The organism is Bacillus sp. LBG-1-113 (assembly GCF_020708615.1).
Taxonomy (GTDB): Bacteria; Bacillota; Bacilli; order Bacillales; family Bacillaceae; genus Bacillus; species Bacillus mojavensis.
Map to the genome: position 1 here is coordinate 57,672 of NZ_JAJFDG010000010.1, position 57,671 is coordinate 115,342.

A 57,671-nucleotide genomic window follows, 5' to 3' on the forward strand; every position below is an offset into this window, starting at 1 on the left:
AGCGGTGTCACAATCGTGACAATCAAATCTTCCAAGTGTTGATCAGTCATTACTTGCCTTGTTTAGCGTTGTGGAATTTTTCCATGATTCCTTGGCTAGAGAACAAGTTGCGAACTGTATCAGATGGTTTCGCTCCAGTTTGAAGCCATTTAAGAGCAAGCTCTTCATCGATTTTTACTTCCGCTGGTTTTGCAACCGGGTTGTAAGTGCCGACTGTTTCGATGAAACGGCCGTCACGCGGTGAACGAGAATCTGCTACAACAATACGATAGAAAGGAGATTTTTTTGCTCCCATACGTTTTAAACGAATTTTTACTGCCATTTTACTAGCACCTCCGAAAATATTTCAACAAGATAGTATATTAACAATGATAAAAGTGTTTGTAAAGTGTTTTTTCTTAACAACGGTTTTATCATGTATAACCGATTACATAAAAGGTAACTTAAATCCTTTTTTCTTTCCTTTTGACATGTTTGTCATTTGCTTCATCATTTTTTTCATTTCGTCAAACTGCTTAAGCAGACGGTTGACTTCCTGTACGGACGTCCCGCTTCCTTTTGCAATCCGCTTGCGCCGGCTGGCATTAATGATATCCGGCTGTTCTTTTTCAAGAACAGTCATCGATTTAATGATCGCTTCCACATGATTCAGCTGCTTTTCATCAACTTGAATATTTTTCAAGCCTTTCATCTTACCTGCACCCGGCATCATTTGCAGAAGCTCATCCAGGGGCCCCATGTTTCTGACCTGCCCGAGCTGCTCGAGAAAATCGTCCAATGTGAAGCTCATTGTTCTCATTTTTTGTTCCAGCTCTTTGGCCTTGTCTTCATCGACGGTTGCCTGAGCTTTTTCAATCAATGTTAACACGTCACCCATGCCGAGAATCCTTGATGCCATGCGTTCAGGATGGAAAGCCTCTAATGCATCAAGCTTTTCGCCTAAACCGGCGAATTTAATCGGCGTGTTTGTCACCGCACGAATGGAAAGTGCGGCACCCCCGCGCGTGTCTCCATCAAGCTTCGTTAACACAACACCGGTTAAACCGAGCTGTTCGTTAAAGCTTTTGGCTACATTCACGGCATCCTGCCCGGTCATTGAATCGACAACCAGAAAGATTTCTTCCGGATTCGCGATTTCTTTCACTTGGGTCAGTTCATCCATAAGCTCATGGTCGATATGCAAACGGCCTGCTGTGTCCAAAATGACATAATCATAGTGTTCTTCCTTGGCTTTTTCAATAGCCTGCTTGGCTATTTCTACAGGGCTGACCTGATCACCAAGGGAAAAAACAGGCATGTCGAGCTGCTTGCCGAGCGTTTCCAGCTGCTTAATTGCAGCAGGACGGTAAATATCGGCAGCAACCAGCATCGGTTTGCGATTGTGCTTTTTGCGCAGCAGATTTGCAAGTTTACCGCTCGTTGTCGTTTTACCGGCACCCTGGAGACCAACCATCATAATAACAGTTGGCGGCCGCTTCGCGACGGCAATTTTGCTTTCTTCGCCGCCCATCAGCTCTGTCAGTTCCTCTTTAACGACTTTAATGACCTGCTGGCCGGGCGTCAGGCTTTTCATGACGTCTTGGCCTACAGCCCGTTCACTTACTTTTTTCACAAAATCCTTTACTACTTTAAAGTTAACGTCAGCCTCAAGCAGCGCAAGACGAACCTCACGCATCATTTCTTTTACATCTTGTTCGCTGACTTTCCCTTTTCCGCGGATTTTAGAAATCGTCTGCTGCAGTCGGTCGGCTAATCCTTCAAATGCCATAGTTTGCCGCCTCCTAATCTAATTTCTCAAGCGCTTCAATCAGAGCTGTAATTTCTTCCTCTTCTTTAGAACCGGAAGCAAGCTCCTTCAGCTTATTAAACATCTCTTTACGCTCCTGAAACTTTTTCAAAAGGAGCAGCTTTTCTTCATATTGTTCAAGCATCGCTTCTGTTCGTTTGATGTTATCATAAACAGCTTGTCTTGAAACCTCATATTCTTCGGCTATTTCGCCAAGGGAGAAATCGTCCAAATAATAAAGAGACATATAGCTCTTCTGTTTAGACGTCAACAACGACTGATAAAAATCAAACAGATAATTCATTCTCGTTGTCTTTTCGAGCGACATATGAGCTCTCCCCTTTGTTAAGTCAAATCCCTTTACGATAACTTAGTTTACATGGTTTTAATGTGAGTGTCAAGTTTTTATCTTGTCAAAGGAATGATAACTTTTTCCAATATTAACTAAACAACATCCAATTTATTCCGATATTTTATATGAACCATATTTAAAAGGAGGATTTCACATGAAAAAAATCGGTTTATTGTTTATGTTATGCTTGGCTGCCGTGTTACCATTTATTTTTCCCGCCCAGCAAGCAGCTGCGGCCGGAGTCCCTTATAAGGCCTCCATCTCAAATATTAGCACGGACGGAGGCGTGTACGGCAAAATCAATTACGGACAAGGTCAATTTTGGCGAGTTAAGTACAATATTACGATAAACGGTACATTGCTCGACGAAAATGGAGTGCCAGTGCCAAACACACCAGTCAGCTTCGAAGCAGATACGAAAGTCGGGAATACAACAAAGACAGCTGCAGGAACAACCGATGAAAACGGAAAGTTTGACGTTCCAATGTATTTAGGACCTGCCGCTGGCTACTACACGTATTACACATCTGTTTCCGTTCATTACTACGACATCATCCCATTCAGGGTTTATTCCGGTGATGCGAGATTGCTATCCACTGATAACAGCCTTTATCATTTCGCCTATCAAGTGAGACGATAACAAAAACAGCCCCCTAGGGTTTTGGGGGCTGTCTGTCTATAATCGGTGAACCCAAAAATATTAATCCTCCGCTTTTTCCACTAAATCTGAAAAGAGGCCGTATACGTAAGATTCAGCGTCAAACTCCTGAAGATCATCAACTTTTTCTCCTAATCCGACTAATTTAACCGGGATATGAAGCTCGTTGCGAATCGCAAGGACAATACCGCCTTTTGCAGTGCCGTCAAGTTTTGTTAAAGCAATTCCTGTTACGTTTGTTGCTTTCGAGAACTCCTTCGCCTGCGCCATTGCGTTTTGGCCAGTCGTGGCATCAAGGGCGAGCAGCACCTCATGAGGCGCTTCCGGCACTTCTCTTTCGATAACACGCTTCACCTTTTCGAGCTCCTTCATCAGGTTTACCTTGTTTTGAAGACGCCCTGCCGTATCACAAATTAACACATCAGCTTCTCTCGCTTTGGCAGCGTGAACAGCATCATAGATGACAGCCGCAGGATCGCTGCCGGCCGCCTGTTTAATGACAGGCACACCAGTACGTTCTCCCCATACTTCAAGCTGTTCAATCGCTCCTGCTCTGAAAGTGTCTCCGGCAGCAAGTACAACAGACTTTCCTTCTTGCTTTAGTTTATGAGCAAGCTTTCCGATCGTTGTCGTTTTGCCGACTCCATTTACGCCGACTAGAAGAATGACATTTAAACGCCCTTCCTGAATGTTCAGCTCAGATATTTGTTCGTCTCCGCTGTTATAAATCTCCACCAGCTTTTCAGAAATAACAGACTGCACTTCCTGCGGATCTTGAATATTTCTGCGCTTCACTTCTTTTTTGAGCTCGTCTATCAGCTCCATAACCGTTGTAAAACCGACATCAGCACTGATCAGAACCTCTTCAAGCTCTTCGAAGAAGTCCTCATCAATTTTACGGTAACGGGACACGAGATCATTCACTTTATTTTGAAAGGAGTTTCTCGTTTTTTCAAGGCCGTCCTTAAATTTTTCAGATACGGAATCTGTCTGCTTTGTGATTTTCTCTTTTAATTTTTTAAAAAAACTCATCTTATAACCTCTTTCCTCGTTACTGAACGAATTCTTTTGTCTCTTCCAGCTTCACTGAGATGACCTTAGAAACACCTGACTCCGGCATTGTCACGCCGTAAAGCACATCGGCTTCCTCCATAGTGCCTTTTCTGTGGGTAATCACAATAAACTGGGTATCGGCGCTGTATTTTTTCAAATACTGCGCAAACCGGAACACATTTGCTTCGTCAAGTGCTGCTTCTACCTCGTCAAGAACACAAAAAGGCACAGGGCGCACCTTTAAAATTGAGAATAAGAGCGCAATAGCAGTAAGCGCACGCTCTCCGCCAGACAAAAGGTTTAAGTTTTGCAGTTTTTTTCCCGGCGGCTGCGCGATAATTTCTACTCCGGAATGCAGCAGATCATTCGGATCGGTAAGCCTTAATTCCGCTCGCCCTCCTCCGAATAAGGAGTGGAAGACTTGATCAAAGTGTGAGCGGATTTGGACGAATGTGTCGTTAAAGCGTTTCGTCATCTCTTCGTCCATTTCCTCAATCACTTGAAACAGGGTATTTTTTGCTTCTGTTAAATCTTCTTTTTGCTCTGACAAGAATTGATAGCGTTCGTTAACCCTCTCAAACTCATCTATGCTTCCGAGGTTTACCGTTCCAAGCTCTTCTATTGCGAGTTTAATCAGCTTCACGCGCTTTCGTGCTTCCTCAGGATCTGTTTCAAGCTGGTATTTCTCTTTGGCTCCCTCAAAGGACAAGCTGTATTCTTCCCGCAAGTATTGCAGCAAATTATCAAGCTCGACTTCCATTCGGCCTAGTTTTACTTCTTCGTCTTTTAAGAGCGTTGTTTTTTGTTTATACAGGCGCTTCATTTCTTTCAGCTCGCGCTCATACGTATCAAGCCCCTGCTGAAGTTTGATCCTCTGGTCGCGCCTTAACGCAATCAATTCAATTGTTTTTGTTTTGTCATTTAATTTATGTTTTGCGGCCTCTTCCAGTTTTTCTTCGCCGCTTGTGCTTGATGACATTTCTGACGTTAAGAAGCTTAGGTCCTCTTTCGCCTCTTTTAAAGCAAGCCCTGTTTCTTGGAGCTCTTTCTTTAATCTAGCGAGGTTGTCCTCTTCGCTCTGACATGCTTGCTCTTTTTTCGCTGCTGCGATCTTCAGCTCAGTCAGCTCATTGGAGAGAGACTCTTTTGTAGAGGACTGTGTCTGTTTTTGTTTTGTCAGTCTTTCAATATCCTCTTCAAGCTGTTTCATTCTTTCAGATACGGAAGAAAGCTTTTCTTCCAGCTCGCGTTTGCGCGCTTTCTTCTCTCGATCGCTATCTGACAGAGCTGATTTTTCTTGATCATAGAGCTCTAAGTGAGTATTGATATTCTTCTCAGCAACTTGAAGCTCATACAGCTGGCCTTTCACATCCTGCTGCTTCACTCTTAAGCCTTCCCCGGCCTCTCTTAAATCAGCCAGTTTTTTCTCCATCTCCTGAATGGATTGCTTAAGGGTTTTGACCTCTTGTTCAAGCTGCGCTGTTTTTTCTTCCATCTCAGCCAGCCGCTGGGTGACATCCTCAAGTTCCCGGCTTCTTCCTAACAGGGAGTTGTTTTTCTTTTTAACGGCGCCCCCCGTCATTGAACCTCCAGGATTCACGACATCGCCCTCGAGAGTTACGATGCGGTACCGGTGCCCAAGCAGCTTCGCAAGCTCGTTTGCGCCTTTTAAATGCTCTGTAATCAAAACGGTGCCGAGCAGGTTTTGAATGATACGGCGATACGCGGGATCAAATGTGACAAGATCACTGGCAACCCCGAGAAATGACGGATGCTGCTTCGCAGTTGCCACGTCCCTGCTTTGAAGCTGACGGTCTTTGATGACAGAAAGCGGCAGAAATGTCGCCCGGCCGAACGAATTCTGTTTCAAATATTGAATTGCTTTACGGGCGGACTGTTCATCATCGGTCACAACATGCTGTGCTGAAGCTCCGAGTGCTATTTCAATAGCCGTTTCATACTTTTGTTCTGTTGACATCAGCTCAAGGACAGCCCCGCGAATTCCGCCAAGCCGCTCTTTCGCTTTCAGCACCTCTTTAACACCCTGATAAAAGCCGGAGAAATCTCCCTGCATTGTCTCAAGCATGTCTTTTTTCGACCTCGCCTGCTGGACGTATTGGTATGCTTGGTAAAGAGCAGATTCATTTTTCTCATACTGACGCTTTTTCTGTTCGTATTTAACCTGCATTTCTCGATACGTGCCGACTTGGCTGTGAATCTCCTGCTCTATGCGGGCAAACTCGGTTTCACATGCAGCTTTTTGGGCGGTAATATCGCGCCGTTCCTGCAGATGCTTTTCATTATTATCAGCCAGCCTCTGTTGGATAACTGCTGATTGGGACATCTGGTCATCGAGCAGCTGGAGCTCATTACGAATCGATGCCTGGCTGTTTAACAGCTCAAAGTAATCGCTTTTCAGCTGCTCAATTTTCTCTTCGACATTTTCATTGTGAAGACTGAGAGCCTGCTGCTTTTCCTTCACCTGTGCTTTTAAATCTTTGACTTCTGTCTGAAGCGCTTCAAAGACAGCTTCCTGCTTCGCAAGATCTTCTTTCAGCACAGCTTCTTTTTGCTGAAACTGTACGATGGCTTCTTCAAGCTGTTCGCGGTTTTGCACAGCGTTTTTTTTGCGTTCTTTCAGTACTTCTTTGCGCCCCTCCAGCTTTTCAAGCTCCTCACTTGTCACAAGCAAGACTTGCTGGAGCTCGTTCACTGATTCATCGAGCGCTTGAATTTTGTCGCGCGCATCTTCGATTTTCGCTTCTTTTGCTGAAATAGCAGACGATTCAGCAAGCTCTTCTTCCTTTGCGGCTTGCACTTTCTCCTGAAGGCTTGACCATTTGGCGTGCAGTTCTTCAATATCATAAGCGGTCAGCGCAATTTCAACGTGCTCAAGCTCTTTCTTTTTCTCCAGGTAGTCTTTCGCGATTGAGGCCTGTATTTTAAGAGGTTCAACCTGACCTTCCAGCTCATGTAAAATATCTTCTACCCGATTTAAATTATCCTGGGTTTCAAACAGCTTGTTTTCTGCTTTTTTCTTTCTCGTTTTGTATTTGAGCACCCCGGCTGCTTCTTCAAAGATACTGCGGCGGTCCTCCGCTTTGCTGCTCAGAATTTCTTCCACTTTCCCTTGGCTGATAATCGAAAATGCTTCTTTTCCAAGTCCTGAGTCCATAAATAAATCAATAATATCTTTTAAGCGGCACGGCTGATTGTTAATTAAGAATTCACTCTCGCCAGATCTGTACACACGCCTTGTGACACTGACCTCGTGGAAGTCAATCGGCAAAAAATGATCGTCATTATCAAGCGTAAGCGTAACTTCGGCAAGATTTAACCGTTTTCTCGAATCACTGCCGGCAAAAATAATATCTTCCATTTTTCCGCCGCGAAGGGAACGTGCTGATTGTTCTCCAAGAACCCAGCGAATAGCGTCTGTGATATTGCTTTTTCCGCTTCCGTTCGGGCCGACAACCGCAGTGACGCCTTTTACAAAATCAACGGAAATCCGTTCTGCAAATGATTTAAATCCTATAACGTCTAAACGTTTGAGGAACATAGCGATCCTCCTTATGTAATAAGTATTTCAATTTTATCATAAACATGGATGAAATAAGACGGCAAACATACTGAAATCCCCCTTATAGCCTAGGGGGATTTTATTGTTTCGTATGGTGTTTTTGCAATTTAGCTAGAGCTTCCTGAGCAGCGTGCTGTTCGGCTTCTTTCTTTGAACGGCCGTTTCCGACTCCGAGTGGTTCACCTTTTAGAGATACGATGGCTTCGAATTCACGGTTATGGGCAGGTCCTTTTTCGTTGGATATTTTATACTCCAGCGAGCCTTTGCCGTCACGCTGCACGTATTCCTGCAGCTGGCTTTTAAAATCCATCACATGAGAAAAAGCACCATCGTTTATTTTAGGGAACACATAGACTTTTAAGAAACTTTCGACCGGCTCTAATCCCTGGTCAAGATACAAGGCTCCGATAAATGCTTCGAAGACATCCGCCAAAAGCGCAGGACGTTTTCTGCCGCCTGTCATTTCCTCGCCTTTCCCCAATAGGACAAGATCGCCGAATGACAGTTCGTGAGCCAATGAAACGAGAGACGGTTCGCATACAATCGCGGCTCTCAATTTCGTCAAATCTCCTTCACTCATAGCCGGATACTTGGCAAATAAGAATCTGGAGATCGTCAGTTCCAAAACAGCGTCACCTAAAAATTCAAGCCTTTCATTATCTTCATACGGCTTTTTCCGATGCTCATTCACATAAGATGAATGTGTAAATGCTTGATACAAAAGCTTTTCATTTTGAAAGTGAACCGAGATCCGTTCTTGAAACTCTTTAAATTGTTCTATTTTTTTATAGAACTTTTTCTTATCTTTGTAATGTGAGTGTTTTGACATAGTAACCTCCATAGGCACATCAGGTTCACCGCGCTTCTCTGACTAAACCGGATACAGCGCGCGTAAAAGCGGCATGCTGTAATAACTGCACGAATAAAGGGCTAAAGCCCCGCGTTTCGGCGGGACTTTTAGCATCAGCTTATTGCTGGTTTTGTATGTAGTTCACAGCGTCGCCGACTGTTGCAATCTTTTCAGCATCTTCGTCAGAAATTTCCATATCAAACTCGTCTTCAAGTTCCATAACAAGCTCAACTACATCTAGGGAATCAGCACCTAAGTCTTCCTTGAAAGAAGCTTCAAGTTTGACGTCTGCTTCATCAACGCCAAGGCGATCTACGATGATTTTCGTTACACGCTCTAATGTATCTGCCATAGCAATTCACCTCCCCTCAAGTATTATAGTGGATTCGTTTTTAAAAAACTAGAGTAACTATGATGAAATTTTCAAGAAAAAAACTTACATGACCATTCCGCCGTCAATATGAAGGGTCTGGCCTGTCATATAACGCGCTCCCTCTGAAGCTAGAAACGTCACGACGCTGCTGACATCGCTGGGATCGCCAAAGCGAGCGAGCGGAATTTGTTTCAGCATTTCATCTTGAACATCTTTTGCAAGCTTATCTGTCATATCAGTTGAGATAAATCCAGGTGCAATCGCATTAACGGTGATATTTCGGCTTGCAAGCTCTTTAGCTGAAGATTTCGTTAAGCCGATCACACCTGCTTTTGCAGCCACGTAGTTGGCTTGTCCAGGATTTCCGCTGACGCCGACAATAGATGATACGTTAATAATCCGGCCTGAACGCTGCTTCATCATTTGTCTTGTGACAGCTTTCGTACAGTTGAAAACACCCTTCAGGTTAATGTTAATGACATCATCCCACTCATCTTCTTTCATTCTCATGATGAGATTGTCTTTTGTGATTCCGGCGTTGTTCACTAGAATGTCGACCGTAGAGAAAACAGAAATCGCTTCTTTTATCATGTTTTGTACATCTTCAGGATTTGATACATCGGCTTTGACAGCAATTGCTTTTCTGCCCATTGATTTGATTTCATCTACAACTTCATTTGCTTTCGCTTCGCTGCCTGAGTAGTTAACGACAACATTTGCACCGTTTTTGGCCAAGTCAAGGGCGATTGAACGGCCGATTCCACGGGATGCGCCAGTGACAACAGCTGTTTTTTCATTAAGCATTCTCATTCTCCTCCTTAAGCGTTTGAATTGCCAGTTCAATCGTTTCCGGGTCTGATACGGCAATGGTTTTTAAGCGTCTGTTTACTTTTTTCACAAGGCCTGAAAGCACTTTGCCGGGACCGATTTCAATAAACGTCGTAACACCCTCTGCAATCAGCTTGTTAACAGTTTCCTCAAAGCGAACCGGGGAGTACAGCTGCTCAATGAGTTTTTCTTTAATCTCTTCCTTATCTGTCATCACATCTGCAGAAACATTTGAGATCACCGGCACATCTGCGTTTTTCAGTTCACAGGAGTCCAAAACTTCTTTCAGCTTTTCAGCGGCAGGCTTCATCAGTTCAGAATGGAACGGACCGCTTACGTCAAGCGGAATCGCTCGTTTAGCGCCGTTCTCTTTAGCCTGTTCAGATGCAAGCTCTACTCCTTTTGCCGTTCCGGAAATAACAATCTGTCCGGGACAGTTGAGGTTGGCAAGCTGCACAAGGTGGCCGTCCTCAGTGACTTTATCGGTTACTTGTTTCAACGCGTCGGCATCCATGCCGAGAATAGCAGCCATCGCTCCTTCTCCGGCCGGCACCGCTTCGTTCATGAACTCACCGCGTTTTCTGACAGTATAAACAGCGTCTTTAAAGCTCATTGCGCCAGCCGCCACCAGTGCAGAATATTCTCCAAGGCTGTGTCCAGCTGTGAAATCAGGTGTAATGCCTGATTCTTTAAATTTCTCAAGCACAGCAATGCTAGTCGTCAGCAAAGCAGGCTGCGCATTGTATGTAAGCGTTAATTCTTTGGCATCACCTTCAAAAATCAATGAGCTGAGCTTTGTTTCCAATGTTTCGTCAGCTTCATCAAACAGACGTTTTGCAGCAGGCACCTGCTCATAAAGCTCTTTTCCCATGCCGATAAATTGTGATCCCTGACCAGGGAATAAAAATGCAATCTTACTCATGATGTTAAAACCTCCAGACTATTCATCTGTTTTTTCTTCTTCTTTTACTTCTTCTTGGATGAGCGCAGCCACATTTTGGCTGACCATCTCTCTGGCTTGGCGGATCGCATGGTAAACCGCACGGGCATCAGACGAGCCGTGTGCCTTGATTACCGGCGCTTTCAAACCGAAAAGGCTTGCTCCACCGTATTCGGAATAATCCATTTTCATTTTCATTTCTTTCATCTTCGGCTTCAGCACAGCTGCCGCAAGCTTAGATGTAAAGTTTGACGTGAGCGCTTCTCTCATCATTTTAAAAATGGACATCGCAGAGCCTTCAAGCGTTTTGAGTGTAACATTCCCGGTAAATCCGTCCGTTACTACGACATCTGCTACATCGTCTAAAAGGTCACGCGCTTCCACGTTTCCGATAAAGTTGATGTTTGCCTTTTTTAATAATTGGAACGCCTGCTTTGTCAGTTCGTTTCCTTTTTTATCTTCTGTTCCGACATTCAAAAGTCCGACTCTCGGTGAAGTTACACCCCGGACTTGCTGGGAATAAACAGAACCCATAATGGCATATTGAACGAGATGCTCAGGTTTGGCATCTACATTGGCGCCGACATCAAGGAGCAGAAATCCGCCGCCTGAAACAGTCGGCAGTGTCGGTGCAAGCGCAGGGCGGTCAATTCCTTTAATTCTTCCCACAATAAACAGGCCGGCTGTCATTAGCGCGCCGGTATTTCCTGCTGAAATGCAGGCGTCAGCTCTGCCTTCCGCAACTTCCTGCGCCATCAGGACCATAGAAGAGTTCTTTTTTCTCCGCACGGCGCGGACCGGTTCGTCCGTAGGCTCAATCACTTCATCTGCGTGCAGCACCGTGATGCGATCTGATGATGTTGTTAAATATGATTCTATTGTAGTTTTGTCACCGACAAGTGTAATATGAAGATCATCAAATGACTCTATCCCCTTCATAACTCCGTCAATAACAGCTTTGGGAGCGTGGTCTCCTCCCATTGCATCTACAGCTATTCTCATGCATGCTCCACCTTTATGAATGTTTTGAACGGTACATGTCAAAATGTCCAGAAAAAACAATTTCCTCTGCAACATAGCTGTTCACTTCGACAACCGTTCTTCCTTTTTCTTTATCAACCGCCGTTACTTTCGCTTTCGCAACGACACGTTCACCCTGCTTTACCTGCCTGGTAAAGCGGATGTCTGCGCTTGCAGTAAGCGCCAATTCGTCATCTATAATGGCAACGGCCAAGGAATTCGCCTGAGCAAATAAATGGTGTCCTCTCGCTATTTGATTCCGGCTAAATACATGCTCCTGCTTTATCTCTAAAATAGAAATCGCCTGATCATCCAGCTCAAGGTCAATAATTTCTCCGATGACTTCGTCTAATGACAGGGACTTCACTTCATCTTCAAGCGTTTTCTCTGCCACGTTCTTAATTCTTTCTCTCAGCTCCGGTATGGAAAGCTCCAAGCGGTCCAAACGAATCGTCTGAATGCTTACTCCGAATTTACCCGCTAATTCTTCATCTGTAATAAATGGGGTTGCTTTGATCGTCTGCTGAAGTAATTCCTGGCGTTCTTTCTTATTTCTTCTCATATCTAAACACCGTCCGGCAATTAAGACTAGGTACTAATAGTAGTATATAATTTCATAGATTGGAATGCAATGATTGTTTCTGGCTGAACACCAAAAACTTCATACCTCAGCTCAATTTTTCCCCGTCCATGACTCCGCTTTTCAGCAAATGCTCTCTTAGCGCCCCATATTCAGGGTCCTTCCAGAACACTTCCGAAGCCACAAGATTTGCAGCGTCCTGCCTTGCCGTTTCAAGCGCTCTGTAATCATGAACCATGTCCGCCACCTTAAACTCAGGCATTCCGCTTTGTTTTTTCCCAAAGAAATCCCCCGGGCCTCTCAGTTCCAAATCCTTTTCAGACAGTTCAAAGCCGTCATTGGTTTCCGACATGATTCTCATACGTTCTTTTCCTGTTTCTGATTTCGGATCAGCCATAAGAATGCAGTAGGATTGATGTTCGCCGCGGCCGACACGGCCGCGCAGCTGGTGAAGCTGGGATAAGCCAAAGCGATCGGCGTCGTAAATGACCATAATCGTTGCATTCGGGACATTCACCCCGACTTCAACAACAGTGGTTGATACGAGAATTTGACACGTATTCGCGCTGAATTCCCTCATCACCTGATCTTTTTCATCGGGATGCAGTTTTCCGTGCATAAGGCCGACGTTCCATGTTCCTCGAAACACCTCAGAGAGCATATTGTATACGTCTATGGCGTTTTGCACATCAAGCTTATCTGATTCTTCGATCAGCGGACAGATAATATACGCCTGTCTGCCCTGCTTTAATTCTTTTTCGACGAATGCCAGAATGCGGTCCAGCATGTCATGCTTCACCCAATAGGTTTCGATTTTTTTGCGCCCCGCCGGCATTTCATCAATGACGGAGACATCCATTTCACCAAAAACAGTGATCGCTAGGGTTCTCGGAATCGGAGTGGCTGTCATAAAGAGCACATCAGGATCCTGCCCTTTGTTCCGAAGCTTCTTCCGCTGTTCAACTCCAAATCGATGCTGCTCATCCGTGATGACAAGACTTAGCGCTTTAAACTCGACCTCATCCTGAATTAAAGCGTGGGTTCCTACAAGGATATCAATCTCTCCCTCAGCAAGCCGCTCAAGCAATTCTCTTCGGCGCTTCCCTTTTACAGAGCTTGTCAGAAGGGCGACATTGATATCCCACTTTTCAAACAGTGAAACAAGCGAATCAGCATGCTGTTCAGCCAGAATTTCTGTCGGAACCATAAGCGCTCCCTGATAGCCGGATAAGATTGCGGCGTAAAGCGCGATGGCAGCGATTGCCGTTTTTCCTGATCCGACGTCCCCTTGAAGAAGGCGGTTCATTCTGTATGGAGAAGACATGTCTGCTGTTATTTCGCGAAGCACCCGGGACTGGGCGTTGGTGAGGGGAAACGGGAGGCTTTTGACAAATTTCATGAGTTCTTCGTTTGAAAAACGCTGCCGTATCCCTTGTGACTGCTCTCTTTCCGCCTTTCGGAACGCTTGCATTTTCAACTGAAATAATAAAAATTCTTCGTAAACGAACCGGCGCCTGGCCAGCTTTAATGCCTCTCTTGTTTCTGGCTGGTGCATCGCTTTTAACGCCTGATGATAGTCCGGCAGCTTATAGCGGATTTTAAGATTTTCTGGAAGAGGATCAGGTATTGAGTCCGCATATTGGGTCAGCCCGTGCTGAATAAAACGTCTCATCATTTTGACGGTGACATTTTCTTTTACGGAATAGACTGGTTCAATGCTCTTATCCTCTTGATGCGGCCCATTTTTCAATTCCTGAACAGAAATGGTCTGACGGTGCTTGTCCCATTTACCGGAAATCGTCACGACAGATCCCAGCGAAATCTTTTTCTTTAAATAAGGACGATTAAAACAAACGGCGGTGATTAAATAATGGCCGACAAGAAGGCGAAATGTCAGCCTGTTTCGTTTTTTTCCGTAATAGGTAAGAGAAGGCTCTGAATGAACCTTCCCTTCAACTGTGACTCTTTCATCATGCTTTACTTCTTCTAAATCCCTCAGCTCGTAGTCATCATAGCGATAAGGGAAATAATTCAGAAGATCAGAAATGTCATAAATACCGAGTTCATTTAATGTTTTTTCTGTTTCCGGCCCAATGCCCTTAATGTTGGCTATACTAGTTTGCTGATGTTGTTTCACTTGAACCCAGCGCTCCTCCGAATATTTTTTTCTCTAATTCTCTTCCCGTCGGGGTTGCCGCTAAACCGCCCTGGCCTGTTTCTCTAAGTGCAGTGGGCATCGTTTGGCCGATTTTATACATTGCATCGATGACCTCGTCACATGGAATTCGGCTTGTAATGCCTGCCAATGCCATATCAGCAGCAATCATCGCGTTGGAAGCGCCCATTGCATTCCGCTTCACACAAGGCACTTCAACAAGACCCGCAACAGGATCGCACACAAGGCCGAGCATATTTTTTAATGTAATAGCCATGGCCTCCGCACTTTGCTCAGGTGTTCCGCCTGCCATTTCAACAATTGCCGCAGCTGCCATGCCCGAGGCAGATCCTACCTCTGCCTGACACCCGCCGGCAGCACCGGAAATACTTGCATTATTTGCTACGACAAATCCGAAAGCTCCGGCCGTAAATAAAAAGCGGATCATTTGTTCTCTAGTCGGGTTCAGCTTCTCTTTCACGGCAAATAACGTACCAGGCACTACACCCGCAGATCCGGCAGTCGGAGTTGCACAGATTGTTCCCATGGCTGCATTTACTTCATTTGTTGCGACAGCTTTCGATACTGCATCTAAAATCAGCGGTCCCGATAAGCTTTTTCCAGATCGAATATAGGCTTGCATTTTAACTGCATCGCCGCCGGTCAGGCCTGTTTGACTCGTAACCCCTTCAAGCCCTTTTTGAACCGCCGCTTCCATAACAGTCAGATTGTGATCCATCTGCTGAAAAATCTCTTCTTTTGTTTTTTCTGTTACTTCCATCTCTTGAGCGATCATTACATCAGAGATCAATATCTGCTTTTCTTTGGTAATTTCAATTAATTCCTTTACATTACGAAACATAACTGGCTCCTCCTGACCCTTCGCTAGTCAGCAATCTTTGTCACTTGAATAATGTTCGGCAGCTTCGACAGCTCGTCGAGAACGTGGTCGTCAATATTCTGATCGACCTCTATTGTCATCAGCGCAAGCTGCCCAATATCCTTGCGGGCAACTTCCATATGGCCAACGTTGATTGAGAATTTCGCAAGGACATTGGCAACACCTGCAATGGTGCCAAACTTGTCATTATGAACAACTAGAATGGCAGGGTGGTTTCCAGACAGACGGAGCTCAAAGCCGTTTAATTCTGTGATTTCAATTTTTCCTCCGCCTATTGAAGTTCCTGTCAGTTCAAGTTCTCCCTTACCATCAGAAATACTGATTCGAGCTGTGTTCGGATGAACCGGAACAGCGTCTTCGACTCGAAACTCTATATCAATTCCTTTATCTTCTGCAATTTGTATAGCGGTTTTAATCCGTTCGTCAAATGTATCAAAATCAAGCAGACCGCCGATGATCGCCACATCTGTGCCGTGACCCTTATATGTTTCAGCAAAAGAGCCGTAAAAGGACACAACGATGCGCTCAGGCTCTCTGCCAAATAAACTTCTGGCCACTCTCCCGATTCTCGCCGCTCCTGCTGTATGCGAACTGGACGGACCGATCATAACCGGGCCGATAATATCAAAAACGCTTCTGTATTTCATGCTATTCCTCCTTATGAAACAGAGCTTATAAGCGGCTTTGCTTCTAGACTAATTGATCGGATATAAAATGGCAAGCGGGCGCGTTACAGCGCTGCCGCACTTAAAAGCAGACATAAGAATAGAAGGGCAATTTGCCCTTCTATTCTGCAGAAACGATATACGAATACAGCGGCTGTTTTCCGTTGTGGATTTCAACCTCAATCTCCTCGTACTTTTCACTGAGATACGCTTCAAGCTCCTCAGCTTCTTCCTGGGATGCATCCTCACCATATAGGATAGTGACAATTTCGTCCTCTTCTCCGATCATTTCTGACAGCAGCATTTTCGCGGCTGACAGCTGATCTTCAGCAGTGCCGATAATCGTTCCATTCAGAATTCCCATAAAGTCGCCTTTTTTAATGTCTTTGCCGTCAATATGAGTATCTCTGACTGAGTATGTCACCTGTCCGCTTTTTACTTGCTGAATCGCACTTAGCATATTGGCTTCATTTGCTTCAGGTTCTTGATCCGGATTAAATGCCAGCAGTGCTGACATCCCTTGCGGAACCGTTTTGGCAGGAATGACAAAAACCCTATCACCCATCACACTTGCAGCTTGATTGGCAGCCATGATAATGTTGGAGTTATTCGGTAAGATAAACACAGCTTCAGCATTTACAGACCTTACAGCTTCGACAATATCCTCAGTGCTCGGATTCATCGTCTGGCCGCCTTCAATCACAACGGAAGCGCCAATGCTTTTGAATAGATCAGAAATGCCTTCTCCCATTGCAACAGTCACAATACCGTACGGCTGCTTTGCCGCTTTCTCACTGTGAGCAGGCTCGCTGTCCTGGCTGATGATGGAAGTGTGCTGCTCTCTCATGTTTTCAATTTTGATTTTAATTAATTCACCGTAGTTTTGGGCATAGTTTAACACGTTTCCCGGCTCTTCCGCATGAATATGAACCTTCGCCAGAGACTCGTCTGCAATAACCAAAAGAGAATCCCCAAATTGGCTGAGGTCATTTCTGAATGTGCCTTCATCGAATTCTCTTTTATTCTGATCGAGCCTTACCATCACTTCTGTACAGAAACCGAATTCAATATCTTCCGTATTCATCATACTCTGCGCGCTCTTATGATGCTCCGCGCTAACCATGTCATCAAGTGACGGGAGAACGGTTTTCTCAGAAACGGTCTCTCCTTTTAATGAAGCGAGGAAACCTTCATACACACAAAGCAGGCCTTTGCCCCCGCTGTCAACGACACCAACTTCCTTCAAGACAGGCAGCAATTCTGGTGTACGGTTTAAGGATGCCTCGGCTTCCTTTGTCACAGAAGTCATCAGCGCAATGATATCGGTTTCTTTTTCCGCCAAGGCCACCGCTTGTTTCGCAGCATCTTTTGCAACAGTTAAAATGGTGCCCTCCACAGGTTTCATGACAGCTTTGTAAGCCATATCGACACCGGCTTGCAGCGCGGCGGCAAACTCTTTTGCATTAATTTCTTTTTTTGTTTCGATGCTTTTACTGAATCCTCGGAACAATTGGGACAGGATGACTCCTGAATTCCCTCTTGCCCCCATGAGCAATCCTTTAGATAACGCGGAGCCCACTTTACCGATATCTCTTGTCTCCAAATGCTCCACTTCTCTTGCCCCGGAAGTCATCGACAGGTTCATGTTTGTTCCCGTATCACCGTCCGGCACCGGAAACACGTTGAGCGCGTCAACCGCACTCGCGTTTTGAGACAGATTCTGTGCTCCTGCAAGAATCATCTCGGCAAAGGTTTTGCCGTCTAATGTTCTGATAGACAATCCTACTCCTCCTAACTACGGGTTCGTCACTCGTACCCCTTGGACATAAATATTGACAGAATCCACTGCAAGTCCGACTGTTTGATTTACTGTGTACTTTACTTTTGTTTGGACGTTATGTGCCACTTCAGAAATTTTTGTGCCGTAGCTGACAATGATATACATGTCAATATGTATCTGTTCTGCTTCTTGGCGAACTTGAACACCTCTGCTGAAATTCTCTTTCCGAAGGATTTCAGTCAGTCCGTCTTTAATTTGGTTTTTAGAGGCCATTCCAACAATGCCGTAACAGTCAATCGCAGCTCCTCCGGCAACCATTGCAATGACATCATTCGATATATCAATCTGCCCGTATTTCGTTCTTAATTCAATGGACACACTAGTTCCTCCTTCGAATGCATAGAGTTACAGCTATTCTACTATATGAACTCCATTATGAAAAGAAAAGACGCGGCAATCGCTGCACGTCTCTTTACATATACTATAGCGCCGCTGTTTGTGCAAGATGTCAAGTGAATTTTCTTGAAAGATGATGAAACAATAGTTGCAAACGTTTTTTAGCTGTGGTAAATTATTTAAAGTATCCATATCGAAAGCATCTAAGAACATATGAAAGTGAAAAAGTAGATGTTTTGTGCAAGTGAGGAGGGAAACAAATGGCACGTAAATGCGTTATCACAGGTAAAAAAACAACAGCTGGGAATAACCGTTCTCACGCAATGAACGCTTCTAAGCGCACTTGGGGCGCGAATCTTCAAAAGGTTCGTATCCTTGTGAACGGAAAACCTAAAAAAGTATATGTATCTGCTCGAGCTTTGAAATCCGGTAAAGTTGAGCGTGTATAACAAAATGAACGCCTGCCCTGATATGTGGCAGGCGTTTTTATGTGGTGAAAGAGGGCTGTGAACCCCTGGGCTTTAATCTTTTCTAAATGAGCCCAGCATCGCCCGGACAATTCCTCCTAAAAACTTCGGCAATTTAATGGTGTAAAATTTCATTTTTGTCCCCTCCTATAAGTCCCGTAACCGCCTGTTCATCACTTTAAGGTTCATTAATTTCAACAAATGAGTGAAAGCACAAGCTAATCCGTGCTTCTTACCATTATTAATATGCCTTTCGCAAACGAAAAAGTACCTCGTGAATGAATGAGTTCGTTACTAATACATAGTGTTGAACCAAGCGTAATATGACACTTATTTAGCGGATATTTAAAACCGATGAGAGTCAGCTCATCCACTTCTTCTGTAAATGGAATGAAGGAGATATATCGTTTGTTTTGATCGATAAGAAGAGAATATTCGCCTGGAGAGAACATCTGAATATCATTCTGTTTGTCTATAAGCTTCATTTTCGAAGTTGTTTTTACTCCTCTGTACAGCAGCTGAATATTTCCTAAAAAGTGATCTGCTCTGCCGCCTGTAATACCGAAGATCTGAATCATATCCGGCTGCTTGTCCAGGGCCCAATCAAGAGCAAGGTCTAAGTCAGTTTGATCTTTTTCTGCCTGATACACATGGAGAGCGGGCGCGGCTTTTTCGATTTGCCGGCGTTCATGCTCTGTAATGCTGTCAAAATCTCCGAAGGCTTCATCAGGAATGATATCGGCATTTAAAAGCGTGACCGTTCCTTTGTCAACCCCGACCCAGATCGTGTCATCAGCCATATAATCAGTCAGGTCAGGGATTAAATCTTTTGGGCCTCCTGCAACGATATTGATTTTTCTCATCTCTTTTTCCTTTCTGCTTCTGGATACAGGAAAAAGAGCTCAGGCTAGATGCGCCCGGCTCTTTTTCGTGCTGCTTATTTCCTTCCCCTTATTTCAGAAATAGCTTTTTCGCGGTCAGTTTGGCCATAAACAGCAGAACCGGCAACAAGTAAGTTTGCGCCCGCTTCGATGACTAGCGGGGCTGTTTCTTTGTTGACGCCGCCGTCCACTTCAATTAGCAGATCATGTTTCCCTTTTTCCTCTGCCATACGTTTCACTTCTTTTATTTTCGGAAGAACAGAATGAATAAATTTCTGTCCGCCGAAACCAGGGTTCACCGTCATTAAGAGAACAAGATCAAGTTCTTCAAAAATATGCTCAATTACCTGAACAGGTGTATGCGGATTCAGGACAACTCCGGCTTTTACACCCTGCTCTTTTATAAGCTGGATTGTCCGGTGAAGGTGCGGACAGGCTTCAGCATGTACAGACAGGATATCGGCACCAGCTTTTGCGAAAGCCGGGATATAACGATCCGGCTCTTCAATCATTAAATGTACATCCAGCGGCAGTTTCGTCACCGGACGAATGGCTTCTACAATCAGCGGTCCAATCGTGATATTCGGGACAAAATGGCCGTCCATGACATCAACATGAATGTAATCGGCTCCGCCTTTTTCTACATCTTGAATTTCTTTGCCTAAAGCGGCAAAATCAGCGGAAAGAATAGAAGGTGCAACCTTTACCATGATCTAATACCTCGGCTTTCTATCTTTGATCTCTGTGATAAATTCAACATAATGGTCGTAGCGGTACTGCTTTAATTCCCCTTCTTCAACGGCTTGTTTGACTGCACATTTCGGCTCTTTCAAATGCAGACATCCTCTGAATTTGCATGATGCGCTTTTTTCTCTGATGTCAGGGAATGTGAAGCCCAGCTCTCCTTCTTCAATGTCTGTAAACTCAAGAGAGCTGAAACCCGGCGTATCCGCAACCAGACCTCCGGACGTGTGTATAAGCTCCACGTGGCGGGTTGTGTGCTTCCCGCGGCCTAAATGCTCGGAAATTTCGTTTGTTCTCAAACCCAGCTCCGGGCTGATCGCGTTGAGAAGCGAGGATTTCCCAACCCCCGACTGGCCGGCAAAGACTGTTGTTTTGTCGCGGAAATGCGGGACGATCTCCGTTAAGCTGTCTTGGTCCATAGAAGAGGTAAGATATACGTCATAGCCAATGTTCCGGTAGTCTTCAGCATACGCTTGAATGCGTTTTTGTGTATGTTGATCTTCAATTAAATCCATTTTTGTAATACAAATAATCGGCTGGATGTCATTCGCTTCTACGAGAACCAAGAAACGGTCGAGCAATACTGTGCTGAAAGATGGCTGCACCGCCGAGAAAACAAGCACCGCTTGATCAACGTTGCAGATCGGCGGCCTGATAAGTTCATTGGTTCTTTCTTTAATCTCTAATAGATATCCTTCTTTATTATTTTCAGCTTGATAAACAACATAATCACCGACCAAAGGGGTGATTTTATTTTTTCTGAAAATACCTCTTCCTCTGCATTGTATAACTTTTTCATTATTTGAACCGTCTGATTCATCCAGTACGTAATAAAAGCCGCTTAGCGCTTTAATAATTTTGCCCTCAGGCATATTTTCCCTCCTTGTTATTCATCTTTCGGATACTCAATTGTTTTGTAGCTGACGACTTTATTATTTACCATCACTTGATAGTACCCTTTTTGGCCAGGTTCAATCTTCAATTCGATCGTCCGTTCTACGGGCTCTTTAATCTTAAAATGTTCGTAAGTGTCAGAAATGCTGTGATCGGCGTCGTCAATCGCGATTTGCACCTCAAGCTCGTCCCCTTCGTTTTCCGGCTCATATGGAATCTTGACTTTTTCTTTCACTGTTTTCGCCGGCTTCTTCTCAGGTCCGAGAGAGAATGTCACTTCGACCTCATTTCCCGGCTTTAGCGCCGTTCCTGCTGCCGGTTTTTGTTTGACAACCTGTCCTTCCGGAACGTCATCTGAGTACGCTTCTTTTTCCACCAGTTTGAGCCCGTTATCTTCCAGATATCCCGAGGCCGCTTCTTTACTGTATGTTTTTAAGTCTCTGAGCGTAATATCTTCCGGCCCGATGCTGACTGTGAGCTTAATTTGATCTTCGTCCGGCACAAGCTCGGTCCCTGCTGTCGGATTCTGATCTATGACAGTGCCGGCGTCTTTCTCATCATTTACTTCATCCACCGTTACATTTTTAAAGCCCTGTTCCTTTAACACTTTTTTTGCCTTGTCGACTGATTGGCCCGTCACATCACCGATCTGCTTTTTTGCTTTACCTGAGCTCTTATAAAGCGTAACCGTTGCTCCTTCTTTAACAGTGGACTCGGCTTTAGGATCGGTTTTGACCATCAGGCCTTCTTCGATCTTCTCATCTGAGATTTCCAATACATCTGAATCTACCTGCAAACCTTCTTTTTCTAGAAGATCTGCCGCTTTTTCATATTCCATCCCTGCTACATCAGGTATTTTGACATCCTTAGGCATAAAAAGAGAAGGAAAAACAGTAACGGCTAGAACTCCTGCCGTGATAAAAACCAGGCATATGGTGAGCAGTATCCACGGCCATTTTTTTCTCTTTGCTTTTTTCTTTGTTTGGGTTTCTTGAGGAAATGTCATGTCAGCTTCTTTATCATGAGAAGCTTTTGCAATCTCTTCATCCTTAATAATCGGAATCGCTTTCGTCATTTCTTCATCATCATGAATCGTAAATTTCTTTTCGTTGAGCCTGTCAGCGTCAAAAGCTGTTCGTATATCTTCTTCCATATCTTCAGCAGTTTCATAGCGGTGAAAAGGATCTTTGGCGGTTGCCTTTAATATGATGTTTTCAACGCTTTGGGGTACTGAGGGATTCCACCTTTTCGCTGAAGGGGTTTCAGCCTGAAGATGCTTTAAGGCGATACTGACAGCCGATTCACCATCAAATGGGATTCGGCCGGTTAACAGCTCAAATAAGACAATCCCAAGCGCATAAATATCTGATTTTTTTGTGGCCAGGCCGCCCCGCGCCTGTTCGGGGGATAAATAATGGACTGAGCCCAGCACAGAATTGGTGTGGGTGATTGTTGTCGAAGTCAGTGCAGTCGCAATTCCAAAATCCGTTACTTTGATATTGCCCATATGATCAATCAAAATGTTATGCGGTTTAATATCCCTGTGGACAATATGATTTTGGTGGGCATGGGCAATGGCTGAAACAATTTGCTCCATGATGCTGAGCGCTTCTTTGGGGTGAAGCGGCCCGTTTGCTGTTATGTATTCTTTTAGCGTCATGCCCTCTACGTATTCCATGACAATATAGTAAATATCACCTTCCTCGCCCAAATCATAAATGCTGACAATATTCGGGTGATCAAGGCTTGAGGCCGAATGGGCTTCTCTACGAAAACGCCTAATAAACTCATTGTCATTCACATAGTCAAACCGCAGGATTTTGATTGCGACTTCACGATCAAGAATAATGTCCTCAGCTAAATAAACGTTGGCCATTCCCCCGCCGCCTATGACACGGAGAATCTGGTAACGCCCGCTGATTCGCTTGCCGATTAGCACTGATCTTCACCCTCTTCAACATGTAAAGCAAGCTCAAGCAACACTGCTGTAATATTGTCTTCCCCGCCATTCTCATTGGCTTTGTCTACAAGCAGGTTTACTTTTTCCTGAGGAGCTGAATCGCTTTGCAGGATGTCTTTTAATTCAGTGACTTCCACTTTATTCGTCAGTCCATCAGAACATAAAAGGAGTTTGTCTCCGGGTTCAATTTCAAAAGAACGTGCGTCAATACTGACGGATTGATCTGTTCCGAGCGCCTTCGTCAGCACATTTTTGCGTGGATGATGCTCAGCATCTTCTCTTGAGATTTCGCCGGTGCGAACCAGTTCATTCACCAGAGAATGATCCTCTGTCACCTGAACGAAGAGATCGTCCTGGAGCAAATAGCATCTGCTGTCGCCTATATGGGCAACGGAAACCGTTTTACCTGTAAAAAGAGCGCATACAATGGTTGTTCCCATGCCTTGGCATTCTTCGTGCGCTTGGGCATGATCGTAAATCTTGCTGTTTACCGCGAGAATCTGTTCAATGAGCCACTTTTCACATTCTGACGGCGCCGCAGGAATCGTATCTGACTCATTCCATTTCTCTCCCATGGCTTTCACAGCCATCTTGCTTGCAACATCTCCAGCAAGATGGCCGCCCATGCCATCAGCGACAACCGCTAATACAAAATCGTCTTTCCCCTTAAAAATACCCGCATCATCTTCATTATGCTGGCGGATTTTCCCTGTATCTGTTTTTAAGGCTGTTAACAACCCTCATCACCTCGTCTCGTCTTGACGCTCCTTCGCGCGAAGCTGACCGCAGGCTGCGTCAATGTCATGGCCTTGCTCTCTTCGAATCGTGACATTTACTCCGCGGGATTTCAGCGTTTTCTCAAAAGCAAAAATCTGCTCACGCGGTGTGCGGACGTAATCCCGTTCAGGCACATAGTTTACCGGAATCAAGTTCACGTGGCATTTTACGCCTTCCAGCAAGTCTGCAAGCTCTTCAGCGTGCTCAACCTGGTCATTTACGCCACCGAACAGACCGTATTCAAAGCTGATCCGGCGTCCCGTCTTATTAATGTAATATTTAACGGCTTCCATTAAATCAGGTAGCTTGTACGCTCTGTTAATCGGCATCAAACGGCTTCTGATTTCTGTATTTGGCGCGTGCAGAGAAATCGCAAAGTTAATCTGCATTTGCTGATCAGCGAATTCGTAAATTTTCGGGATGATTCCGCTTGTAGAAACAGTAATATGGCGAGCGCCGATATTCAGTCCCTTATCATGGTTAATGATTTTTAAAAAGGCAAGCATTTCGTTAAAGTTATCAAATGGTTCGCCGATTCCCATGATAACGACAGAGCTGACGCGTTCATCCGTTTCATCTAGCGCTTTTTGAACTTTCACCACTTGAGCGACAATTTCACCTGCTTCAAGATTTCGTTTTAAACCGCCGAGCGTTGACGCACAGAATGTGCATCCAATGCGGCAGCCGACTTGTGTCGTTACACATACAGAATTACCATACTCGTGTCTCATTAAAACAGTTTCGATTGTATAACCATCGTGAAGCTCGAATAAAAACTTCATCGTACCGTCTTGGGAAGTTTGTTTAACAGCCGTTTTCAGCGTCGTTAATACAAAATGAGTGTTTAATTTCTCACGCAGTTCCTTTGAGAGGTTTGTCATTTCATCAAAAGAAGTTACTCGTTTTTCGTATAGCCATTCAAAAATCTGTGCCGCGCGGAACGGTTTCTCCCCGTTGTCTGTCAGCCATTGTTTGATTTCGTCTAATTCAAAAGAATAAATCGAAGGACGTTCTGTCCGCAATTCTTTTCTGATCTTTGTTTTTTTTAATTCTGTCATTGCTTATCCCTTCTTTCTCATGCTGCAAATAAAGAAACCATCTGTTCCGAAATAATGCGGAAGGATTTGAAGCCTTCCATCCCGAACAAAGGGTCTCGCCTTTTCGGGCAGCCGCTTTTCAAGAGACAAATCGGGTTCAAAATCAGGATGTTCTTGTATAAACGCATGGATAACTTCTTCATTTTCTGTCCGATCCATTGTACACGTACTGTAGACAAGAGTGCCACCTTTTTTTACTAATGGCGCAATTTCCCTTAAGATAGACAGCTGGATTTCAGCAAGCCGGGAGCTGTCATTCGGGGTTTTGGTGTATTTCATATCCGGCTTTCTTCTGATCACGCCAAAGCCTGAGCATGGAGCGTCTACCAAAATACGGTCAAACTGTTCACTTTCAAATGTTTCTCCGGCTTTTCTCGCGTCCATTGTTTTCGCATCAATAATGGAAAGGCCAAGCCGTTCTGACGCTTCTTTGATCAGCTTCACCTTGTGTTTGTGAAGATCAAGCGATGTCACACTTCCCTTGTTCTCCATTAATTCAGCGATATGGGCTGACTTCCCGCCCGGCGCTGCGCACGCATCAAGCACCGTTTCACCTGGCTTAGGGTCAAGAGCCCGGGCAACCAGCATAGAGCTTTCATCCTGGATGGACACTTCGCCTGTCTGGAAGAAGTGAGTTCCGGCAATAGTTCCCTTTACAAGCTTCACAGCGTCCTCGGCGAGATCACCTTTTTCCGCTTCAATTCCTTCAGCTGCCATTTGATCAAGTATCTCCGCTCTGTCCGTTTTCATTTGATTGACACGCAGCGTTTGCTTAGGCGGAATGAGATGGATGCGGCAAATCTTTTCAGCCGCATCAAATCCGTATGCGGCTACCCACTCTTTCACGAGCCATTCGGGATGGCTTGTTTCTGTCGCAAGCCTGAGAACAGGATCTTCGATGGCGTCAAAGGAAGGGACTCCTTCACGCTGAATAGAGCGAAGCACGCCGTTGACAAATGAGGCAATCCCTTTATGTCCGCGGTTTTTAGCAATCTCTACCGCTTCATGGATGACTGCCCGGTCGGGAATTTTCTCTAAATATTCCATTTGATATAAGGACAGGCGGAGAAGCTGGATAACCCACGGCTTCACCTTTTGCGGCTTGTTGATAAACGGCTTGAGCATATAATCCAGCGCGATTTTGTTTTGCAATGTACCGTACACCAGTTCAGTCAAAAGTCCGCGGTCTTGATCGCTCAGTTTATTAGATTTAATAACCGATTTCAGAAGCAGGTTACTGTATGACTGATTTTGTTCTAATTTGACCAGCGCCTCCAGCGCAATATCGCGAACGCTATTTGTTTTCATTGTGCACTCCTAACATATCACCTGTCTCAACATGAGCGCCACGGACAAAGTCTTCGCCTCGCATGCGTTTTTTGCCGGCAGGCTGCAGCTCCGTTAATAACAGTGCCGTATCGTTTCCTGTGGCGACGATGATTCCTTCTTTTTCAATAGCAATGACTGTGCCGGGTTCAGCTTTTGCCGGCGCAGCTGTTTTCTTCGCTGCCCACACTTTCAGATTTTGACCATTTAAAGTCGTATAGGCAACAGGCCATGGGTTTAAACCTCGAACTTGGTTATAGAGCTCTTCTCCCGCTCTGGACCAGTCAATCAGCTCTTGTTCTCTTTTAATGTTTGGCGCATACGTCGCTTTCTCGTCATCCTGCTTTTCAGGTGATATGTCGCCGGCTATGACTTGAGGAACTGTTTCAGACAAAAGCTTCGCGCCAGCAACGCTTAATTTATCGTGCAGGGTTCCGACATTGTCGGTTTCTTCAATGTCTACTTCCACTTTTGAAATCATATCGCCTGCATCTAATTTTTCCACCATGTACATAATGGTAACTCCGGTTTTTTTCTTACCTTGGAGAATGGAATAATGGATAGGGGCCCCGCCTCTCAGTTCAGGCAACAGAGACGCATGAACATTAATGCATCCGTACTTAGGGCTGTCGAGTAGCTCTTTAGGCAGAATTTGCCCAAACGCTGCCGTCACAATAAGATCCGGTTGTAACGCCAGCACCTTTTCTATTTCTTCTGTCAGTCTGACTTTCTCAGGCTGAAGAACCGGGATGCCGTTGCGTAAAGCTTCTTCCTTTACAGGCGGAGGCGTGAGCACTTTTTTTCTGCCCTTCGGACGGTCAGGCTGCGTGACGACCCCCACTACTTCATATCCGTCATCTATCAGGGTTCTTAAAACAGGAACTGAAAAATCGGGTGTTCCCATAAACACGATTCTCGTCATCAAATCATCCTTCCATATCCGCTAGTTCATCTTCTGTATAATATTTGCTTATTTTTGATGTGAACAGCACGCCGTCCAAGTGGTCCATTTCATGCTGCACGGCTCTCGCGAAAAAGCCTCTCGCTTCAAGAATGAACGGTTTTCCTTGACGGTTATACGCCCGCACTTTCACATAATCGGCACGCGTGACCTCTCCATAGACGCCGGGAAAACTCAAGCATCCTTCAACTCCGGTTTGCTCGCCGCTTTGTTCAAGGATTTCCGGATTTACAAGATCAATTCTGCCGCTTTCCTCTCCGATATCAACAACAGCCGCTCTTTTTAAAATACCGATTTGCGGCGCTGCCAGTCCGACTCCATCCATTTCAAGCATGGTATCGTACATATCATCAAGCAGTTTTTTTAGCTTTTTATCAAAAACAGTCACGGTTTCCGCAGGCGTTTCCAAAACCTCCGCGGGATGTGTGACGACCTTTTTCACTGCCAATTCATTACCCTCCAAGACGTGAGATCTTACATCATCATATAAGGATTCATATCAATTGAAATCATTACATGCTTTTGTTCAATTTCGCGTTTATAATGTTCCAGTATCTTCTTCAATAAAGCTGATATCTGGGTTTCCTGTTTGTATTTTATCACGCATTGATAGCGATATCTATCTTTGATCCTGGCGATCGGCGATGCGCTTGGACCGAGTATTTTCGTATCTGCCCCGCAGTTTGCTTTCAGAAAGTGTGCGATTTTCTCAGCCGTTACAGCCGCTTTCGCCACTTCCTCGTGAGAAACCGTCACAAGAGCCAAATAGTAATACGGCGGGTAAGATTGCTCCCTCCTGTGTGCCATTTCTTGCTGATAAAACGTTTCATAATCATGCGTTTTCGTCAGCTGGATGCTGTAATGGGACGGTGTGTACGTTTGAATAATGACATTGCCGGGTTTTTCATGTCTTCCCGCGCGGCCGCTGACTTGCGTTAGCAGCTGAAACGTTTTTTCGGCAGATCTGAAATCAGGAATGTGCAGTGTTGTGTCAGCGCTTAAGACTCCGACAAGTGTCACATTCGGAAAATCAAGCCCTTTCGCAATCATTTGCGTTCCAAGAAGTATATCTGCTTTGCCTTCTCCGAAAGCAGACAATAATTTTTCATGGGCACCTTTCCGAGAGGTCGTATCAACATCCATCCGTATGACTCTTGCATGTGGCAGCACCTTTGTTAATTCTTCTTCTACTCTTTGTGTTCCCGTTCCGAAAAAACGGATATGATCGCTTCCGCATTCGGGACAAGTATGCGGAACAGGTTCTTCATGTCCGCAATAATGGCATTTCATCCTCTGGCCGGAACGGTGATACGTCATGGAAATGTCGCAGTGAGGGCATTGCGGAACATAACCGCAGTCCCTGCACATCACAAAGGAGGAATAGCCCCTTTTATTTAAAAACAGCACAGCCTGTTCACCCTTGGCAATGGTTTCTTCAAGCTTTTCCATCAATTCTATTGAAAACATAGAGCGATTGCCGTTTCTGAGCTCCTCTCTCATATCCACAAGCGAAACCTCAGGCATCACTTGGTGATTGACGCGGTGTTTCAGCGAAAGCAGCTCGTACACTCCTTTTTGCGCCCGTGCATATGACTCTAGCGTCGGTGTAGCACTACCTAACACCACCGGACAGCGGTGGTGCTCCGCCCGCTTGATCGCTACTTCTTTTGCATGGTATCGCGGCATTTCCTCTTGTTTATATGACGATTCATGTTCCTCATCGATGATAATCATCCCGAGATTTTCAAACGGGGTAAAAATAGCGGACCTCGCGCCCACGACAAGCCGCACTTCCTTGCGGTGGATTTTGCGCCACTCGTCATACTTTTCACCAGTGGATAACCCGCTGTGCATCACGGCTACCTGAGAGCCAAAACGCCCTTTAAAGCGATGAACCATTTGCGGCGTTAACGATATTTCCGGTACAAGTACGATGGCTTCTTTTCCTTTCGCAAGCACTTTTTCAATCGATTGGAGATAAATTTCCGTTTTGCCGCTTCCCGTCACTCCGTGCAGGAGAAACACTTGATGTTCATTGTTGTCTAACGTCCGGCGTATCTGCTGAAAGGCCGCGCTCTGCTCGTCTGTCAGCGGCAGCGGTTCTGTTTTTTTGAACATTTTGTCCTGATAGGGGTCTCTGTAAACCTCTTCATAGGTTTCTTTCAGAAGCCCCTTTTGCATCAGGGTCTTGATGGTGGCCGAGCTTGCGTCTGTTTTTTTGCACAGGTCCGCAGCAGGTATTTTCGTGCCTTCCGGTTCCGTCATGAAAAAGTGCAGGATCGCCTGCTGTTTGGCCGCTTGTCGGGATAAACCCTCTGCCTGCTTGGAGAGCTCTTCTTTACCGGCATTGGCCTGAATATACCTGACCATTTTTTTGTTCGCTTTTTGCGCCACTTTATAAGTTACATCGATATGGCCTTTTTGAATCTGCTTCTGGATGATTTTCAGCGTATCGTGATCAGGTATATCGGAATACAGCAAGCTCTTTGTTTCAGAAAACAGCCGTTCTACCTGCGGCGGGATATCCGCACCCTCCGCGATTTTCAGCTCTTTTTCGTATTTCGCTTTAAGTGCGGCAGGCAGCATCGCTTGAAGCGCCGTTATTTTAAAAGACAGCGTTTTGTCTGACAGCCATGACGACAAATTCATCAGCTCTTCTGTCAAAACAGGCGTAAGATCTAATAAATCCTCCACTTCTTTAACAGATTTACCTGAAAGATCAGACGTTTCTTTGACAGCTGTCACAAACCCTTGAATTTTACGGGGGCCAAACGGAACAATGACCCTCATTCCCGTTTTGATCATACCTTTAAGATGGTCTGGGATTTTGTAATCAAACGGCCTGTCTATATTTTTGGTGCTGACATCTACGATGACTTCGGCAAAATTCATGAGGGCTCTCCGGTTTGTTTTAAGAGCGCTGCGATTTCTTCAAAAATGTCAAAAGAAACATCGAGCTTAGACATCTTCGGAAGCTCGCGTTTGCGCCCGTCTTTGAAAAAGAGCGTCACGATATTCGTATCAGCACCAAAACCGGCCCCTGCCGCTTTCACATCATTCGCCACAATCATGTCAAGATTTTTGGCAGAAAGCTTTTTGCGGGCGTAATGTTCCACATCTTGTGTCTCAGCAGCAAAACCGACTAACAGCTGATGCTGTTTTTTCTCGCCCAATTCTTTTAAGATATCGACTGTTCTTTTTAATTCAAGGGTCATTCCGCCGTCTTGCTTTTTCATTTTTTGGTCAAATACTGTTTTTGGCGTAAAATCGGCAACAGCAGCTGTTTTAATGACGACGTCGCTTCCCTCATACACAGAAAGCACTGCATCGCGCATGTCCGCAGCCGATTGGACCGGGATAAACTGAGAAAGCCCTTTAGGGACATCAAGCGAAACCGGCCCTGAGATCAAGGTCACGTTTGCACCGAGTCGCACCGCAGCCTCAGCTAATGCGTATCCCATTTTACCCGTCGATTTATTCGTGAAAAAACGTACAGGATCAACTGCCTCCCGTGTCGGGCCTGCTGTAATCACAACATGTTTCCCTTCTAAAGGCGCGTTTTTTTCCTCTGCAAAATGCTTTTCCGCAAGCTTCACGATGTTTTCGGGTTCTTCCAATCTTCCTTTTCCGACGTAACCGCATGCTAAATAGCCCTCGCTCGGCTCAATAAAACGAAAACCATCCTGATATAGGACAGAAATATTGCGTTTGACTGCCGGATGATCATACATATGAACATTCATGGCGGGCGCAATCCATACCGGAGCTGTTGCCGCTAACAAGGTTGTTGTCAGCATATCATCTGCAATGCCGTTGGCCAATTTACCAATCACATTGGCCGTAGCCGGCGCTACGATAATCAGGTCGGCCCAGTCAGCCACGTCTATATGAGAGATGACGCTTGGATTTTGTTCTTTAAATGTATCTGTATATACTTCATGGCGGCTCAATGCCTGAAATGTCAGCGGTGATACGAACTGGCACGCAGATTCAGTCATAATGACTTTAACATTTGCCCCCGCCTGCACCAGTTTGCTTGTCAGCGCACAGGCTTTATAAACAGCGATGCCTCCGCTCACGCAAAGTAACACATTTCGATTGTTCAGCAATGACTTCTCCCCCTCTGCAATATAAAAACAGCACGGAAAAAAATAACAACCTACATGATATAGGTTGCTACTTGTGCTACTATTCGCGGTCTTCCTTTTCAAACGAAAGCAGGCCTGCATCAATTTCTTCTAAAGCTTTGCCCACATATTTGTGTGAAATCGTATGTTCAATCATCTGGTCTTTTTTGATTTGCATTTCACGCGCGCGTCTAGCAGAAACGGTTACGAGCGTGTATTTTGAATCCAATTTATTCATTAATGAGTCAATTGACGGATCTAACATCAGTTATTCAACCTCCAGCATTTTCTTATATCTTGGTGCAACGCGCTCACGCTTCAAATGTTCCGCGAGAACGATTGCTTTGATTTTGTCGCAAGCCGTTTCGATATTATCATTTTCCACAACGTAATCATATGCGTCCATCATTTCGATCTCAGCTTTTGCGGCTTTCATGCGATTTTCAATCAGAGCATCTGTTTCCGTTCCTCTTGTCACAATTCTGTTCTTCAGTTCAGAAAGACTTGGAGGCGCAAGGAAAATAAACAAGCCTTCCGGGAAAGCATTTCTCACTTGAAGAGCGCCTTGAACTTCGATTTCTAAAAAGACGTCTTTTCCTTCTTGGAGCGTCTGTTCAACATAATCGACCGGAGTGCCGTAATAATTGCCGACATATTCTGCCCATTCAAGCAGCTTATTGTCTGCAATCATTTGCTCGAATTCTTCTCTCGTTTTGAAAAAATAATCGACTCCGTTCACTTCGCCCTCACGCGGGTTTCTCGTTGTTACTGAAATCGAATACTCGAATTTTGTGTCTTCCTGCGAAAAAATCGCTTGCCGAACCGTTCCTTTACCAACTCCTGAGGGACCTGAGAGAACGATTAATAACCCTCTTTCTTTCATGCGGCAATTACCCCTGCCCTTCATCCATAATTTCTTCTTTAACAGAAAGTCTGTGTGCAACTGTCTCAGGCTGGACGGCAGATAAGATAATGTGATCACTATCCATGACGACAACTGCACGGGTTCTTCGTCCGTATGTAGCGTCAATTAGCATTCCGCGGTCTCTTGCATCCTGGATCATCCGTTTGATTGGCGCAGACTCCGGGCTGACAATCGAAATCATCCGATTGGCGGAGATAATATTGCCAAATCCGATATTAATCAGTTTAATCGTCATCTTCTACGTTCCCCCTGTAAAATAGACGTCTCTAGTTTAACCTAGCAAGTCCGTCTGTAAACAATACGCACAGTTACTATTCTATATTTTGCACTTGTTCTTTTATTTTTTCAATAGAACTTTTCATTTCGACGACAAGCTTTGTGATCTGGTGATCATTTGCTTTTGAGCCGATTGTATTTGCTTCCCGATTCAGCTCTTGGACAAGAAAGTCGAGTTTGCGCCCGACAGCTCCGCCTTCAGCTAATATATCACGAAACTGAGCGAAGTGGCTCTTCAGCCTTGTAATCTCTTCTGTAATATCAGAGCGATCTGCAAAAATAGCGCATTCTGTAACCAGCCGGCTCTCATCCAACACGTCTTCGGTCCATTCCTTTATTCTGGCGTAAAGCCGTTCCCTGTAACGAGATACCGCATCGGCTGCCAAAGATTCGGTCTTTTCGGCCAGCTCTTCAAGCTGGTCAATATGCATCAGACAGTCTTTGGCTAGAAGCAGCCCCTCTTTTTCGCGCATCTCACAGAGTCCTTTTACAGCTTCCTCTGCAGCAGCTGTTATTAACTCCTCAAGCTTTTCGCTTTGTGTCTGCTCCTCATGAATCTGGACGACATGTTCAAGCTTGAAGAAGTCCATGACATCAGGCTCTGCGGACAATTGATATCGCTTTTTCATATCCTCTGCAGCTGCGACAAACTCATCGAGCAGCGGCCAATCAATGTCAAGCCTTCTCTCTACGAGCATATCACTGTCAACGGAGACGAAAAGCTCAATTCTTCCGCGCTGTATGTACTGCAGAATCGTCTGTTTCAGCTTATCTTCTAAATATAGCAAAGGCCTTGGCAAACGAGCGTTCACTTCTTTAAACCTGTAATTCACAGATTTAAGTTCAACGCTTACAGAGAGATCATCTTGTGTTTTGCTTGCACTGCCGAAGCCTGTCATACTCCGTATCATAAATAAAACACCTAATTTCTTCCCTGTTCTCAAAATAAAAGGGCAATAGACATGCTATTACCCCTAAGATTATATCATATGCATTTATTTTTTTCTTGTCAAAAGTGACCCCGCCAGCAAAAAAGTAGGGATGGCCGACATGCCGATGACAAGCATCCAGTCTCCCGGCGTGATGGCAACCGTGTGGAAAATTGGTTGGAGCGGCGGATAGTAAATAACCACCAGCATCAGTAAAATTGATGACAATACAGCGCCGATCAGATACAAGTTTTCAAACGGATTTCTGGAAAAAACAGATGTTTCGCTCCGGCAGTCAAATACGTGAATAAGCTGAGCCAGCACCAACGTTGCAAACGCAATTGTCTGAGCATAAGACAAATTCTCAGGATTGCGGTGATACACGATGATAAAAGCCAAAATTGTAGCAGCACCAATTAAAAATCCTCTGGAGACCACCTTCCATCCAAGCTTGCGGGCAAACACCCCTTCTTTCGGGTGACGCGGCTTCCGCTTCATAACGTCACCTTCCGGCTGATCCATGCCGAGCGCCATCGCCGGCAATCCATCTGTCACCAAGTTGACCCACAAAATCTGAATCGGCACGAGCGGCAACGGAAGGGCAAGCAGCATGGCGAAAAGCATGACCAGAATTTCTCCTACGTTAGAAGCCAGCAGGTATCGGATAAATTTTCTAATATTTTCATAAATATTTCTGCCTTCTTTAATCGCCGATTTGATGGTTGCAAAATTATCATCTACGAGAATGAGGGATGATGCTTCCTTCGCCACATCCGTTCCTGTAATCCCCATGGCAACGCCAATGTCAGCCTGTTTGATAGCGGGAGCGTCATTGACGCCGTCTCCTGTCATCGCAACGATATGTCCGTTTTCCTGATACGCTTTAACAATTTTCAATTTGTGCTCAGGAGAAACGCGGGCAAACACATACACATCCTCCACTACGTCAGAAAGCTCTTCTTGTGAAAGCTCATTCAACATCTGGCCGTCCATGATTTTTCCGTTTTTCGGGAGGAGACGCAAATCTTTTGCTATAGCTTTTGCTGTCTCAACATGATCCCCTGTAATCATGACGGTCTTAATTCCCGCTTCACGGCATTCTTTAATCGCCTGTCTGACTTCAGGCCGCGGCGGATCAATGATGCCTGAAAGGCCAAGCATTGTCAGATCTTTTTCCGCCTGCTCCATTGACGGTGTTTCCCCTGCTTTTACCGGTCTATAGGCAACAGCAATCGTCCGGAGCGCCTGGGAAGCCAGCTGCCGTAATACTGCCTCTGTTTCTGCTTTTCTCTCATTTGAGAAAGGGGCGGCAGAGCCGTCATAATAAATACGGTTGGACCGCTGCATCAGGACATCCGGCGCGCCTTTCGTAATGATATAGCGCTTTTTGTCCTGATCCTCTACAATGACGGTCATCATTTTTCGTGCTGAATCAAACGGAAACTCCTCAACCACCCGGTAATGAGATTCCACAAACTCCTTTGAAAAGCCGCCTTTTCTTGCCGCAGTGAGCAGCGCCCCCTCTGTCGGATCTCCGTCAAGCACATAGTCACCGTTTCTTTTCTCAATATTCGAGTTGTTACAAAGCGCGCCGAATAACAGCATTTGCTCAAGCGGCTTATGCTTATTCACACTGACCTCTTTATCGTTCAGTGTGAAGCCTCCTTTCGGATCGTAACCCGTGCCCGACACTCTCCATGTTTTTCCTCCGGACCATACATGTGTGACCGTCATTTTGTTTTGCGTCATCGTTCCTGTTTTATCTGAACAAATAATAGAGGCACACCCAAGCGTCTCAACCGCTGGAAGCTTTCTCACGATTGATTTTTGCTTGATCATACGCTGTACACCCAATGACAGCGCTACTGTCACAATGGCTGGAAGCCCTTCTGGAATGGCGGCTACCGCTAGTGAGACACCGGCTAAAAACATACTGTACAGATCGTGTCCCTGGATCACGCCGACAGCGACAACGAGTACGGTGAGCAGCAAAGCGACAACAATTAAAATTTTTCCGAGCTGCTCGAGCCTTCTTTGCAGCGGGGTCGACAGAGTTCCCGCCGATTCAAGCATGTCAGCGATTTTCCCCATAGCCGTGTTCATTCCTGTACCGACGACAATACCCACACCGCTGCCGCGGGTGACGATGGTTCCCATAAAGGCCATATTCGTAATATCCCCCAGCGACACATCGGGTTTTTTCAATTTATCCGCATGTTTCACAACCGGGATTGACTCTCCGGTTAACGCTGATTCTTCAATTTCCAGGCTTTTCGCTTCGACAATCCGGACATCTGCTCCAATCCGGTCGCCGCTTGTAAACTTCACAATGTCGCCCGGCACCAGTTCTTTAGAAGGAATCTTTGTCCAGCTTCCTTCCCTGAGCGCCATCACATGAGGAGTTGACAACTCTTTTAATGCCTGAAGAGATTGCTCTGCACGCCGTTCTTGAAAAAACCCAAGTATGCCATTCACAAACACAATCGCAATAATCGCAACCGCATCCACATATTCACCAAGAAACCCTGAAATGAGTGTTGCCGCAAGCAGCACAAGCACCATAAAATCTTTAAACTGGGCTAAAAACAAAATAAGCGCTGATGTTTTTTTCCCTTCTTGAAGCTCGTTTGGCCCATGCTTGTCGAGGCGTTTTTTCACCTCTTTTTCAGTTAATCCTTGTTTCATGGACGTATTTGTTGCCTCTAATAAATCTGTTTGTCCCATTTCATGAAACTTCATTCCGCTCGTCCACTCCCCTGCTCTCTTATAGAGATATCACTCTATAAGCATGCTTATTCTGACTCGTCCCATTTCATGCTATAATTATCGAATGCAGGAAGAATGAGAGGGTGTATTATATATGTCGTTTGATGGCATGTTTACATACGGAATGACACACGAACTGAACGAGCGAATAATGGGCGGACGGATCACGAAAGTCCATCAGCCTTATAAGCACGATGTGATTTTTCACATCCGTGCCAATGGAAAAAACCAAAAACTTTTATTATCGGCACACCCAAGCTATTCACGGGTGCATATCACGGCCCAAACGTATGAAAACCCGAGTGAACCACCGATGTTTTGCATGCTGCTGAGAAAGCATATTGAAGGCGGATTTATTGAAAAAATTGAACAGGCGGGGCTTGACCGCATTATGATTTTTCATATTAAAAGCCGCAATGAAATCGGTGATGAAACGCATCGAAAGCTTTATGTCGAAATTATGGGCCGCCACAGCAATATCATTCTGACGGACGGAGAGGAAAATGCGATCATCGACGGGCTGAAACATTTATCTCCGTCAATGAACAGCTACCGTACCGTACTGCCGGGCTATGATTATAAGCTTCCGCCGGCCCAGGATAAGATCCCGCCGCTTGAAGCAACTGAAGACGACATTTTGCGTCATCTCAGTTTTCAAGAAGGGCGGCTAGATAAACAAATTGTTGACCATTTTTCCGGTGTTTCTCCGCTGTTCGCAAAAGAAGCTGTCCACAGAGCGGGCCTTGCCAACAAAGTAACACTTCCAACCGCGCTGCTGGAGCTCTTCGCAGAGGTAAGGGAGCACCGCTTTATCCCTAACATTACGACTGTTAACGGGAAGGATTATTTTTATCTGCTGGAGCTGACTCACCTTAAAGGAGAAGCACGCCGCTTCGATTCATTAAGTGAGCTGCTGGACCGCTTTTATTTCGGAAAAGCTGAGCGGGACCGGGTTAAACAGCAGGCCCAGGATCTTGAGCGTTTTGTTGTGAATGAACGGAAAAAGAACGCTAACAAAATCAAAAAACTGGAAAAAACACTGGAGTATTCGGAAAACGCTAAGGAATTTCAGCTTTACGGGGAGCTGCTGACTGCAAATTTATATATGATGAAAAAAGGCGACAAACAGGCTGAAGTCATCAACTACTATGATGAGGAAAATCCGACAATTACCATCCCGCTGAATCCGAACAAAACGCCTTCAGAGAATGCGCAGGCCTATTTCACTAAGTATCAGAAGGCGAAAAACTCAGTTGCGGTTGTCGAAGAACAGATCAGGCTGGCACAGCAAGAAATTGAATACTTCGACCAGCTGATTCAGCAGCTGTCGTCCGCTTCTCCGCGTGATATCAGTGAAATCAGAGAAGAGCTTGTGGAGGGGAAATATTTACGTCCTAAGCAGCAAAAAGGACAGAAAAAACAAAAACAGAACAACCCTGTTTTAGAAACATACGAATCCTCTTCCGGTATCACTATTTTAGTCGGCAAAAACAACCGCCAAAACGAGTATTTAACGACCAAAGCAGCAGCCAGAGACGACATATGGCTTCACACGAAGGATATTCCGGGCTCCCATGTCGTCATCAGAAGCAGCGAGCCTGATGAACAAACAATTATTGAAGCCGCCACAATCGCAGCTTATTTTTCAAAAGCAAAAGATTCAAGTTCTGTGCCTGTTGATTATACAAAAATCAGGCATGTCAAAAAGCCGAACGGCGCAAAGCCAGGCTTCGTGACTTATGACAGCCAGCATACCGTCTTTGTCACACCTGATGCGGATACTGTCATCAAGCTGAAAAAAAGCTGAGCAGCACAAAGAAAAGCCAGAGCATTGTATGCTCTGGCTTATTTCTTTCTTCTTACCTGATAAAGCCTGTCAACTTCAGCGACAAAATCGCCTTCAATCAGTTTATCCACTTTTTCAGCAAGCTCTTTTGTGTGCTTTGGACTGGCTCCGCTTGTAGAGACAGACACCGTTACATGCCCTCTTTTTACGATTTTCGGCATATACACATTACCCAACTCAGCATTACTGGCACAGTTGACAAGCTGGGAAGACGATGCGTTTTGAGCAATCTCTTTATTCACAGCGGCATCATCCGTTGCGGCAATAATCAAAAAAGCATCGAGATAATCCTCTTTCTCAATCTTTCGGCTCAGCCACTTGATCTGACGATTGTCTGCCATCTGCCTGATTTCGGGTTCCGCAACCGGACTGACAATCGTAATATCCGCTCCCTCTGATAGCACCGATTTCAGCCTTCTGAGCGCAATGTTGCCGCCCCCTGCAATCACAACCTTTTTCTTCTGCAAACTAATGTGAAGCGGGAGCATATAATCCTCCGTCAAAATCAAATTGCCCCTCGTGGTTGTCGGCCGTTTCTTTCACACGATGTAAAAACGCCTTTTTCACATGCGGGTGGAAACCGATATAGGAAGAGAGGTAGACATTTGGATTTTCTGCCTTCAATTTCTGGACCTCACGTTCAATCTCATTCATCAGCATCCCGGTAAACAGTAGATACGGAACAATAAAGGTCGTCACGCCGTTATCTTTTTTCAGTTCAGAAAAAATCTCTTTGTAATTGGGACCGCATGCTGTCATAAAACATGGAATCACTTCGCTGACGGGCATGATGTTTTGAAGCAATCCGGCAATTCCGGTTACGTCTCTTTTTACATCTGGGTCTGAGCTTCCCCTGCCGATGAGCACAACCCTGGCGTTTTCGTACGGAACACCTATGTCTTTAACACGATGATAGACCGCTTTGACCACTTCTTCGTCAATCCCGATCGGACTTCCGTATGAGATACGGACTGAAGGATAACGGGACGCGGCACGCGCAATTTCTTCCGGAATATCATGTTTGGCATGCGCAGCCGTTAAAAGAAGCAGAGGCACCACTGCGATATGAGTGGCGCCTTGCTTCACACATGCTTCAAACCCTGTCTCAATTGCCGGCTCCTGCAGCTCTAAAAAACTGATTTCCTGAACAGGCGCAGAGATGTGCGCTTTGCATCCTTCCAAAAATGCAGCGGCCTCTTGCTGCGCCTTTTTTACCCGGCTGCCGTGGCCGACATATAAAATCGCTTGTTTCATTTACAACGCCTCGCTTAAATCTTGTTTTTTCAGCTCAGATTCAAACCATTCCAGCTTATAGTGATAATTTACAACATTTCCTACGACAATTAAACTCGGATTTTTAATGTCTTCTTTTTTCACCGTTTCTGAAAGGGTGTCAACTGTACAAAAAACAGATTTTTGCTTGTCCGTTGTTCCCCAATGAATAAACGCTGCCGGAGTAGCACCGTCCCGGCCGTTTTCCAGGAGTTTTTTTTCGATCTGCTGCACATTTTTAATGCCCATATAGATGACAAGTGTATCAATCCCTGTGGCCAGCGCTTTCCACTTTTCCTCAAAATCCTCTTCTTTTTTATAATGCCCCGTTACAAAAGCCACGTTAGAGCCCGCGTCCCGATGAGTGACAGGAATCCCGGCATAAGCAGCTGCCGCGATTCCCGATGTAATACCGGGGACAATTTCAAACGGAATGCCATTTTCAGAAAGGCATTCCGCTTCTTCTCCCCCTCTGCCGAACACAAATGGGTCTCCGCCTTTCAATCTGACAACGGTTTTCCCTTTTTGCGCATACTTCACAAGAAACCGATTGATGGTTTCCTGCTTCATTGTATGAAAATCTGGAAGCTTCCCGCAGTAGATCAGGTCCGCCTGCTCCTTGGCATATTGCAAAATCTCTTTATTTACTAATCTGTCATATAGGATTACGTCAGCTTTTTCAATGGCTTTCAGCGCTTTAATTGTCAGCAGATCAGGATCTCCGGGACCTGCTCCTACAATATATACTTTCCCCATCGTCTTTCCCCCGATCTATTCGAGTTCTTCCAGAACGTTCGCTGCGATGTTGTTCTAGTTTGCATTTTTTCGGCATCTGAGAAGAACACAGCTGAGCGGCGTTTAGCTCAATTGCTGCTTTACAAACTCGATCAGCTGATTTTTGCACTCTTCACGATCATATTGTCCTGAGTCAAGGACGAGCTCAGGGGCTTCCGGCTCTTCATAAGGAGAATCAATGCCCGTGAAGAACGGAATTTCCCCGTTTCTTGCTTTTTTGTAGAGCCCTTTTGGATCTCTTTGTTCACAAATATCGAGGTCGCATTTAATGTAAACTTCGTTAAATTCGCCTGCTTCCACAAGCTGGCGAACCTGGTCTCTGTCCTCACGGAAAGGAGAGATAAAAGCAGTAATGACAATGGTGCCCTGCTGCACAAAAAGTTTTGCTACCTCTCCGATTCGGCGGATATTTTCTTTTCGGTCTTCGTCAGAAAAACCGAGATCTTTATTTAAACCGTGGCGAATGTTGTCACCATCCAGCACAATAACTTGGTAGCCTTGTTCAAAAAGTTCTCTCGCAGCAGCATTGGCAATGGTTGATTTGCCTGAACCGCTTAAACCCGTCAGCCAGAGAATGGAGCTTTTATGTTTGTTTTTTTGCTGATACTCTTCTTTTGTAATAGATGCTTCATGCCATACAATATCGCGATTTGTCACTGCCAGTCCTCCTTAAGAAACGCCTGCTTCTTCTTTTTTCTTCATGCCTTTAATTAACACTTCTACAACTTCTGCGCGGCTGAATTCTGCAGGCGGCAACACACCGTCTCTCAGCATCCCTCTCACCTTGGTGCCTGATAAAATCACGTGATGCTCTCTGCCATGCGGGCACGTTTTTGCCGTTCCCATATTTCCGCATTTTTCGCAGAAGAAGCTGTGCTCGAATTTCAGCGGTGTAATGCCGAGTTCTTCTGATTTAAATGTGTCAAACAGCTCCTGGGCTTCGTACGTGCCGTAATAGTCACCGACACCGGCGTGATCGCGGCCGACAATGAAATGTGTGCAGCCGTAGTTTTTTCTGACAAGTGCATGGAAAATCGCTTCTCTCGGACCGGCATAACGCATTGCAGCCAAGAAAACACCAAGGAAGACACGGTCTTTCGGGTAATAGTTGTCAAGAAGCACTTGATAGCTTTCCATCCGGACATCAGCCGGGATGTCATCAGATTTTGTTTCGCCGACAAGCGGATTTAAAAACAAACCGTCCACTGTCTCAAGAGCCGTTTTTTGAATATATTCATGCGCTCTGTGAACAGGATTTCTTGTTTGGAAACCGACAATTGTTTCCCAGCCTTTTTCTGCAAACTGGCGTCTTGTTTCCGCCGGTTCAAATGTAAACTCAGGGAATTGTTTAGAAACTTTTTTAATCAATGTGATCGGACCGCCGATATATGTATCGCCGCGGCTGAACAGCTTTTTCACACCCGGATGAGCCTGATCATCTGTTTTATACACGTTAACAGCTTCTTTTTGTTTGTCAGGCACGTATAAGTCTTCGATTTGGATAACGCCGTATGTTTCTCCGTCATACGTTAATTTTACTGTTTCGCCGACTGACAGTTCGGCTGCTTTTTGTGCATCTACCGGCAGCGTGATCGGAAGAGACCATACAACACCGGAAGCAAGACGCATGTTTTCAACAACAGATACGTAATCCTTCTCATTAAAGAAGCCTTCGATCGGGCTGTATCCGCCGATTCCGATCAATTCCAGGTCAGCAAAAGAAATCAAATCAAGTTCAATTTCTTTCTGAATGCCGCTTACATCATATGACTCATTTACTCGGTTTACCAGTTTTCCTCCATGTGGTGCTAAACTCATAATATTCATTTCCTCCTAGTTAACAGATAAAATAACTCAGATTAATAGTTAAATTCCCCCGCCTTGATCATGGACAGAGCGTCTCTCTTTACGAATGGCTTTTGTCAGGCTGACGGCACCGCCTGCAGCTAAAAGCACACTTACCATGATAAAGATTGAATAATAATCCGCCTTTAAAAACATAGAGACAAGCAAATAAGAGATGGATAAAGATAAAAACGGCGACACGATCCATACTTTCAGCATCGTTTGAACGACCTGTTTATGAAATACGTTTGGGCCGTTTTTCGCCATGCCTATCCCGATAATAGACGATGACGTTACTTGCGCCAAGGGTACTGGCATTCCAAATATAGAGCTGATGATCACCAGTCCTGCTCCTGTTCCAGATAGGAGAATGCCTTCTCCTTTTGAAAACCTTGTAATTTTCTTCCCGTTTGTTTCTAATACCCTGCGGCCTAATATCAGTGCGCCCAGAGCTACAAAAGCTCCCCCATACAGGGTTCCTTTCTCTACATCCAGTACGCCGGCAGCCACTAACGGGCCAACGGCATTCGCCACATTATTCATGCCCGCAGAGAACGCTTCAAAAAAACCAGCGCATAGCAAAAGGATGCCAAGGACGTTTTGTTTTCGGGGAGACGTAATTTCAATCTTAAAATAACGAAACAGCTTTGCTACAAAAAATGTGAAGCCGAAAGCGAACAGCGGAACGAAAATCCAAAATGAAACAATAATCAGAAGATTGTTTACAAACAACACTTTGTACGCCACGCCCACGCCGACAACTGCCCCGACCGTCACTTCACTTGTCGATAAAGGAATGCCGAGCAGATTAGCTGTAAATAGCGACAGCGCAGCAGCCCCGATAATGATGCAAACAATCGTCAGTGTAATCGTCTGTTCGGGGATAATCCCAGAGCTGATGGTTTTCACAACTTCGCCCCCGCCAATGACAGCCCCGGCCAGCACACCAACGGCGCATATGATCAAAGCGTAGGTTTTCTTTTTGATGGCCCCAGATCCGTAAGCAACTCCCATTGAAGCTGCAGCGCCGCTTGCGCCAATATTCACTGCAAAAAACAAGCTAAATAAAATAGCGGCTAATTCCATTTTGCAGCTCCTTATTCATGCAGTCCGCATTCTGTTTTCGCCATACCGTTCCATCTTCCTGAGCGCAAGTCCTCTGCAGTAAATGCAGGTGACGTACAAGGCGCGCAGCCAATACTTGGATACCCTTGGTCGTGGAGCGGATTGTAGTCCAGCTCATTTCGAGAAGTGTATCTCCAGATGTCTTTCCAAGTCCAATGGATAAGCGGGCAAACTTTTACTGATTTGAATTTCTCATCTTTGTTCAAAAAATTCGTATTGGCACGGCTTGGCCCTTGATCGCGGCGCAGGCCGGAAAGCCATGCCGGGTGGCCGGAAAGCGCCTCTCTTAAAGGAACGATCTTTCTGAGATAGCAGCATTGATTCGGCTCTCTTTCCCACAGTTTATCACCGTGTTCTTCCGCCTGTTCCTCAAGAGTAAGGTTCGGTTTCTTCAGGATGATATGAAGGCCGGGATAGCGCTCCTTGACGCGTTCTATCGTTTCATAGGTTTCTTTAAAATGAAGCCCTGTATCGAGGAATACAATCTCTGCGTCTTTTTTCACTTTATAGATTAAGTCAATCAGAACGATTCCTTCAATTCCGAAACTGCAGGCATAAACAAGCTGATTGCCGTAATGGCCGTAAGCCCATTTTAAAACTGACAGCGCCCCTTTATAAGGATCGTCCTCTGGAAATGTAATCGTTGGCTCTTCCCAATTATCGTACGTTAACATTTCTTCTTTCCTCCTTTCGGAGACAAACAAACAGTAGCTTTCTGCCGGTTGTCTTTTCCCATTGTAATGTGATGCGGCTGCTGTTTTCTCCGTAAACAGCCCCTCTTAAAATAAAAAACTTTCAATCCGGCGGAAAGAAAGACAGGAACTGCATGTAGCCCTTATCTTTCAAAATGGAATACATTTTGCTGGAAGTAGCACCTTACACATTGTGCAGGTTGCCGGGCTTCATAGGACCAGTCCCTCAGCCGCTCTTGATAAGTTTTTCAGATTTGTAGTAAATTTTAGCACAATTCTAACATAAGTCAACCCGAGTTTTTTTATAGGATTAATAAAAAAACAGACCCAAAGGCCTGTTTTCAATCGTGGCAAGGCATTAAAGCTCTTCAATTTATTTTTTAATTTTTAAACCAATCTTTTGACTCGGGATTCATTTTCCATGTTTGCAGCTTCTTCAGGTCGTCTGTATGAATATTTCCATTTTCAAGTGCAACCTCTGTCAGTGTGTCATAATCAGTTAACGAGTAGTATGGAAGATCAGCCTCAGCAAACGCTTCCTGCGCTTTAGGAAGTCCGTACGTAAAGATTGATACCACACCAAGCACTTCACAGCCAGCGGCTTTTAGAGCTGCTGCAGCTTCGAGTACGCTGCCCCCTGTGGAAATTAAATCTTCAATGACAACTGTTTTTTGGCCTTTTTGAACGGCACCCTCAATTTGATTGCCTTTTCCGTGTGCTTTTGGTTTGCTTCTCACATAACACATCGGCAGGTTCAAACGGTCAGCCGCCAATGCCGCATGAGGGATACCTGCTGTCGCTGTTCCTGCGATCATCTCAGCTTCCGGGAAATGCTCCTGGATAAGCTTGCTGATGCCTGCAGCAACATCATTTCTTACCTCTGGGAAAGAAAGGGTAAGGCGATTGTCACAGTAAATTGGCGATAAAATGCCGCTCGCCCATGTAAACGGATCGTTTGGGCGTAAAAATACAGCTTGAATGTCTAATAGATGTTTTGCGATGATTTGTTTCATTGTTTGAGTCCCTCCCATTCGAGTTTGACAGCTTCATAGGCTTTCAGCGGATTTGCAGCTTTTGTAATAGAGCGTCCTACAACAATGGCTGATGACCCTTTTTCTCTTGCTATAGAAGGCGTTGCGACACGCACTTGATCATTCGCAGTGTCTGCTGACATACGGATACCCGGGGTCACCGTCAGAAACGACGGCGACACTGCTTCGTAAATGGCTTTTGCTTCATGAACGGAGCACACCACTCCATCAAGTCCGCTATTCTCCGCCAGTTTGCTGTAGTGCACTACCGTGTCAATGAGAGGCTTTCTGATGAGCAGCTCCTCCTTCACCATTTGTTCAGAAGTGCTTGTCAGCTGGGTTACTGCAATAAGTGACGGACGTTTTTTCCCTGCCGGCGTGCCTTCCTCTAAGCCTTCCAGGGCTGCTTCCATCATTTTTTTACCTCCGGCTGCGTGAACATTGACAAGATCGACTCCGAGGCATGCAAGACGCTTCATTGCTTTATTTACTGTGGTCGGGATGTCATGGAGCTTCAAATCTAAAAAGATCTCACAGTTTCTTTCTTTTAATTGTGCAATGATGGCCGGGCCTTCTTGATAAAAAAGCTCCATCCCGACCTTCACAAATAATGGTTCTTTGTGAAAAGGCGCTAAAAACGACAATGTTTCTTCAGCTGATGCAAAATCAAGCGCGATGATGGGCAGGTTGTTTTTCATGATTCCAGCTCCTTCCGATGCATTCTTCAACAGATTCATAGCCGTATTGGCGTAAAACAGCAGGGAGCTGTTCAATGATGTCAGGGCATGCGAAAGGATTCACGAAATTTGCTGTTCCGACAGCGACCGCACTTGCTCCAGCCAGAAGAAATTCCAGTGCGTCTTCGGCTGTCTGAACGCCTCCCATCCCAATAATCGGAATGCTGACAGCCTGGCTGACCTCATACACCATGCGGATGGCAACAGGTTTTACAGCAGGACCCGAAAGCCCTCCTGTTTTATTGGCTAATATCGGCTTACCTGATTTTAAATCTAGCCTCATGCCGATTAATGTGTTGATCATCGTTAGACCATCCGCACCAGCCTCTTCGATCGCTACTGCAATTTCTGTGATGTTTGCCACATTCGGAGATAGCTTCACATATACAGGCACATCTGACACTTCTTTAACCGCTTTCGTTAAATCAGCAGCCATGGCAGGATTTGTGCCAAAAGCAATTCCGCCTGTTTTGACGTTCGGACAGGAAATATTCAGTTCAAGGGCGTGTACATTAGGCGCTTTACTGATATGCTCTGCCACTTCAACATAATCCTCGACCTGTGAGCCGGCGACATTGGCAATAATAGGCGTATCAAATTGTTCAAGCCATGGCAGCTCATTTTCTAAGACGCTTTCCAGCCCTGGATTTTGCAAACCGATCGCATTGAGCATTCCAGCGCCAGTCTCAGCTACCCTAGGCGTCGGATTCCCGAAGCGGGGCTCCTTTGTCGTAGCTTTGATCATGATTGCTCCGAGACAAGACAAATCATAAAAACGCGCAAACTCTTTTCCAAAACCGAAGCAGCCTGATGCGGGAATGATCGGATTTTTCAAATTCAGCCCCGGCAATTTCACCTCTAGCATTACAGCGCCACCTCCTGAGCTTTAAATACAGGCCCGTCAAGACATACCTTTACATAAGCTGTCTCACTTTCGTTTGTATGGCACACGCAAGCGAAGCATGCACCGATACCGCAGCCCATTCGTTCTTCCATGGAAATGTAAACCTCTTTGTGGGCGTATTCTTGTTTGAGCGCCTTTAACATCGGTGTCGGCCCGCAGCTGAGGAGGATGTCAAATTCAAGACTTTTCTGTTTGATGACATCTGTGACGAACCCGGTTTCCCCGTAGCTTCCGTCAGCTGTTGCCACATACGTATCGCCATACTGTCGGCATTCTTTTTCGTAAAAAACATCCTTTGCCGATTGGAATCCTAAAACGTGTATGACCTTTACGCCTTTTTCCTTTAAACGTTTCGACAGTTCTTGGAGAGGCGGTACTCCTACACCGCCCCCTACCAGCAAAGCCGTCTTTCCGGGTTGGACTTCATCTACTGGAAAGCCATTGCCCAAAGGCCCGAGGACATCCACGAGATCTCCCTTCTGCTTCAGCGACAAGAGTCTTGTTCCTTCCCCATCTACTCGATAAATCATGGTGACTTCATTTTTTTCAAGGTTAACATCAGCAATGCTGATTGGTCTTCGCAAAAGAGGCGTAACCGCTTCGCTCACTTTCAGGTGAAGGAACTGTCCTGGGACAGTAAACCCTTGGACAAGCTCCCCTTTTAGAACCATTTGATACACCCGGTCTGCAATTTGCTGGTTAGCACACACCGTCAAATACGCTTTTTTCATATAGTGATTGCCGCCTCCTGATTTGAGTTGACTGCCGGCATTTGATCGGCACGGAACGTCATGCTTTCCAGCACCCGCAAAATCGCTTCTGCCGTATCTAAAGATGTTAAGCAGGCAACACCGTTTTCTACTGATTCACGTCTGATTCTAAATCCGTCTCTTGCCGGCTGCTTTCCTTTTGTCAGCGTATTGATGACAAACTGGGCTTCTCCATTTCTGATCACATCAAGCAAGTTCGGGCCGTCCTGGCCGATTTTTCCGACGACCTTCGCTGGAATTGATGCTTCCTTGAGATACCCCGCCGTTCCTTCGGTCGCTAAAATGTTATACCCGATCGCATGGAATCGTTTAGCGATGGCAAGCCCTTCTTCTTTGTCCTTATCCGCCACTGTTAAAAGCACGGAACCGTAGTTAGGGATTTGAATGCCTGAAGCTATCAGGGCCTTATAGAGCGCCTTTTCAAGGGTGGAATCTTTCCCCATGACCTCACCTGTTGATTTCATTTCAGGCCCTAACGTAATGTCCACTCTTCTCAGCTTCGCGAAGGAGAAGACCGGTGCTTTTACAAATACACCCTGCTGTTCAGGCTGCAGGCCTTCATTGTAGCCAAACTCAGCCAGCTTTTGCCCGAGAATGACTTTTGTCGCGAGGTTCGCCATCGGAATGCCCGTGATCTTGCTTAAGAACGGCACCGTTCTGCTTGATCTCGGATTGACTTCAAGCACGTATACTTCACCTTGGGACAGGACGAATTGGATGTTGAGCAAGCCGACAATATTCAGCCCTTTCGCGAGTGCGATCGTATATTGTTCAATTTTTTCTTTAATGTCCTCCGTCAGAGACTGCGGCGGATAGACCGCGATAGAGTCTCCGGAGTGCACGCCCGCACGCTCAATGTGCTCCATGATTCCCGGAATGACAACGGTTTGGCCGTCAGACACCGCATCCACTTCGATTTCTTTTCCAGTCAAATATCTGTCAATCAATACTGGATGCTGCGGATTGATTTTGACTGCGTTTTTCATGTAATGAAGCAGTTCTTCTTCATGATACACAATCTCCATCGCCCGGCCGCCAAGCACATATGAAGGGCGCACCAGTACCGGATAGCCGATGTTGCTCGCGATGTTTACAGCCTGATCAACTGATGTCGCAGTTTTGCCAAGCGGCTGCGGCACTTGAAGTTCTACCAGCGCCTGTTCAAACTTATCCCGGTCTTCCGCACGGTCTAAATCTTCTAATGACGTTCCAAGGATTTTGACTCCGCGTGCAGAAAGTTCGTCAGCAAGGTTGATTGCAGTTTGTCCGCCAAATTGCACGACAACGCCCATCGGCTGTTCGAGATCAATGATATGCATGACATCTTCGATCGTAAGCGGCTCAAAGTACAGCTTGTCTGAGATACTAAAATCAGTTGACACGGTTTCAGGGTTATTATTGACGATAATTGCCTCATAGCCTGCTTGTTTAATTGCCCACACGGAGTGAACTGTGGCGTAGTCAAATTCAACCCCCTGTCCGATTCGAATCGGGCCGGAGCCAAGTACGATCACGCTTTTCTTATCTGTAACAACAGATTCGTTTTCTTCTTCATATGTGCTGTAGAAGTATGGCGTTTCTGATTCGAATTCTGCCGCGCACGTATCTACCATTTTAAATACAGGTGCAATTCCCGCTTGTTTTCTCAAGCTGTAAAGCTCAGATTCTTTCATTTTCCACTCGCGGCTGATGTACTTATCAGAAAATCCGAGTTCTTTTGCCTGTCTCAGCACATCCGTATCGCCCGCATTTGCTTTCAGCTCTTTTTCAAACTGAACGATTCCGAACAGCTTATGCAGGAAAAAGAGATCGATGGCAGAGAATTCATGAAGCTGCTCAACTGTGTAGCCCCTTCTGTACGCTTCAGCCAGGTAGAATAAACGCTCGTCTCCGGCTTTTTTAATCCGCTTCTCGAGAAGCTCATCAGGTATATCGGCGGCATCTTTTAATTCAAGATGATACACATCAGCTTCCAGTGAACGCACAGCTTTCAGCAGCGATTCTTCAAGCGTGCGGCCAATCGCCATCACCTCTCCCGTCGCTTTCATCTGGGTGCCGAGCCTTCTGTTTGCTGATTCAAACTTATCAAACGGCCAGCGAGGTATTTTAGATACAACATAGTCCAGCGCTGGTTCAAATGCAGCGTATGTCTTCCCTGTGACCGGATTCAACATTTCGTCTAGTGAAAGGCCGACGGCGATTTTAGCTGCGAGTTTTGCGATCGGATAGCCTGTCGCTTTTGATGCAAGGGCAGATGAACGGCTGACACGCGGGTTCACTTCAATGATGTAGTATTGGAAGCTGTCTGGATCTAAAGCGAGCTGTACGTTACATCCCCCTTCAATTCCAAGCGCACGAATCAGTTTTAAAGATATATTCCGGAGGAGCTGATATTCACGGTCGCTGAGCGTTTGGCTCGGTGCGACGACAATACTGTCTCCTGTATGGATTCCTACCGGATCAATGTTCTCCATGTTACAAACGACAATCGCATGATCTCGGCTGTCCCTCATAACTTCGTATTCGATTTCTTTATAGCCGGCAATGCTTTTTTCAAGCAAACATTGGTGCACCGGGCTTAATTTTAATCCGTTCTCAACAATTTCTTTCAGTTCGGTTTCATTCGAGCAGATGCCGCCGCCTGTTCCGCCTAATGTATATGCCGGGCGGACAATGACAGGGAATCCAATTTGGCTGACGAAGTTTTCTGCTTCTTCCAGGGAGTGGATGATCTCACTTTCAGGCACCGGTTCATTTAGTTCATTCATTAATGTTCTGAACAAGTCGCGGTCTTCAGCCTGCTGGATTGCAGACAGCTTTGTGCCGAGCACCTCAACGCCGCACTCCTCCAGCACACCTCGCTCAGAAAGCTCAACCGCAAGATTCAAGCCGGTTTGACCGCCGAGTGTAGGAAGAATGGCGTCAGGACGCTCTTTTCTGATAATCCGAGTCAGAAATTCAGGTGTCAGCGGTTCAATGTAAACTCGGTCAGCCATTTCTGTATCAGTCATGATCGTTGCAGGGTTTGAGTTGACAAGAATGACCTCATAGCCTTCTTCTTTTAATGCAAGGCAGGCTTGCGTTCCAGCATAATCAAATTCAGCTGCTTGGCCGATGATGATTGGTCCTGACCCGATTACTAAAATTTTGTTAATGTCTACGCGTTTTGGCATACCGCTTCCCCTTCTTTCTCCGTTGTTTCAATCATTTCGATAAATCTGTCAAACAGATGATTAGCGTCCTCAGGACCAGGTGATGCTTCTGGATGATATTGAACCGTAAATGCCGGCAGTGTTTTGTGTTGCAGCCCTTCAATCGTATCGTCGTTTATCGCGATGTGTGTGACTTCAAGCTCTGTTTCATTGATAGATGAAACTGTATAGCCATGGTTTTGTGATGTTAAGGCAACTTTTCCGGTTGCAAGCTCTTTTACCGGATGGTTGGAGCCCCTGTGACCGAATTTCATTTTTTCAGTATTGGCTCCGCACGCCAGCGCAAATAACTGGTGGCCGAGACAAATTCCGAATAATGGCACTTTTCCAAGAACACCTTTTATCATTTCAATTGCTTCAGGCACATCTTTCGGGTCTCCAGGTCCGTTAGAAAGCATGATGCCGTCTGGCTTCAGCTGAAGGACTTCTTCTGCTGTTACGTTGTAAGGCACAACGATGACATCGCATTTCCGTTTGTTCAGCTCTCTTAAAATGCCGTGCTTCATGCCAAAGTCCACCAGGACAATGCGTTTACCTCTTCCCGGACTAGGGTATGCTGTTTTAGCTGACACTTGGAATACTTGATTTCTCGGCAGTTCAGTTTCGTTCAGTCTTTTCAGTACCGATTTGATATCTTCATCAGTTGAGGCAAACGTTCCTTTTAGCGCGCCGGCCGTGCGGATCATTCTCGTCAGCTTTCTTGTATCAATTCCTTGCAGTCCCGGAATGTTTTTCATTTTTAAATACTCATCCAATGTGTACGCTGAACGCCAGTTGGAAGGCAGTTCACATAATTCTTTTACAATCAATCCTTTAACAAAAGGCGTAATGGATTCAAAGTCATCACGGTTAATGCCGTAATTTCCGATAAGCGGATATGTTAACGTAACAATCTGCCCGCAATAAGAAGGGTCTGACAAAATTTCCTGATAACCAGTCATACCGGTATTGAAAACGACTTCCCCCATGCTGTGCTCCAAGCTCCCGAAGGCTTTGCCCTCAAATACCGCTCCGTTTTCCAGTACTAATCGTCTTTTCATTTCACAAGTCTCCCTTCTTCATAAGCAAGCGTTCCTGCTGCAATTGTAGCGACTGGCCAGCCGCTGCAGCTGAGGCCGTTAAATGGTGTGTTTTTACCTTTAGATAAGAATGTTTCTTTGTCTATCACTGCTTCTCTTTCCAAATCGATTAATGTGATATCTGCTGCTTGTCCCGTTTTCAGTGTTCCATATGGGAGATTAAACGCTTGGCACGGCTTGATTGTCATGTAATCAATCAGCTGTTTCAGCGTCCAGCTGCCGTTTTTGACAAAATGTGTGTAAAGAAGCGGGAACGCTGTTTCCAAACCGACAATTCCGAACGGCGCCAGCTTCATTTCTGTGTTTTTCTCTTCTTCTGTATGCGGCGCATGGTCGGTTGCTATAAAATCGATCGTTCCGTCCAAAAGCCCTTCAATCAGTGCTTCTCTATCTTCCGCACCGCGCAGCGGCGGGTTCATTTTATAGTTTGTGTCCAGCCCCGGAATGTCCTCATCACAAAGCAGTAAATGATGCGGTGATACTTCTGCTGTCACTCTGATTCCCGCATTTTTCGCATCGCGTACGACCCTGACAGACTCTTTCGTGCTGATATGGCATACATGATAATGGCAGTTTGCCGCCTCAGCCAGCAGCACGTCGCGTGCAATATGAACCGATTCACATACAGAAGGAATGCCGTTGAGCCCGTTTGCTTTGGAGAATGTCCCCTCATGTACGCTTCCTCCGTAAATTAAAGAGTTGTCCTCGCAATGTGCGACAATCGCTTTGTCTATCGCGGCTGCGCGTTTCATTGCTTCATACATCATTCCTGCTGTCTGTATACCGACGCCGTCATCTGTAAATGCAAATGCCCCAGCTTCCTTTAATGCTTCAAAGTTTGTCATCTCATCACCAATTTGTCTGATCGTAATAGATGCATAAGGAAGGACTCTGACACATGATGTGTCTTTAATGCGCTTTTGCACCCATTCCATCTGCTCCTTCGTATCAGGAACCGGCCGTGTATTCGGCATGGCCGCTACTGTTGTATAACCGCCGCGCGCCGCTGCTTTTGCGCCAGTTTCAATGGTTTCTTTTTTCTCTCCGCCAGGCTCTCTAAAGTGTACATGGAGGTCAACAAACCCCGGTGAAACGAGCAATCCTTTCGCATCAATAACCGTTTCTCCATCTGCTGCATCAAGCTTGCCGATTTCGGAGATGACCTCTCCTGTCACTCGAATATCCTGTTCTGTTTTTTCACCATTTTTGTTAAGTATCCAGCCGTTTTTAATGAGATATGACATACACTGCTTCTCCTCTTTTCGCATTGGTTTGTAAGGCTCGCTGTAACACTGCCATTCTGATAAATACGCCATTTTGCATTTGTTTGAAGATTCTTGATTTTTCGCTTTCTACTAAGCTGTGATCAATCTCCACTCCTCTATTCACAGGGGCGGGGTGCATAATAATCGCGTGCTGCTTCATACGTTCAGCCCGTTCTACAGTCAAGCCGAATTCATTTAAATAGCCTTCCTGGCTGACAGCTGACTGATGTCTTTCATTTTGAATACGGAGCAGCATGACAACATCCGAAGTCTCTACTGCTTCTTCCATTGAGACATACGCGCCAAACGTATTTTCTTCATCCTGCCATTCCGGCGGACCGGAAAACAGAACGCGGGCACCGAGTCTTGTCAACACTTCAGCATTAGATCTTGCGACCCTGCTGTGCTTAATGTCGCCGTGAATGGAGACGGTAAGGCCTTTGAACGTGTTGAATTCTTCATTGATTGTCATTAAATCAAGCAATGATTGTGTCGGATGCTGGCCGCACCCGTCTCCTGCATTCAGAATCGGGATATTTACATGTCCGACAAGCTCTTTGTAGTACTCATCCTCACTGTGCCTGATAACACACGCGTCAACACCGATTGATTCGAGCGTTCGGATTGTGTCATATAAGGTTTCACCTTTTTGTACACTTGTGCTTGTTCCGTCGAGATTCAGGACATTCATGCCCAGTTTCTTTTCAGCTACCTCAAAGCTGAATCGTGTTCTGGTGCTTGGTTCAAAAAACAGATTCGCTGCAAATTTCCCTGTCAGCTGATGGTCTGTTTTTCCGTTTTTGAGGTCTTGCGCAGTTTGAAGCAAATCTTTGATTTCACCAGTGCTGAGTTCACTCATCGTCGTTAAATGCTTCATTTTCTTTCCCCTCTCATTTCAACTTTTAAGGCTGAAAAAACCCCGGTCTTGGATAGACTCGGGGTACGGTTAAATAGAGGAGCAGCGTGAAGCTTTCTTCTCTTTATAACCCTTCCAAGCCTCTCTGGACTTTCATTAAAAGGTTTAGATATGATGTTGTTCGGATGTGTCTGCCTGCTCTTCCTTCGCTTGCGGAAGAATCAGGTTTAAGATGACACCTACAATTGCCGCAAGCGCCATGCCTGACACTTGGAATCCTCCTTCAGACACCTGGATAAATGCGCCGCCTACGCCGATCACAAGGATGACTGATGTGATGATGAGGTTTCTGTTATTTTCATAATCAATTTTGTTGTCAATCAGCATTCTCAAACCGCTGGAAGCGATGATGCCGAACAGCAGGAAGGAAACGCCTCCCATAACCGCTGACGGGACTGAACTGATAAGCGCAGATATCTTGCCGATGAAGCCGAAACAAAGGGCAATCACTGCCGCGCCTCCGATAACAAAGACGCTGAACACTCTCGTAATGGCCAGTACGCCAATGTTTTCTCCATAAGTGGTTGTAGGCGGGCCGCCAATCAAGGAAGCAAGGATTGTGGCTGCGCTGTCACCCATTATCGAGCGATGGAGACCCGGTTTTTTAATGAAGTCTTGTCCGACAACTTTGCTCAGCACCATCTGGTGGCCAATATGCTCTGACATGGTAACAAATGCGACAGGGACCATTGCTGCGGCAATGCCAAGTGTCACTGACGGCGTATAATCTTTGAACGGGATGATAAATTCAGGGATAGCAAACCATTTCGCGTCAAGCACCGGCTGGAAGTTGACAATTCCTTGAGTCAGGGCAAACAAGTATCCGCCGATGATCCCGATCAAGACCGGGATTAAGCTTAAGAATCCTCGCAAGAAAATCGCGCAAATGATCGTGATCGCTAAAGTGACACCTGCAACACTGAAATGTTTTAAGCTGTAAACCAGCTCACTTGCATTCGGATCAGCATACATGGCCATATTTACCGCTGTACCGGCCAGACCCAGTCCAATGACGATAATAACCGGACCTACGACGACAGGCGGGAGAAGCTTCATCAGCCAGCCTGTTCCAAGCTGTCTGATCAGCAAGGCAATCAGCCCGTACACAAGCCCTGCCAGAAACGCACCAACCATTGCCGCTCCCGGTCCGCCGGTCGCTTTTACCAAGATGATCGGAGAAATAAAGGCAAAGGATGAACCGAGGTACGCTGGTATTTGTCCTTTCGTGATCAGAAGGTAAGCAAGTGTTCCGATACCGCTCGTCACCAATGCAACAGCAGGACTCATTCCGACCAGCTTCGGAACCAAAATCGTTGAGCCAAACATCGCAAATAAATGCTGCAGGCTAAACGAAACCCAAGAGAAAGGTTTCGGGATTTCCCTGACTCCTAAATTAACTTTTTTCTTACTCATGATGATTTTCCCCCTGATTGATGACTTTTCATATTAGGATAACTTCATAACTGTATTAAAAAACCTCTTTGCTATTTTTACGCAAAGAGGCATACAAAGACCGGCCGCATACTTTCGGGGCTTCGCTGTGCACCTCTTTGCAACCTCTCTGGATTGCGTTTAAAAAGGTGATACTTTATTCATTTTCATAAATGGCAACGAGATCGTTTTTGTCAACCTCATCAAGCTGCACCATAACCTTTTCAGCTTTTGAAGTCGGAATGTTTTTCCCGATGTAATCTGCTCGGATCGGCAGTTCTCTGTGCCCTCTGTCAACAAGCACAGCCAGTTGAATTGAGGAAGGCCTGCCTACATCGACAAGGGCGTCCATAGCGGCTCTGACCGTTCTTCCTGTGTAAAGAACATCATCTACGACAATTACTTTTTGATCTGTGATATCTACCGGTATATCTGCACCTTTCACAAGCGGTTCTTCATTGCTCGTTTTTTTGGATAGATCATCTCTGTAAAGGGTAATATCAATTTCTCCAACGGTTACAGGATTTCCTTCAATCTGTTCTATCCGTTCGGCGAGGCGTTTTGCTAAATAAATGCCTCTTGTCTTGATGCCGACAAGGATGCAGTTGTTCATCCCTTTATTGCGTTCTATCATTTCGTGAGCAATTCTGGTCAGCGCACGTCTGATTGCCTGTTCGTCGAGAATGACAGCTTTTTGATTCATTATGTGACACCTCACAGTTCATTTAGAAGAAAAAACCCCTCTTGCCATTGGCAGAGAGGGGTTTAGGACAAGGTGCGTGCATATACACGTATCCCGTCAATCCGTTATCCTTCTCAGCCTCTCTGGACTGTTTTAAAGAATCTATTCAGCTTCGTTTATTATTTCAGAAAAGACACGTCCTGTCAACGGTTTTTTCTCAGATTTTCGATTAAAGCAGACATATCCTCAGGAAGCGGTGCCTCAAATTCGATATATTCGTCAGTCCGAGGATGCTGAAAACCTAAAATTCCGGCATGAAGCGCCTGTCCGTTAAAATCGATCGTTTTTCTCGGCCCGTATTTCGGATCTCCCGCTAACGGGAAGCCGATATACTTCATATGAACACGGATTTGATGCGTTCTTCCTGTTTCAAGCTGGCATTCTACAAGCGTAAACTCCTGGAAGCGGTCAAGAACATGAAAATGAGTGACGGCGTTTTTGCCATCACGTGTTACGGTCATGCTTTGCCGGTCTTTCTTATCCCGCCCGATCGGCGCATCAATTGTACCGTCATCATGAGAAATAATTCCGTGGACAACCGCCGTATATTTCCGCGTGACCGTTTTGTTGACCAATTGGTTCACGAGAGACTCATGTGCCATATCATTTTTCGCCACCATTAATAATCCGGACGTATCCTTATCGATCCTGTGAACGATCCCCGGACGCATCACGCCATTTATTCCGGAAAGATCCGTGCAATGAGCCATAAGGCCGTTTACAAGTGTGCCCGTAAGATGCCCGGGTGCTGGGTGCACAACCATTCCGCGAGGTTTATTGACAACCAGCACATCTTGATCTTCATAGTATATATCCAGATCCATCGGTTCTGCCAGCACGTCGAGTGCTTCCGGCTCAGGTACAGTGACGGTCACCTGATCACCCGGCTGAATTTTATAATTCGCTTTCACCGGGCTTCCGTTTACGACAACTTGTCCGTCCTTCACCCATTGCTGAACCTGGGTTCTCGACCAACCATTTTCAGTCGATGCCAGAAATTTATCAATCCGCTCACTTTTTTGTTCTTCTGAAGCGGTTATGTCAAATTGATTCATTCTATTGCTCCTTCTTCTTTTTCCCGCTGTCCAACAGCATTTGTATAAATAAAAGCATTACGCCGACACATAATGAAGAGTCCGCGATATTAAAGATCGGGTAATTGTAATTGACGATAATGACATGGATAAAATCCACCACTTCCTGTCTGACAGCCCGGTCGATAAAATTGCCGATGGCGCCGCCAAGCATGAGTCCAAGGGAAACACCAAGAAGCTTTTGCCCTTTCGTATATCGCTGTATGTAATAAACAATACCAATAATAACTGCAGTTGTGATGAGGTAAAAAAACCACATCTGACCGGCTAATATCCCCCACGCCGCACCCGTATTGCGATGGGAGGTGATATAGAATACCTGATCAATGATCGGTATGCTTTGTCCAAGTTCCATGTTCTTGACGACAAGCCATTTTGTCAGTTGATCAGCTGCGATAATAAGTAGTGCGATAACGTAATACAGCACAAACGTTCCTCCATTGTACGGTTACTTTAATCCATTATGCATTTTATCAATAAAAAGCACAGGAGTAAAGAAATATCAGCCTCTGTACAGACTTAATTGAGAAGGCGCTGTTATTCATACAGCGCCTGATCATATTCAATATCAGTTGATTTCCACAGAGGAAGCGTTTTTTTTTCAAATTGGACTGAATACAGAAAATCGTTTGCTGTTCGCGCTGTCGGCAGCACCGCCAGCTTTGAAAGAGGAATGGGAGACCCAGTTTCTTCACAGTATCCGAATGTGCCGTCCTCAATTTTCGACAATGCGAGAAGAACGTCCTGAAGCTCTTCTTTAATATGATAGATCAGAGTTGCTTTTTGTTTATGATTGATTGCTGCCTGCGGGCTTGTTGAAACCTGAAAGCAAGAATACTCAAATAATCTCGACTGTAATTCTTCTTTC

The 57,671-nt window shown here is 45.5% G+C and carries 57 protein-coding genes and 1 riboswitch (2 of these 58 cut by a window edge); of the genes, 3 read left to right on the forward strand and 54 right to left on the reverse strand.

The window, feature by feature from the left end; all coding sequences use genetic code 11:
• The 4 genes from LJF29_RS18505 to LJF29_RS18520 all read right to left on the reverse strand — a co-directional run.
• Positions 1-50 carry the beginning of a KH domain-containing protein gene (locus LJF29_RS18505; RefSeq protein ID WP_024121381.1) on the reverse strand. The gene continues 196 nt to the left of window position 1, outside the view, so only the first 50 of its 246 coding nucleotides appear in the window; the start codon lies at positions 48-50; its stop codon lies off the left edge, out of view.
• Positions 50-322, reverse strand: a complete 273-nt coding sequence (gene rpsP / locus LJF29_RS18510) for a 30S ribosomal protein S16 (RefSeq protein ID WP_003220815.1) — start codon at positions 320-322, stop codon at positions 50-52. The genes LJF29_RS18505 and rpsP overlap by 1 nt, the downstream gene beginning before the upstream one ends.
• A gap of 105 nt (positions 323-427) precedes the next feature.
• The gene (ffh, locus tag LJF29_RS18515) at positions 428-1,768 is read right to left on the reverse strand and encodes a signal recognition particle protein (RefSeq protein WP_024121380.1); all 1,341 of its coding nucleotides are present in this window, start codon (positions 1,766-1,768) and stop codon (positions 428-430) included.
• 13 nt (positions 1,769-1,781) lie between these two features.
• Complete coding sequence (locus LJF29_RS18520; RefSeq protein ID WP_003238590.1) at positions 1,782-2,114, reverse strand: putative DNA-binding protein; 333 nt, start codon at positions 2,112-2,114, stop codon at positions 1,782-1,784.
• A 178-nt stretch (positions 2,115-2,292) separates the two neighbouring features.
• Here LJF29_RS18520 and LJF29_RS18525 point away from each other — a divergent pair, with 178 nt between their 5' ends.
• Entirely contained in the window at positions 2,293-2,778 is a 486-nt protein-coding gene (locus LJF29_RS18525; RefSeq protein WP_229150062.1) for an Ig-like domain-containing protein, read from the forward strand.
• A 60-nt stretch (positions 2,779-2,838) separates the two neighbouring features.
• On the opposite strand, the gene ftsY is transcribed toward LJF29_RS18525, so the two are convergent.
• From ftsY to LJF29_RS18590, 13 genes are all read right to left on the reverse strand, one after another.
• Positions 2,839-3,828 (reverse strand): signal recognition particle-docking protein FtsY, encoded by a 990-nt coding sequence (gene ftsY / locus LJF29_RS18530; protein WP_044155917.1) that lies wholly within the window; start codon positions 3,826-3,828, stop codon positions 2,839-2,841.
• Positions 3,829-3,847: 19 nt separating this feature from the next.
• On the reverse strand, positions 3,848-7,408 hold the full coding sequence (gene smc, locus LJF29_RS18535) for a chromosome segregation protein SMC (protein ID WP_229150063.1): 3,561 nt from the start codon (positions 7,406-7,408) through the stop codon (positions 3,848-3,850).
• A gap of 100 nt (positions 7,409-7,508) precedes the next feature.
• Positions 7,509-8,258, reverse strand: coding sequence for a ribonuclease III (gene rncS / locus LJF29_RS18540; protein WP_010334220.1), 750 nt, complete (start codon positions 8,256-8,258; stop codon positions 7,509-7,511).
• 139 nt (positions 8,259-8,397) lie between these two features.
• Positions 8,398-8,631, reverse strand: a complete 234-nt coding sequence (acpP, locus tag LJF29_RS18545; RefSeq protein WP_003154310.1) for an acyl carrier protein — start codon at positions 8,629-8,631, stop codon at positions 8,398-8,400.
• Between the two features lie 84 nt (positions 8,632-8,715).
• A complete protein-coding gene (fabG, locus tag LJF29_RS18550) occupies positions 8,716-9,456 on the reverse strand; it encodes a 3-oxoacyl-[acyl-carrier-protein] reductase (protein WP_010334219.1) in 741 nt (246 codons plus the stop codon).
• On the reverse strand, positions 9,449-10,402 hold the full coding sequence (fabD, locus tag LJF29_RS18555) for an ACP S-malonyltransferase (RefSeq protein WP_168747803.1): 954 nt from the start codon (positions 10,400-10,402) through the stop codon (positions 9,449-9,451). The genes fabG and fabD overlap by 8 nt, the downstream gene beginning before the upstream one ends.
• An 18-nt stretch (positions 10,403-10,420) precedes the next feature.
• Complete coding sequence (gene plsX / locus LJF29_RS18560) at positions 10,421-11,422, reverse strand: phosphate acyltransferase PlsX (protein WP_168747801.1); 1,002 nt, start codon at positions 11,420-11,422, stop codon at positions 10,421-10,423.
• A gap of 13 nt (positions 11,423-11,435) precedes the next feature.
• Positions 11,436-12,002, reverse strand: coding sequence for a transcription factor FapR (fapR, locus tag LJF29_RS18565; RefSeq protein WP_029441255.1), 567 nt, complete (start codon positions 12,000-12,002; stop codon positions 11,436-11,438).
• A gap of 106 nt (positions 12,003-12,108) precedes the next feature.
• On the reverse strand, positions 12,109-14,157 hold the full coding sequence (recG, locus tag LJF29_RS18570; RefSeq protein ID WP_010334214.1) for an ATP-dependent DNA helicase RecG: 2,049 nt from the start codon (positions 14,155-14,157) through the stop codon (positions 12,109-12,111).
• The gene (gene sdaAA / locus LJF29_RS18575) at positions 14,135-15,037 is read right to left on the reverse strand and encodes an L-serine ammonia-lyase, iron-sulfur-dependent, subunit alpha (protein ID WP_029441254.1); all 903 of its coding nucleotides are present in this window, start codon (positions 15,035-15,037) and stop codon (positions 14,135-14,137) included. Before sdaAA ends, recG begins: the two co-directional genes overlap by 23 nt.
• A 23-nt stretch (positions 15,038-15,060) precedes the next feature.
• Positions 15,061-15,723, reverse strand: a complete 663-nt coding sequence (gene sdaAB / locus LJF29_RS18580) for an L-serine ammonia-lyase, iron-sulfur-dependent subunit beta (RefSeq protein WP_229150064.1) — start codon at positions 15,721-15,723, stop codon at positions 15,061-15,063.
• 139 nt (positions 15,724-15,862) lie between these two features.
• Complete coding sequence (locus LJF29_RS18585) at positions 15,863-17,521, reverse strand: DAK2 domain-containing protein (protein WP_229150065.1); 1,659 nt, start codon at positions 17,519-17,521, stop codon at positions 15,863-15,865.
• 15 nt (positions 17,522-17,536) lie between these two features.
• The gene (locus LJF29_RS18590) at positions 17,537-17,899 is read right to left on the reverse strand and encodes an Asp23/Gls24 family envelope stress response protein (protein WP_010334211.1); all 363 of its coding nucleotides are present in this window, start codon (positions 17,897-17,899) and stop codon (positions 17,537-17,539) included.
• 278 nt (positions 17,900-18,177) lie between these two features.
• On the opposite strand from LJF29_RS18590, the gene rpmB reads away from it, so the two are divergent.
• Positions 18,178-18,366: a 50S ribosomal protein L28 gene (rpmB, locus tag LJF29_RS18595; protein ID WP_003221548.1), complete on the forward strand. Its 189-nt coding sequence runs from the start codon at positions 18,178-18,180 to the stop codon at positions 18,364-18,366.
• A gap of 72 nt (positions 18,367-18,438) precedes the next feature.
• On the opposite strand, the gene spoVM is transcribed toward rpmB, so the two are convergent.
• From spoVM to LJF29_RS18680, 17 genes are all read right to left on the reverse strand, one after another.
• Entirely contained in the window at positions 18,439-18,519 is an 81-nt protein-coding gene (gene spoVM, locus LJF29_RS18600; protein WP_003221545.1) for a stage V sporulation protein SpoVM, read from the reverse strand.
• 83 nt (positions 18,520-18,602) lie between these two features.
• Positions 18,603-19,247: a thiamine diphosphokinase gene (locus tag LJF29_RS18605; protein WP_229150067.1), complete on the reverse strand. Its 645-nt coding sequence runs from the start codon at positions 19,245-19,247 to the stop codon at positions 18,603-18,605.
• A gap of 74 nt (positions 19,248-19,321) precedes the next feature.
• Complete coding sequence (rpe, locus tag LJF29_RS18610) at positions 19,322-19,975, reverse strand: ribulose-phosphate 3-epimerase (RefSeq protein WP_229150068.1); 654 nt, start codon at positions 19,973-19,975, stop codon at positions 19,322-19,324.
• A gap of 3 nt (positions 19,976-19,978) precedes the next feature.
• Positions 19,979-20,881 carry a ribosome small subunit-dependent GTPase A gene (rsgA, locus tag LJF29_RS18615; protein WP_229150070.1) on the reverse strand — a complete coding sequence of 301 codons (903 nt, stop codon included), beginning with the start codon at positions 20,879-20,881 and terminating at the stop codon, positions 19,979-19,981.
• 14 nt (positions 20,882-20,895) lie between these two features.
• Entirely contained in the window at positions 20,896-22,842 is a 1,947-nt protein-coding gene (gene pknB / locus LJF29_RS18620; RefSeq protein WP_229150071.1) for a Stk1 family PASTA domain-containing Ser/Thr kinase, read from the reverse strand.
• Positions 22,836-23,600, reverse strand: a complete 765-nt coding sequence (prpC, locus tag LJF29_RS18625) for a protein-serine/threonine phosphatase PrpC (protein WP_010334207.1) — start codon at positions 23,598-23,600, stop codon at positions 22,836-22,838. Before prpC ends, pknB begins: the two co-directional genes overlap by 7 nt.
• A 6-nt stretch (positions 23,601-23,606) precedes the next feature.
• A complete protein-coding gene (gene rlmN / locus LJF29_RS18630; RefSeq protein WP_029441251.1) occupies positions 23,607-24,698 on the reverse strand; it encodes a 23S rRNA (adenine(2503)-C(2))-methyltransferase RlmN in 1,092 nt (363 codons plus the stop codon).
• A gap of 3 nt (positions 24,699-24,701) precedes the next feature.
• Positions 24,702-26,045 carry a 16S rRNA (cytosine(967)-C(5))-methyltransferase RsmB gene (gene rsmB, locus LJF29_RS18635; RefSeq protein ID WP_168747789.1) on the reverse strand — a complete coding sequence of 448 codons (1,344 nt, stop codon included), beginning with the start codon at positions 26,043-26,045 and terminating at the stop codon, positions 24,702-24,704.
• The gene (gene fmt / locus LJF29_RS18640; RefSeq protein WP_229150072.1) at positions 26,032-26,985 is read right to left on the reverse strand and encodes a methionyl-tRNA formyltransferase; all 954 of its coding nucleotides are present in this window, start codon (positions 26,983-26,985) and stop codon (positions 26,032-26,034) included. The genes rsmB and fmt overlap by 14 nt, the downstream gene beginning before the upstream one ends.
• Before the next feature lie 4 nt (positions 26,986-26,989).
• Entirely contained in the window at positions 26,990-27,472 is a 483-nt protein-coding gene (gene def, locus LJF29_RS18645) for a peptide deformylase (protein WP_229150074.1), read from the reverse strand.
• Between the two features lie 26 nt (positions 27,473-27,498).
• Positions 27,499-29,916: a primosomal protein N' gene (gene priA / locus LJF29_RS18650; protein WP_229150075.1), complete on the reverse strand. Its 2,418-nt coding sequence runs from the start codon at positions 29,914-29,916 to the stop codon at positions 27,499-27,501.
• Entirely contained in the window at positions 29,913-31,133 is a 1,221-nt protein-coding gene (gene coaBC / locus LJF29_RS18655) for a bifunctional phosphopantothenoylcysteine decarboxylase/phosphopantothenate--cysteine ligase CoaBC (RefSeq protein ID WP_229150077.1), read from the reverse strand. The genes priA and coaBC overlap by 4 nt, the downstream gene beginning before the upstream one ends.
• A 79-nt stretch (positions 31,134-31,212) precedes the next feature.
• On the reverse strand, positions 31,213-31,416 hold the full coding sequence (gene rpoZ, locus LJF29_RS18660; protein WP_003221520.1) for a DNA-directed RNA polymerase subunit omega: 204 nt from the start codon (positions 31,414-31,416) through the stop codon (positions 31,213-31,215).
• 3 nt (positions 31,417-31,419) lie between these two features.
• Positions 31,420-32,034 carry a guanylate kinase gene (gene gmk / locus LJF29_RS18665; RefSeq protein WP_168747782.1) on the reverse strand — a complete coding sequence of 205 codons (615 nt, stop codon included), beginning with the start codon at positions 32,032-32,034 and terminating at the stop codon, positions 31,420-31,422.
• A gap of 7 nt (positions 32,035-32,041) precedes the next feature.
• The gene (gene remA, locus LJF29_RS18670; RefSeq protein WP_003154355.1) at positions 32,042-32,311 is read right to left on the reverse strand and encodes an extracellular matrix/biofilm regulator RemA; all 270 of its coding nucleotides are present in this window, start codon (positions 32,309-32,311) and stop codon (positions 32,042-32,044) included.
• A 76-nt stretch (positions 32,312-32,387) separates the two neighbouring features.
• A complete protein-coding gene (locus LJF29_RS18675) occupies positions 32,388-33,263 on the reverse strand; it encodes a YicC/YloC family endoribonuclease (RefSeq protein WP_127695255.1) in 876 nt (291 codons plus the stop codon).
• An 84-nt stretch (positions 33,264-33,347) separates the two neighbouring features.
• Positions 33,348-36,020 carry a calcium-translocating P-type ATPase, SERCA-type gene (locus LJF29_RS18680; protein ID WP_229150078.1) on the reverse strand — a complete coding sequence of 891 codons (2,673 nt, stop codon included), beginning with the start codon at positions 36,018-36,020 and terminating at the stop codon, positions 33,348-33,350.
• Between the two features lie 121 nt (positions 36,021-36,141).
• On the opposite strand from LJF29_RS18680, the gene rqcH reads away from it, so the two are divergent.
• Complete coding sequence (rqcH, locus tag LJF29_RS18685) at positions 36,142-37,854, forward strand: tRNA modification protein RqcH (protein WP_229150079.1); 1,713 nt, start codon at positions 36,142-36,144, stop codon at positions 37,852-37,854.
• A gap of 38 nt (positions 37,855-37,892) precedes the next feature.
• Here the strand turns inward: rqcH and sirC are convergent, their stop codons facing one another.
• From sirC to ylyA, 20 genes are all read right to left on the reverse strand, one after another.
• The gene (gene sirC, locus LJF29_RS18690; protein ID WP_229150098.1) at positions 37,893-38,381 is read right to left on the reverse strand and encodes a precorrin-2 dehydrogenase/sirohydrochlorin ferrochelatase family protein; all 489 of its coding nucleotides are present in this window, start codon (positions 38,379-38,381) and stop codon (positions 37,893-37,895) included.
• Positions 38,362-39,147 (reverse strand): sirohydrochlorin chelatase, encoded by a 786-nt coding sequence (gene sirB, locus LJF29_RS18695; RefSeq protein ID WP_229150081.1) that lies wholly within the window; start codon positions 39,145-39,147, stop codon positions 38,362-38,364. Before sirB ends, sirC begins: the two co-directional genes overlap by 20 nt.
• On the reverse strand, positions 39,148-39,921 hold the full coding sequence (cobA, locus tag LJF29_RS18700; RefSeq protein ID WP_168747777.1) for a uroporphyrinogen-III C-methyltransferase: 774 nt from the start codon (positions 39,919-39,921) through the stop codon (positions 39,148-39,150).
• 102 nt (positions 39,922-40,023) lie between these two features.
• A complete protein-coding gene (gene cysC, locus LJF29_RS18705; RefSeq protein WP_010334195.1) occupies positions 40,024-40,617 on the reverse strand; it encodes an adenylyl-sulfate kinase in 594 nt (197 codons plus the stop codon).
• 12 nt (positions 40,618-40,629) lie between these two features.
• Positions 40,630-41,778 (reverse strand): sulfate adenylyltransferase, encoded by a 1,149-nt coding sequence (gene sat / locus LJF29_RS18710; protein ID WP_229150082.1) that lies wholly within the window; start codon positions 41,776-41,778, stop codon positions 40,630-40,632.
• Between the two features lie 48 nt (positions 41,779-41,826).
• Positions 41,827-42,891, reverse strand: coding sequence for a sulfate permease (gene cysP, locus LJF29_RS18715; protein ID WP_010334193.1), 1,065 nt, complete (start codon positions 42,889-42,891; stop codon positions 41,827-41,829).
• Between the two features lie 11 nt (positions 42,892-42,902).
• Complete coding sequence (locus tag LJF29_RS18720) at positions 42,903-43,604, reverse strand: phosphoadenylyl-sulfate reductase (protein WP_010334192.1); 702 nt, start codon at positions 43,602-43,604, stop codon at positions 42,903-42,905.
• 158 nt (positions 43,605-43,762) lie between these two features.
• Positions 43,763-43,868, reverse strand: a riboswitch (SAM riboswitch).
• Positions 43,869-44,002: 134 nt separating this feature from the next.
• On the reverse strand, positions 44,003-44,635 hold the full coding sequence (gene pyrE / locus LJF29_RS18725) for an orotate phosphoribosyltransferase (protein ID WP_286058561.1): 633 nt from the start codon (positions 44,633-44,635) through the stop codon (positions 44,003-44,005).
• Positions 44,632-45,351 (reverse strand): orotidine-5'-phosphate decarboxylase, encoded by a 720-nt coding sequence (gene pyrF, locus LJF29_RS18730; RefSeq protein ID WP_229150085.1) that lies wholly within the window; start codon positions 45,349-45,351, stop codon positions 44,632-44,634. Before pyrF ends, pyrE begins: the two co-directional genes overlap by 4 nt.
• Positions 45,320-46,255, reverse strand: a complete 936-nt coding sequence (locus LJF29_RS18735; protein WP_229150087.1) for a dihydroorotate dehydrogenase — start codon at positions 46,253-46,255, stop codon at positions 45,320-45,322. Before LJF29_RS18735 ends, pyrF begins: the two co-directional genes overlap by 32 nt.
• Positions 46,255-47,025: a dihydroorotate oxidase B electron transfer subunit gene (pyrK, locus tag LJF29_RS18740; protein ID WP_229150089.1), complete on the reverse strand. Its 771-nt coding sequence runs from the start codon at positions 47,023-47,025 to the stop codon at positions 46,255-46,257. The genes LJF29_RS18735 and pyrK overlap by 1 nt, the downstream gene beginning before the upstream one ends.
• On the reverse strand, positions 47,022-50,237 hold the full coding sequence (carB, locus tag LJF29_RS18745; protein WP_229150090.1) for a carbamoyl-phosphate synthase (glutamine-hydrolyzing) large subunit: 3,216 nt from the start codon (positions 50,235-50,237) through the stop codon (positions 47,022-47,024). The genes pyrK and carB overlap by 4 nt, the downstream gene beginning before the upstream one ends.
• On the reverse strand, positions 50,222-51,316 hold the full coding sequence (locus LJF29_RS18750) for a carbamoyl phosphate synthase small subunit (RefSeq protein WP_229150092.1): 1,095 nt from the start codon (positions 51,314-51,316) through the stop codon (positions 50,222-50,224). Before LJF29_RS18750 ends, carB begins: the two co-directional genes overlap by 16 nt.
• Entirely contained in the window at positions 51,313-52,599 is a 1,287-nt protein-coding gene (locus LJF29_RS18755; RefSeq protein ID WP_229150093.1) for a dihydroorotase, read from the reverse strand. Before LJF29_RS18755 ends, LJF29_RS18750 begins: the two co-directional genes overlap by 4 nt.
• Positions 52,583-53,497 (reverse strand): aspartate carbamoyltransferase catalytic subunit, encoded by a 915-nt coding sequence (locus tag LJF29_RS18760; RefSeq protein ID WP_229150094.1) that lies wholly within the window; start codon positions 53,495-53,497, stop codon positions 52,583-52,585. The genes LJF29_RS18755 and LJF29_RS18760 overlap by 17 nt, the downstream gene beginning before the upstream one ends.
• A 144-nt stretch (positions 53,498-53,641) precedes the next feature.
• Positions 53,642-54,949 carry a uracil permease PyrP gene (gene pyrP / locus LJF29_RS18765; protein WP_103671387.1) on the reverse strand — a complete coding sequence of 436 codons (1,308 nt, stop codon included), beginning with the start codon at positions 54,947-54,949 and terminating at the stop codon, positions 53,642-53,644.
• Between the two features lie 175 nt (positions 54,950-55,124).
• Entirely contained in the window at positions 55,125-55,670 is a 546-nt protein-coding gene (gene pyrR, locus LJF29_RS18770; RefSeq protein WP_024121338.1) for a bifunctional pyrimidine operon transcriptional regulator/uracil phosphoribosyltransferase, read from the reverse strand.
• A 182-nt stretch (positions 55,671-55,852) separates the two neighbouring features.
• Positions 55,853-56,764 carry an RluA family pseudouridine synthase gene (locus LJF29_RS18775; protein ID WP_229150096.1) on the reverse strand — a complete coding sequence of 304 codons (912 nt, stop codon included), beginning with the start codon at positions 56,762-56,764 and terminating at the stop codon, positions 55,853-55,855.
• 1 nt (position 56,765) lies between these two features.
• Entirely contained in the window at positions 56,766-57,230 is a 465-nt protein-coding gene (lspA, locus tag LJF29_RS18780) for a signal peptidase II (RefSeq protein ID WP_010334181.1), read from the reverse strand.
• A gap of 110 nt (positions 57,231-57,340) precedes the next feature.
• Positions 57,341-57,671 carry the 3' portion of a sporulation-related RNA polymerase-binding protein YlyA gene (ylyA, locus tag LJF29_RS18785; protein ID WP_010334180.1) on the reverse strand. 44 nt of this gene lie beyond the right edge of the window, so 331 of the gene's 375 nt are visible here — the last part of the coding sequence; the start codon falls outside the window, past its right edge; the stop codon is at positions 57,341-57,343.

Excerpts from the sequence above, each read along its gene's own strand:
- fapR (WP_029441255.1), bottom strand. The coding sequence starts at position 12,002 with ATGAGAAGAAATAAGAAAGAACGCCAGGAATTACTTCAGCAGACGATC.
- rsmB (WP_168747789.1), bottom strand. The coding sequence starts at position 26,045 with ATGAAAACAAATAGCGTTCGCGATATTGCGCTGGAGGCGCTGGTCAAA.
- LJF29_RS18775 (WP_229150096.1), bottom strand. The coding sequence starts at position 56,764 with ATGAATCAATTTGACATAACCGCTTCAGAAGAACAAAAAAGTGAGCGG.
- rqcH (WP_229150079.1), top strand. The coding sequence starts at position 36,142 with ATGTCGTTTGATGGCATGTTTACATACGGAATGACACACGAACTGAAC.
- LJF29_RS18760 (WP_229150094.1), bottom strand. The coding sequence starts at position 53,497 with ATGAAGCATTTAACGACGATGAGTGAACTCAGCACTGGTGAAATCAAA.
- LJF29_RS18720 (WP_010334192.1), bottom strand. The coding sequence starts at position 43,604 with ATGTTAACGTACGATAATTGGGAAGAGCCAACGATTACATTTCCAGAG.
- ftsY (WP_044155917.1), bottom strand. The coding sequence starts at position 3,828 with ATGAGTTTTTTTAAAAAATTAAAAGAGAAAATCACAAAGCAGACAGAT.
- LJF29_RS18735 (WP_229150087.1), bottom strand. The coding sequence starts at position 46,255 with ATGCTAGAGGTGAAATTGCCGGGGCTGAATTTGAAAAATCCGATCATT.
- LJF29_RS18675 (WP_127695255.1), bottom strand. The coding sequence starts at position 33,263 with ATGATACGGAGTATGACAGGCTTCGGCAGTGCAAGCAAAACACAAGAT.
- sirC (WP_229150098.1), bottom strand. The coding sequence starts at position 38,381 with ATGCTCCCGCTTCACATTAGTTTGCAGAAGAAAAAGGTTGTGATTGCA.
- cysP (WP_010334193.1), bottom strand. The coding sequence starts at position 42,891 with ATGGAATTAGCCGCTATTTTATTTAGCTTGTTTTTTGCAGTGAATATT.
- rpmB (WP_003221548.1), top strand. The coding sequence starts at position 18,178 with ATGGCACGTAAATGCGTTATCACAGGTAAAAAAACAACAGCTGGGAAT.
- fabG (WP_010334219.1), bottom strand. The coding sequence starts at position 9,456 with ATGCTTAATGAAAAAACAGCTGTTGTCACTGGCGCATCCCGTGGAATC.
- sirB (WP_229150081.1), bottom strand. The coding sequence starts at position 39,147 with ATGAAACAAGCGATTTTATATGTCGGCCACGGCAGCCGGGTAAAAAAG.
- pyrF (WP_229150085.1), bottom strand. The coding sequence starts at position 45,351 with ATGAAAAACAACCTGCCCATCATCGCGCTTGATTTTGCATCAGCTGAA.
- rsgA (WP_229150070.1), bottom strand. The coding sequence starts at position 20,881 with ATGCCTGAGGGCAAAATTATTAAAGCGCTAAGCGGCTTTTATTACGTA.
- pyrR (WP_024121338.1), bottom strand. The coding sequence starts at position 55,670 with ATGAATCAAAAAGCTGTCATTCTCGACGAACAGGCAATCAGACGTGCG.
- LJF29_RS18520 (WP_003238590.1), bottom strand. The coding sequence starts at position 2,114 with ATGTCGCTCGAAAAGACAACGAGAATGAATTATCTGTTTGATTTTTAT.
- LJF29_RS18680 (WP_229150078.1), bottom strand. The coding sequence starts at position 36,020 with ATGAAGTTTCATGAAATGGGACAAACAGATTTATTAGAGGCAACAAAT.
- carB (WP_229150090.1), bottom strand. The coding sequence starts at position 50,237 with ATGCCAAAACGCGTAGACATTAACAAAATTTTAGTAATCGGGTCAGGA.
- LJF29_RS18525 (WP_229150062.1), top strand. The coding sequence starts at position 2,293 with ATGAAAAAAATCGGTTTATTGTTTATGTTATGCTTGGCTGCCGTGTTA.
- sdaAA (WP_029441254.1), bottom strand. The coding sequence starts at position 15,037 with ATGTTTCGTAATGTAAAGGAATTAATTGAAATTACCAAAGAAAAGCAG.
- ffh (WP_024121380.1), bottom strand. The coding sequence starts at position 1,768 with ATGGCATTTGAAGGATTAGCCGACCGACTGCAGCAGACGATTTCTAAA.
- sat (WP_229150082.1), bottom strand. The coding sequence starts at position 41,778 with ATGAGTTTAGCACCACATGGAGGAAAACTGGTAAACCGAGTAAATGAG.
- acpP (WP_003154310.1), bottom strand. The coding sequence starts at position 8,631 with ATGGCAGATACATTAGAGCGTGTAACGAAAATCATCGTAGATCGCCTT.
- LJF29_RS18755 (WP_229150093.1), bottom strand. The coding sequence starts at position 52,599 with ATGTCATATCTCATTAAAAACGGCTGGATACTTAACAAAAATGGTGAA.
- remA (WP_003154355.1), bottom strand. The coding sequence starts at position 32,311 with ATGACGATTAAACTGATTAATATCGGATTTGGCAATATTATCTCCGCC.
- rpsP (WP_003220815.1), bottom strand. The coding sequence starts at position 322 with ATGGCAGTAAAAATTCGTTTAAAACGTATGGGAGCAAAAAAATCTCCT.
- sdaAB (WP_229150064.1), bottom strand. The coding sequence starts at position 15,723 with ATGAAATACAGAAGCGTTTTTGATATTATCGGCCCGGTTATGATCGGT.
- rpe (WP_229150068.1), bottom strand. The coding sequence starts at position 19,975 with ATGGTAAAGGTTGCACCTTCTATTCTTTCCGCTGATTTTGCCGCTTTA.
- rlmN (WP_029441251.1), bottom strand. The coding sequence starts at position 24,698 with ATGACAGAATTAAAAAAAACAAAGATCAGAAAAGAATTGCGGACAGAA.
- rncS (WP_010334220.1), bottom strand. The coding sequence starts at position 8,258 with ATGTCAAAACACTCACATTACAAAGATAAGAAAAAGTTCTATAAAAAA.
- fabD (WP_168747803.1), bottom strand. The coding sequence starts at position 10,402 with ATGAGTAAGATTGCATTTTTATTCCCTGGTCAGGGATCACAATTTATC.
- pyrE (WP_286058561.1), bottom strand. The coding sequence starts at position 44,635 with ATGAAACAAATCATCGCAAAACATCTATTAGACATTCAAGCTGTATTT.
- cobA (WP_168747777.1), bottom strand. The coding sequence starts at position 39,921 with ATGGGGAAAGTATATATTGTAGGAGCAGGTCCCGGAGATCCTGATCTG.
- gmk (WP_168747782.1), bottom strand. The coding sequence starts at position 32,034 with ATGAAAGAAAGAGGGTTATTAATCGTTCTCTCAGGTCCCTCAGGAGTT.
- priA (WP_229150075.1), bottom strand. The coding sequence starts at position 29,916 with ATGAATTTTGCCGAAGTCATCGTAGATGTCAGCACCAAAAATATAGAC.
- plsX (WP_168747801.1), bottom strand. The coding sequence starts at position 11,422 with ATGAGAATAGCTGTAGATGCAATGGGAGGAGACCACGCTCCCAAAGCT.
- fmt (WP_229150072.1), bottom strand. The coding sequence starts at position 26,985 with ATGACGAGAATCGTGTTTATGGGAACACCCGATTTTTCAGTTCCTGTT.
- spoVM (WP_003221545.1), bottom strand. The coding sequence starts at position 18,519 with ATGAAATTTTACACCATTAAATTGCCGAAGTTTTTAGGAGGAATTGTC.
- pyrP (WP_103671387.1), bottom strand. The coding sequence starts at position 54,949 with ATGAGTAAGAAAAAAGTTAATTTAGGAGTCAGGGAAATCCCGAAACCT.
- rpoZ (WP_003221520.1), bottom strand. The coding sequence starts at position 31,416 with ATGTTAGATCCGTCAATTGACTCATTAATGAATAAATTGGATTCAAAA.
- smc (WP_229150063.1), bottom strand. The coding sequence starts at position 7,408 with ATGTTCCTCAAACGTTTAGACGTTATAGGATTTAAATCATTTGCAGAA.
- LJF29_RS18605 (WP_229150067.1), bottom strand. The coding sequence starts at position 19,247 with ATGAGAAAAATCAATATCGTTGCAGGAGGCCCAAAAGATTTAATCCCT.
- pyrK (WP_229150089.1), bottom strand. The coding sequence starts at position 47,025 with ATGAAAAAAGCGTATTTGACGGTGTGTGCTAACCAGCAAATTGCAGAC.
- LJF29_RS18750 (WP_229150092.1), bottom strand. The coding sequence starts at position 51,316 with ATGAAAAGACGATTAGTACTGGAAAACGGAGCGGTATTTGAGGGCAAA.